The sequence below is a fragment of the Streptomyces sp. NPDC047130 genome (assembly GCF_040643475.1).
GTDB lineage: Bacteria > Actinomycetota > Actinomycetes > Streptomycetales > Streptomycetaceae > Streptomyces.
The window spans coordinates 57672-114930 of the sequence record NZ_JBEYUK010000019.1 but is presented as its reverse complement, the minus strand read 5'-3'; the positions used below and the strand labels follow the sequence as shown (position 1 = coordinate 114930).

The following is a 57259-nucleotide window of genomic DNA, read 5'->3' as shown; positions in this document are numbered from 1 at the left end:
GCCAACGCCCGCACGGGTCGAGGCTCTTGGACTCCTCGCCGCTCAGCACCTTGTGCGCGATGCCGAACGGGAAGCCGGTCACGCCGAGCGCCTCCACGGCCGATGCGCCTGGCGACTGCTCGTGCGTGATCCGGCTGCCCCCGTACGCCCGGACCGGCACCTCACCCGTGTAGGTGCCGACCAGCTTCCCCCACAGCTCCGGCCGCTCCTCGGCGAGCGGCCCGTCCGCCCGCAACGCGGCGCAGACGCGGTCCAATTCACCGAGGCTCCCCAGACTCCGGCCCAGCCGGCGCCCGAACCGCTCCTCCACCGGCTCCACGCACTGCGTCGCGATGAACTCCAGGCCGGTCGTCTCGTTTCGCTCACGGCCCATGCCACCGCATCCTCCCGGCACCGGGACGCCGTCGGCCACGCATTTGTTCCGCGCCGCCAGGCCACAACCTGGCCTACAGTGACGCCTCTGGAACAGGGGGAGGCGGAAGACACGCACGAAGGGGCGCCCCGGCGGGGCGCCCCTTCTGAGCTGTGGACCGCTGTCTACCTCGGCGGAGGCGGTGGGATTTGAACCCACGGTGACATCGCTGCCACGACGGTTTTCAAGACCGCTATCGCCTCGCCGCCCAAGCAGCGCCTCACCTGCGCCGGAGCATCACGCAGGCCCGCAGTTCAGCCGCTTGGCCCACAGATGGCCCAGAGATGCCCAGGTCCTCAGCAGGTTGGCGACCGCAACACCGACACGCGTAGGGCCATCGCGATCTGCCTTCCGAAAGACAACCGCGCCCTTCTTACCTGCCGGCGCCCACCAGCCTTCGCCCCGACACCGGTCAGAAGGGCAGCCATGACAGCCAGCGTGTCCGCGTAGGCACCCACTACGTCGGCCGCCGCATCGCTAACAAGCAAGACAATGACAATGACCGTTATCGCCCACGGTCGCGGCACTCCGTTTGACACACCCAGCGGGTTAAGGGGCACACTCATCACTGGACCTCCAGAGGTCTACCGCCCGTTCCCAAGCCAACCGGCCTGCCAGCAAGTGCGGCTTGGGAACGGGCTTTTCCGTGCCCGCCATCTTGGGGCACGATCCGTGCCCTCATCTTGATGTAATAGCTGACACGTAGCCAATTCAGTGACCTCGGTCACACGGCACTCCGACACTTACACGCCGAACGCAGAAAGAGAGCGGGATAGTACAGCAACCGACGCTTAGGGGAAGCCTCCGACCTGCGCAAATCAGAATCGCATATCACGTCCGGAACAGTAATCACGCCACAGGAACGTCCAAGTCTCAGAAATGCACACCATGTCCGAGGCATATGTATTGATTTGCCCTGAAAAGCGGCGTGATGTAGATCACTTTGAAGGGTGTCCATGCTGCACGCGCTTCCGGCAGTTGAACGCTGACGCCTGATCACCTTGGCGACGCGGCGTCTTCGGACAGCGCGAAGCTCCGCACCGATCCGACCCCAAGCCAGAACTGCCTCAGAAAGCAGGGGTTCTTCGAAGGGGCCTCGACACCCCTTGCTTCAGCGTGAAGGCTGCATCCATGCCAGGAGCCATCCGCACCGTATATGCTGACGAATCGTCCTCAACAGGTGAGAACCTACTCGATTCTGCACAGCCCGTTTTCTGCGCAGCAGCCGTCTTCATCGATGACGGGCTCGCTCAGCAGATCGTGGACGCCGTAAAGGCAGCACTCCCCTCGGGCCACGGCGAACCGAAGTACACCGCGCTGTCCAAGACGCCCCACGGCCGTGCCGCGCTTCTATCAGCATTCGACTCACTGTCCGATGCAACGATCCGGGCGTACATCGCTCATAAGCGGTTCATGGTTACGGCGAAAATGGTCGACCTCCTGGTGGTTGAGCTGGCGCACGAGAACGGCTACAACATGTACGCCGATGGCTCGGCAACTGCTCTGGCCAGCTTGCTGCACGAAGCTGGCCGAGTACTTGGGGACGCAACTTCGTTCGACCGCTTGTTGCAGACCTTCGTCGATGCAGCTCGCAAGCGCACACGCGCCAGCGCCGACGATCTCTTCGCCGCCATATCGGCCTACCAATTCACTACGAAACCTGAGTTTGCTGATATTTCGGGCCTTCTGCAATATACCCGGACACAGGCCGATGACATCATCGCAGAGATTGCGTCTGGAAGAGTGCTCGACAATCTCGACCCGGCAGTGCCGTGCTTGGTGGAGGTGTGCCGCGGCATGGCCGAGGCCATCGGCGACTTCGCCCTGATACACGACGAGTCGAAGACCATCGCACGCCATGCGGGGCAACTTCTTGCGGTCCATGAGCTGGAAGATCCGGCTCGCCCTGGGCAACCGCTTAAGCCCCTCCCTGTGGCAAGCATCGGGTTCTCCGACAGCAGGAGTGTGCCCCAGCTACAGATCGCTGACTGGGTAGCCGGCGCGGTCCGCCAGTGGGCAACGCAAAAGGTAACGCTCCTCTCCGATCCCTTCGCGCAGGATGTGGAGGAGCTGGCCATGACCTGGTGCGTAGGGGGCATCTGGCCCGACCTGTCCCTCGTTGAGAACCCCCGACGACTGACGGCCGAGCCGCCGGACGGGGCCTGAGCCCTTGGTCCTGCGTGACACCTCTCAGCGTGCCCGAGAGATGCGCGCAGCTTGATTGAAAACGTGAGCATGGCGGTTATAAAATAACCGCCATGCTCACACCCGAGGATGCTTCGATCATCACTGCGGCGACCGAGGGCCTGGCCGGCCCGTTACATGAGGCCCTTGACCACGCCTACACAGCCGCCCACGCGCACTACGACGAGTCAGGCATGACGGGCGGCGGCTACACCAAGGGCCGCACCGACCTGGCTCGCGACCATGCACGTCGCTTCATCGAGCGGCGGCACGCCGAGCACCTGGACCTCGGCGGCTGGGAGCCGGTCAAGAACTCCAGCGGGCGCCTGCATCTGCGCAACGGGATGATGACCCTGCGACTCCTGCATGCGACGCCGTTTGACATGATCCCAGCGCCAGGCCGCAACAAGGCACGGATCAGCTACTACTACAATCGAACTGTCGATCTATTTGGTGTGGAGGCAAGCAACCTCCTCGCCGTCTGGCTCTCCCCTCCCGAAGAGGGCGGAGAAATCTCGATACGCATCGTTCGTCCGATTGGTGAGTGGAAGCCGGGTCGACAGCCCAAGTTTGACCTCGATTTTGAACTCCCCAGGAACACTGAATCGTTTACAGACTGGGAGTTCATCCCAGACGACAAGGGTCTGGCACTGCCCTTTGAGTTCGAAGAAGACCAGCGCGAAGAGGGTGAAGGAAGTGGCACATGATCCAGCGGAGCGCATTCGAACTCTGAGGCTCCTCATGGGGCTCACTCAAGAGGAACTCGCGCAGGCTGCTGGGGTGTCACAACCGCTTATCTCGCAGATTCAAAAGGGTATCAAGCCCGTCACCCACGACGTGCTGATGCGTATCGCTGACGCGACAGGCACTCCCCTGTCGTTCTTCGACGTCGACCCTTCTGATCTTCCGGCCGATACGCTCATGTTTCGCAAGAAGGCCACTGCATCAGCCAAGGAGGTCCACCGCGTCGAAGCGACTGTCAGGGAGGCTTACCGTGTTTCAGTGCGGTTGATGGCTGACACGAAGGTGCGCCGGACTTCGCTGCCTCGCGCCGAAGGAGACATCACCTGCGACGACATCGAGGACCTGGCTGCACAGACCCGCGGCGCTTTGGGAATTGGCGCTGATGGAGTAGTCGGGCACGTGATCCGGGCGTGCGAGCGCGCAGGCATTCCGGTTGTTCCCCTGATACTGGTGGACTCCCAAGGGCAAGGCGAGGATATTGTGGTCGGTCATTCCGGTGCCTCATGCTGGAGAGGAACATCCGAGCCGTCCATGATCAGCTATTTTTCCGCTGGTAGCGGCGATCGACAGCGGTTCACGACAGCGCACGAATTGGGGCATCTCGTGCTCCACCCTTCGCGCCGAAGCGGCATGGACTCTAAGCGCGCCGAAAGCGAAGCGCATCGGTTCGCCGGCGCGTTCTTGCTGCCGAGAGAGCGTGCTGAAGAGGCGTTCAGCGGTCCTTTGATGCTTAGAGAGTTCGCCGCCCTGAAGAAACGATGGGGTGTATCCATCCAGGCACTCATCAACCGTGCCTGCGATCTCGGATACATCGATCAGGCCCGGCGCGAGAGCCTCTACAAGCAACTCGGTGCAAGAGGCTGGCGGAAGTCCGAGCCTGTGGTGGTACACGCGGAGCAGCCGACCCTTATGAGGGCAATGCTCGGCCGTAAGTACGGCGAGCCGCCGTCGCTCCTGCAGGCCGCCGAGGAACTGGGGATCCATCCGGTACTCATGCGGTCACTGGCTCCCGACCTTGCCACCGCCCCATCGCCACACGTAGTGAACAACGTCATCAGCCTAGGCGACCGCCGTCGTCGCAGTTCGCGTCTCAAAGCTCTCTAGTCTCGCGCTCAAGGAAGGACAAGGCTCAGCAGGGACAACTGGAGAAACACTCGAAGTGGTGGTCAGCGATTGTCGTGCGGCGCTGTGCGAGCCATCCGGACACTCGCGGCCCGCCGTTCACTGCGCCACCGTCGGTGACGGTTCGCACATACTCGAAACCTTGAGCCAAGTAATAACGCTGCAGGGCTTCATTCGTGGTCCACGCATCGAGGCGAAGCCACTTGGCACCTTCCCTGAAGGCGTGGTCCGAGGCCCAGTCAAGAAGGCGGCCGCCGAGGTTCTGGCCAGCGTGCGTGCGGGCGACGGTCAACTTGTTGATGAAGCGGGACGGCTCGCTCAATTCGGCCTCGGTCCAGAGGCCCTCTTCGGCCTCGGATGTCAGTGTGATGGTGGCGGCGGTTGTCTCGCCGTCCTTAACCAGGAACACGGTCCCGGCCTCAATGGTCGCGAGCAGGCGATCGGCAGGGTACGGCCGCTGCCATTGGTCCGAGCCGAGCTGGGCAAGCCACCCCGCCGCCTCCTTGCGGAAGGCGAGCAGGGTTTCCACGTCGGCGGGCTGCGCAGGCACAATTTTCACTGAGGCTCGTTCTCGCTCCGGGCGGACAGGTCGCCGATCTCGTAGTTCATGCGGTTCAGGTCGCCCCTGAACGTGGTGATGGTGCAGCGGACCGGTCGTTCGTCGGTGTAGCCCGTGCGCGTCCAGAGCAGGACAGGTACGCCGGCGCCGATTTCCAGGAGGCGGGCCTCCTCCGGCGTCGGCATGCGGGTGGCGATCTCGTCGAAGTAGCCGATCTGCTCGATGCCGTAGCCCGCGAGGTAGCGGGTGGTCCCTTCGTCGATGTCGCCCGGCTGAGCCAGCCGCGGTGCCGCCTCCGTCACCCAAGCCGGGTAGTAGGTGGCCTGTGTGGACCACGGCACGTCGTCCACGAACCGATGGCAGAACCGCAGAACCGTGGCTGCCTCGGGCTCAAGCAAGAGCCGGCGCGCGACATCGTCGGGAGCGGGCAGCATCTCGACACGGAAGTCCTGATGCGGTCGCCGCCCTGCATTGGTCACGTCGGTGTTGTACGCGTCCCCGTTCTGCGGGAACTCCAGGTTCTCGAATCTGGAGGCGTTCAGCACGAACACCTCGTGCTTCCGCACCTCGTACCCCAGCCCTTGGCTGGAGGAGATCAACCCTTCGCTGACCAGCAGGCCCAGCCCTGACCTGACCGTGTTGCGCGACGCGTCGAAACGGGCGGACAGCTCGCTCTCGGACGGCAGACGCGAGCCAGGCGGGAACACCCCCTGGTCGATTTCGCGCCGCAGCGCGTCGGCCACCTGGCGGTACTTGGGCTGCTTGTTCATGCGCCCATCATGACGCACCTGACCAACTTGTCGGTACATGTATCCCCGATCGGCTTGACGGCTCACTGTCCGTGGGTGCAGCATCACTGCATCAGCTTGTACCAACAAGCTGGGCAAGCGGAGCAACATGCTCAAGTGTGTCAGGCATGCCTGACGACTGGGCGTCGCGGCTCGCTTGCAATGCACGTCAAGGGGCCCGGGACAGAGCGGGCCGAGGGACCCGGACCCCTGGTCAACCGGAGGGCGAGACCGAAAGGTCGCCGTCTCGCACTGCCTGAAACGGAAGCTCGTGTTTCCGAAGGCGAGACACCGCACGACATCAACCTCCGCAGGGTCACACCTGCGGCCGGTTGCCTCCGCCGCTCGTCCCGTACGAGCGGCGCCGAGGGGAGCCGGAGTGGCTTCACACAGCGCGCGGGCCCCGGGGTGCCACCCGAGACCCGCGCTGAACAAGGTCCTGACTGGAGGAACCTGTGTTCGTCAGCAGTCTGACAGACGCGGAGCGCGCCGAGTTGGCGCGGAAGAACGCGGAGCAGAACAAGCGGTCCCAGGACGACGCCCGTGCAAGGGGTGGTCGGTGATGGGGCGGTTCAGCAAGGGGAACGAGCAGCCGGCGGAAGCGTTCGCGGCTGAGGAGCAGCACCGGGCGGACGGCCTGGCAGTGCGGATCGTGGAGATTTCCGCGTCCGCCGGTCATCCGTCGCGTGGGTCGCTGCCCTACTACCAGGCGGCTTACCGGGACGCGTCGCAGAATGCGGCCGGTCACACCGCCCAGCCGCGGGGCTGAGGGCCCCGCACGTCGAACGAATCACCTGTGTCAGGGCCGGACGGTCTTCTCCGTCCGGCCCTGGCCTTTGCTGTCAGGAGTTGTGATCGTGCGTACGTTCATCGGCGGCCACCAGGCCGTCACCCCGGACGACTTCATCGAGCTGGCCCTCGGCACCCCGCTGGAGTTGTGGCTGGGTGTGGAGGGCGAGAGCGAGGTGGAGCGGGCGGCCCGGTTGGACGCGGCCCGGGACATCCTCGCGGACAACCCGCAGCTGCCGGACGACGCGTCCCGGGTCGCCGCCGAGGCGATCGAGGCGCGGATGCCGGAGCTGTTCAACGTGGTCCCGCTCGCCCGCCCGGTGCGCCGTCGCCGGCGGCGCCCGCTCGGAAAGGGGGCGGCGGCATGACCACCGCAACCACCACCACCGAGCGGCCCACGGTCCCGCCGCTGACCAAGCCGGAGATGGGTCTGGCGGGGTTCGGTGCCCTGGCGGCGGCCGGTGTCGGCGCGCTGGGGCTGGTGTCTTCCTTCGACGCCGTCTCCGAGGCCGCCGCCGCGTGGGGCTTCGGCGCCCCGTGGATGCTGCCGGTCGGTATCGACATCGCCATTCCGGTGTTCACGGTGGCCAACCTGCTGCTGATCCGGATGGACATGGCGCTCGGCTGGGTGCGGTTCGTGCCCTGGGCGCTCACCGCCGTGACCTGCGGCCTGAACGTCGCCGCCGGGCACGGCCTGTGGGCGAAGGTCGCGCACGGCACGATGCCGCTGCTGTGGGTCGTGTTCTCCGAGATCGGCGCGCACATCTACGCCACCCGAATCGGGGCGGTGACCGGGCGGCGCATGGAGAAGGTCCGCTTCTCCCGCTGGCTCCTCGCCCCGCTGTCCACGTTCGGGCTGTGGCGGCGGATGACCCTGTGGGAGATCACCTCCTACAGCGACGCCCTGGTCCGCGAGCGGGAACGGCAGCTCACCCGCGCCGACCTGCGCGAGCGGCACGGCCGCCTGTGGCGGTTCAAGGCCCCGCGCCGGGAACGCGTGCTGCTGAAGATGGGCGAACTCTCCCCCTCCACCGAGCCAGAGGCCCGACCGGAGGAGGTTGCAGCCCTGGAGCAGTCCACGGCTCCGGAGGTGATGGAGCAGAAGGCACGACGCCGTAGCCCCACGCGTCCGAAGAGCAAGGCGGGCAAGGGCAGGGCGGCGCCGCGGTCGGCGGCCGAGCTGTTGACCGAGGCGCGGGAGCTGACCGCCAGCTGGGCGGACGACGCCATTAACGCCGAGGCCCTGCGGACCGCGCTGCGGTGTTCGGCGGCGAACTCCCGCACGGTGCGGGACGCCCTGCTCGCCGAGCGGGCCGAGGACCGCACCCTCCGCCCCGTCCCCGCTGAAGAGCCCTCCGAGGCGCCCGAGGGGGTGGCGGCATGAGCGAGCCGATCGTGGCCGTCACCACGTGGCGGCCCGTGATGGTGGCGGCGAGCTGGGTCTGCCAGTGCCAGGGAGCCTGCGGCGACCCGCACGAGCGGACAGCCGGAACCTGCGCCCGCCGTCACGACAGCTTCTCCAGCAAGCACGGCTCCCGCATCCACCTGATCGCGGCCCCGGCCGATCTGTCACTCCCGACGGCACAGGCGGCCTCCCTGCTGCCGTCGCAGTTGCGGGCCTGGTGCCCGCGCTGTTTCTCCGCTGCCCGCAGGGCGGCCCGACGCACGTCGGCACCGGAGCCCGGACCGGGCCTGTTCGACCTGACCGAAGGGGGAGGGACGTGACGCTCACGTTCACGGATCTGTTCTGCGGCGCCGGTGGCTCTTCAACGGGGTTGGTGGCCGCCGGATTGGATCTGCGGCTCGCGGCGAACCACTGGGCGCGGGCGATCGAGACCCACGCGGCGAACCACCCGCAGGCCGATCACCTGTGTGCGGACATCGACCACTACGACATGCGCCGCCTGCCCAGCACGGACGTGCTGTGGGCGTCGCCGATCTGCACCGAACTCAGCCCCGCCGGCGGCCGACGCCGCAAGAACGTGTCCGCCGGGCAACTCTCCCTGCTCGAGGATGGGCCGGTGTCGTCCAAGGCGTTCGAACGGACACGGGCGACGTTTTGGGACGTGCTGCGCGCCATGGAGGTCCACCGCTATCCGGTGGTCCTGATCGAGAACGTGGCCGAGGCCGCCGACTGGGAGCTGTTCGACGTCTGGCTCTCCGGCACCCGAACCCTCGGCTACCAGCACCAGTTCGTGTCCGTCTCCTCCGCCCACATCGGCGGCGACGGCAACGACCCCGCACCCCAGTGGCGCGACCGCATCTACGTCGCCCTCACCCGCGACGGAGTACCGGTTCCCGACCTGGAGCCCCGCCCGCTCGCGTGGTGCCCGGTGTGCGGGGAGGACGTCCACGCGGTGCAGTCCTGGAAGAAACCGGGCGCCCGCCGGCTGGGGAAGTACCGGCAGCAGTACGTCTACCGCTGCCCCAACGGCAGCAAGTGCCGCCACCAGGTCGTGGAGCCCTACGTCTGCCCCGCGGCGTCCATCATCGACTGGAGCAACCTCGGGGTGAGGATCGCCGACCGCCCCCAGCACAAGCTCCCGCCGCTGGCGGCGAACACGCTGCGGCGCATCGAAGCCGGGCTGAAGCTGCTCGGGGACCGGCGCATGATCCTCACGGTCAACCACTCCGGACACGACGGCCGCCCCCTCCCCGCCGACCAGGCCCCGCTCGCCGCACGAACGGCGAAGATCGGGGACGCTCTGCTCGTCCCGTCCGGCGGCACCTGGAACACCACCGCCACGACCACGGGTGAGCCGATGCGCACGCGCATGGCCAACCCGAAGGGGTTCGAGGCCCTGGTGACGCCGCCCGAGGCGGACGACGCGTTCGTGGTCACCCTGCGCCGGAACGCGACGCCGACTCCGGTATCACGTCCCGTGGACGCGGTGACGGCTGGCGGGCGCCATCACTGGCTCGTCGTCCCCTACCGCAACGCGGCGACCAGGACGACCGGCGAGCCGCTGCACACGCTGTCGACGGTCGACTCCGCCGGACTTGCTTCCCCGGCGCCTGCCGTGGAGGAGTGCCGCTACCGGATGATCCAGCCGCGCGAACAGTTGCTGGCCCAGCGGTTCCCGGCCGACTACATCGTCCACGGCACCAAGGGCGAACAGACCATGCAGGCCGGAAACGCCGTCTCCTGCAACGTCGCCCAGTGGCTCGGGGAGCGAGTCCTGGAAGCCATGTCCGTCACGGCCGCCCACGCGGCCTGAGCGAGTACGCGCCGGGCGTGCCCTTGGGTTCTCCCGGCGCGTATTCGGCGATTTCCGGGCCTGGCCGCCCGCCTCCTACAGCCTGCGGCCGGGCCCTTTCCTCTCACCCTGAAGTGGAGAGAAGACCAGTGAACCAGCCCGAAGAAATCCCGCGCCTTGCCGCCGGCGGGGCGGACGTGGTGGACCTGGACAAGGCCCGCACCGCCCGTACCCAGTCGGCCGACCCGAGCATCCCCGCCCAGCCTGACCACTTCCCCGACCCATCCCCCGCACCGGTGGCCGACCGGTCGGCCGACTCCCACCCCGCCGAGTCGGCCGACCCGATGGAGTTCGAGTCGAGCGACGGGTCGGCGGCCGTCATGGTCGACCAGAGCGCCCCCGAGTCGGCCGGTCCCGGCTACCTCGGTCGGCTCGCCACCGCCCGCCGCCGCGATGTCGTCCCCGTCTGGCTGCGGTCTACGTCCGAGCTGAAGACCGCCACCGCCTGGGTGGCCCGCCACTACACCCACGCCGCCGGATACCACCTGCTCCGCACCCCCGTGTACGCCGCCCGCCTCGCCCTCCAGTCCCCGCGCGGCATGGCCCGGGTCGTCGGCGGCACCGCCCGGTGGGTCGCCGACCGTGAGGGCGAGCCCGTACGCCTCTCGGCGGTGCGGCGGGAGGACGCCGCAGAGTACCTGCGGCTGTCGCACCAGCGCGACGGCCGCGTCCGACTCCGCACCCTCGTCGCCTCGGTCACCGCGTTCGTCGGCCTCGGCACCGCGCTCGCCATCTACGTCCTCGCCCCCGCCTGGCTCCAGACCGTCTCCGTGACGGCCGTGGTCCTGGCGCTCGGGGCGGCCGGCCGACGCCCCGACGCCCCACTCGTCCACCGGGCCGTGGAGATGCCGCAGGCGGTCAAGCTCACCTCCGACATCGTCCTCCGGGCCCTCGGAGCGCTCGGGATTCCGGCGATCAACCAGGCCCAGGGCAAGGGCCGGGACGGGTTCGAGTTCACCGCACCCATCACCCGCGACGGACCCGGCTGGCGCGCGGAAGGCAACCTGCCGTTCGGCGTGACGGTCACCGACATCATCGAGAAGCGCGAGCGCCTCGCCTCCGGCCTACGGCGCCCGCTGGGCTGCGTGTGGCCGGAGGCAGTGCCGGACGAACACACCGGACACCTGGTGCTGTGGGTCGGCGACCAGGACATGAACAAGGCCAAGAAGCCCGCCTGGCCCCTGCTCAAGTCCGGCACCGTCGACCTCTTCCGGCCCGTCGCATACGGGACCGACCAGCGCGGACGCTGGGTCGAGGTCACCCTCATGTACATCGCCGGCGTCATCGGGGCGATCCCGCGTATGGGCAAGACCTTCCTGCTCAGGCTGCTTCTCCTCATCGCGGCGCTGGATCCGCGGGCTGAGCTGCACACCTACGACATGAAGGGCACCGGCGACCTGGACCCGGTCGGTAACGCCGTCTCCCACCGGCACGCCGCCGGGGACGACGACGAAGCCATCGAGTACGCGCTCGCCGACTTCCGCGCCCTGCGCGAGGAACTGCGCAGGCGCACGAAGGTGATCCGCTCGCTGCCCCGGGACATCTGCCCGGAGTCGAAGGTGACCAGCGCTCTCGCGGACAAGCGGTCCCTCGGTCTGCATCCGATCGTGGTGGGTGTGGACGAGTGCCAGGTCCTGTTCGAGCACCCCGACCACGGCAAGGAGTTCGAGGAGATCGCCACTGACCTCGTCAAGCGCGGTCCGGCCACCGGCATCGTCGTCCTGCTCGCCACCCAGCGCCCGGACGCCAAGTCCCTCCCGACCGGGATCAGCGCCAACGCGTCGGCCCGGTGGTGCCTGAAGGTCATGGGCCAGACCGAGAACGACATGGTCCTGGGCACCTCGCAGTACAAGCGCGGGGTCAGGGCCACCATGTTCGCCTGGGGAGACAAGGGCATCCACTACTTCGTGGGCGAGGGCTCCGACGCAAGGATCGTCGCCTCCGTCTACGTGGACGCCCCCGGCGCCGAGAACATCGCCGCCCGCGCCCGCAAGACCAAGGAGAAGGCCGGACTCCTCACCGGCCACGCCGCCGGCGAAAACCTGGAGACCGTGACCGGCCCGGCCTACGACCTGCTCGCCGACATCCTCGCCGTCATCCCGGCCAGGGAGACCAAGATGTGGTCCGAGACCGTGGTGGCCCGGCTTGCTGAGCTGCGGCCGGAGGTCTACGCCGGCTGGGACCCGGAGAACCTGTCCGCCGCGCTCAAGCCCCACGGTGTGTCCACGATCCAGGTGGGTCGCCGGGTGGACGGCAAGGTCGTGAACCGGCGCGGCATCGACCGCTCCCACATCACCGAAACCGTCGCAGAGCGTAACGGAAAGTAGAGCGACGGAGGGCGGTCCGGGGCCGCTAACGATAGCGGCACGCCTCGCTAACGTTAGCGGCCCCGCTAGCGCCCGAAACCATGCCTGATCAGGTCGTTAGCAGATAGCGCCCCACCTGCGCAAACCCCGGAAACCAGCCTGGAAGGGCCTTGTGATGCCCCCTGCCCTGCTCGCTATCGCCTGCCTACTCACCGTCACACTCGGTTACATCGCAAAGTGCGCGGTGTCGCCGTTCGGGGACTGCCGAACCTGCCACGGCATAGGCCAGTTGGCCGCCATCGGACGCAACGGCAAGCCCAAGGCGGGCAAGCCGTGCCGCCGCTGCAAGACCACCGGCAAACGCATCCGCGTCGGCCGCTGGATCTACAACCGCCTCTCCGCCACCTACCGCGACGGCACCCGCTGAACAGCGCCGGCGACCACCCGTCCGAAAACGGACCGTAGCAAGGCTCGGCAGGCGTGGTCGCCGGTCAACGCCCCGAGCTTGCCAGCATCCGGGGCTTGCAGATCGTAAGGCGCCAACCTCCATACCCGGAAGGGGATTTCGCATGGCCGTCTCCATCTCCCTGGTCGCTCTGTTCGGCCTGGTCCTGTTCTTCCTCCTGCGCTCCCGCTCCCTGGGGGCGGGATCCGCGTTCGTCGCCGCCGGCTTCGGCTTTTTCCTCGCCTCCACCGGCGCTGCCGAACCCATCACCCAGCTCGCCACCGCCGTCATCGACGCCTTACACCAGCTCTGAGGAGCACCCGTGAACCCCAGCCCCATCGAGCCCCACCCCATCTCCGTTCACCGCCCGGTGCCGCTCACGCCGATACCGACCACCGCGGCGGCCCCGCTCGTGCCGGTGCAGCCCGGTGCGCTGCCGGAGGTGGCCAGCGTGGTCCTCCCCGACGGGCGGATCGTCACCGGCTACGCCATCGAGCACGCCCACACCGAGCCCGTCGCCGCCAAGCCGGTGGTCTCCCGGACGGCCGTGAACATCGCCCTCGGTGGTGTCGGCTTCCTCGCCGTCTGCGGCGGCCTCGCCATCGCCGCCTCCTTCATCGCCGCCCTGGCCGCGCTCGTCCAGCAGCTCATCGTCCTCGCCGCCGTCGTCTTCGGCGGCTGGATCGCCGCCCAGGTCCTCCGAGGCGGGGACCGCAGGCCCACCACGGTGAACATCCGCAGGGCCGTCATCAAGCGCAACCACTTCCACACCTGACCGAAAGGAATGACCGGCCATGCCCGCTCGGCACCGTCGCCCGGCCGTCATCGGCGGAACCCTCCGCCCCATCCCGGGCTCCGAGAACGGACCCCGCATCCACCACCCGCAGACCGCGCCCACCGTCTGGATGGCCACCCGCGAGGGGCTCACGGCCGTCGACGTCATCGCGGTGGAGCGCGTCATCACCGGCAAGGACCGCGGCCTCATCCTCACCATGGACGAGCGCCGCTACGCCGCCCACCTCATGCTCGCCCACCTGCCCTACACCGTCGTGGCCCGGCACCTGGGCGTCAGCGCCGCCACCATGCGCGACTGGTTCCCCCACCACGCCCCGCCGGTCAAGCACCGCACCTCCCCGGCCGCCCGCCGGGCGGTCTGCGGCACCCTGCGCGGCTACCGCTCCCACCGCTACCAGCGCGAGCCGGCCTGCCGAGCCTGCAAGGACGCCTACGCCACCGCCGACCGCCACTACCGCGCCCACGGCACCTACCCCAGCCCCACCGCCCCGCTCGCTGGAGCCAGGTGACGCCCGGGGCAGGCCGCCCATCTCGCCAAAGTCGTGCGGCCCGCCCCGGTCTGCCAGCACCCATCAAGGAACTGGAGACCTACAGCATGACCCAACCCATCCGTCCCGTGCTGCCGGAGGCGCTGTCCACCGCTCTGCGGCTGGCGGCGGCCGGCGTGCCGGTGCTGCCTCTGCGGCGGGGGAAGGTGCCGTTCGGCAACTGCCCCGCCTGCACCCGCAACGCCTGTGGCGGCAGGCCCCACATGAAAACCGCGGGCCCCTGCCAGTGCCCGGCTCTCTGCCACGGCTGGGCCGCCGCCACCACCAACCCCGACACCCTCACCTCGCCCGCTTGGGCGACGGCCTGGCGGCAGGCCGTGGCCGTCGCCTACCACCCCGGCGGCGCCGGGCTCACCGTCGTAGACCTGGACAACGCGGACGCCATCACCTGGGCCCGCGAGGCCCTGCCCGCCACGCGAACCGTGAAAACGACTCGGGGCGAGCACTGGATCTACCGGGGCACCATGGCGTCCTCCAACGCGGTCCGCTCCGGTGTGGACATCAAGTCGCTGATGTCCTACGTCCGCTACCTCGGGCCCGGCACAGGCACGATGACCGAGCTGCCGGACGCCGTCCGTGCCCTGGCCGTGAAGGAGCCCGCCCCGATCCGCCCGGCGCGGTCCGCCGTGGCCGCGCCCGCCGGCGGCGGCCCGTGCCTGCACCGTCGGCCCGCGTTCCTCGAGCGCGGCGTCGCCATGGCAGAGCAGCGGATCGCAGAGGCCCGCAGCGGGGTGCACGCGACCGTGTACCGGACGTTCCTCGCCGTGCTGTCCACGCACGGCCGGTGCGGCTGCCTCACCGACGCCCACGCGGCGCGGCTGTTCACCGCCGCGCAGGCCAAGGGCGAGTCCCTGCGGCACTGCACCGACGCCTGGACCAACGCCCTCACCCGGTTGGGACTGTGACCATGTCCGACGAAGAGAAGACCCCGGCACGCGAGGTCATCACCGCCTACGCCCAAGAGCACTTCCGGTACTTCCGCACCGCCGACGGCACCGTCTACGCGCAGAAGAACGGCCACCCCGTGGCCCGCCCGATCCGCTCCCAGGGCACGACCGGCAGTCACCGTCAGGAACTCATGGTCGGCCTCTTCCACAACGGCCTGGGCGTGTTCAACAGCACCGCGCTCAAGGAAGCGCTGGACCTGATCGAAGCGCTCGCGCTCAGCGAGGACGTGCAGGACGTGCACATCCGCGTCGCCCCCGGCTTCGACGGGGCGACGTGGCTGGACCTGGGCCGCAACGACGGCCAGTCCGTGCGCATCCACCCCACCGGCTGGGACATCACCGTTCCCGACCCGCGAGAGGTGTGCTGGCGGCGCACCCAGCTCACCGGAGAGCTGCCGCTGCCCGCCAAGGACACCGACGGCAAGGGCATCGACCGTCTGCTGCAGCTGTGCAACTTCGCCAACGCGGAAACCGAGTGCCTGGCTGTCGCCTGGCTGATTGGTTGCCTGGGCCCCTCCGTCCCGGTCCCGGCCCCGTTCCTCACCGGCCCCCAGGGCGCGGGCAAGTCCACCGGCGGCCGCATGCTCGTGCGGATCGTGGAAGGCATGAGCGGCGACCTTCGCCGCGCCCCGAAAGACGAGGAGAACCTGATCGCGGCCGTGGCCGCCGGATGGGTCACCGCTCTGGACAACCTCTCCCACATGACGCCGGACCTCTCCGACGCGATGTGCTGCATCGTGACCGGTGCCGAGAACGTCAAGCGCGCCCTCTACACCGACGGGGACGTGGTCCGGGCTCGCTACCGCCGGCCGATGCTGCTCACCGGCATCGACGTGGGCGTCATCCGCCCGGACCTCGCCGAACGCCTCCTGCCTCTGCGGCTGGAACGTCCGAAGGTCCGGCGCACCGAGGCGGAACTGTGGACCGAGTACGAAGAGGCCCTGCCGGTCATCCTCGGCTCCCTGCTCGATCTCACGGTCAAGGTCCGGGCGGCGGAGGCGGAGACGCCGACCGATCTGCGGATGGCGGACTTCGCGCATCTGTGCGCGCAATTCGACGCCGCCACCGGACTCGGGGCACTCGCCGCCTACCGGCGCAGCCTGGACGACCTGAACGACGACGTCATCGAAGGCGACCTGCTCGCGCAGACCGTCCTGAAGCACGCCAACAGCATGGAACCGGGCACCGTGCAGCAGATGACGTCCACCGAGTGGCTGAGCTACCTCAGCCGCCTCTACAGCGGCGACGAACTGCGGCCTCTCCCCAGGGGCTGGCCCACCACGGGCAAGGTTCTCTCCGACCGCCTCAAGCGTCTCCAGCCCACGCTCGCCGCCCGCGGCCTCCTCATCGACTGGGGCCGCACCAGCGAACGCCGCTACCTCGAAATGACCCGGCCCCACACCCAGCAGCCGGCCGAAGAGAAGCAGATGTTCTGACCCGGCCGCGCCGCCGGACAAGCAAGAAGAGCACCAAGGCCGCCCGGTGCTCTTCTTGCTTTTCGGCCCCGCCACCACATCAGAAAGCTCCCTCTCTTTGTCCGAAGAGGAGAGCCCCTGCGTCATCTGCGTCGCGCAAGCGGAAAGACGGCCTCCGACCTGCGGCTGAGCCGTGACGCAGCCGCCGTTCCCTGCGTCATCCCGCGTCACCTGCGTCGTCAGGTGACGCAGCCCATGACACGGCACATGACACAGGCCAGCCCCTTGCGACACGGGACGACCGCAGGTCAGCGCCCCCGCATGACGCCACGAACGCAGTGACGCAGAAATCCCCGCCTCGGACACAAGCACCACCCCACCTCAGTGCGAACCGAACCACCCCCTCCGGAGGAGTGCAGTGACCCGCTCGCAGATGCTCAAGCTCCCCGAAGTCCTCACCGAACTCGGCATGAGCCGCGCCGCCTTCTACCGCATGCGCGCCCGCGGCAACGGCCCCCGACTCATCAAGCTCCCCAACGGCCAGCTGCGCTGCCGCCGCACCGACCTGGACGCCTGGCTCGCATCCATGGAAGAGACCGCTGCCTGACCCATCCCACAACGAGACCGAAGGGCCCGCCGGACCGGCGGGCCCTTCGTAGTGGAGTCCCATGCTCACGTACGACGTTGACATCTGGTCCATCCGCAAGCGCGCCGGACGGCCCAAGCCCTACGAACTTCGGTGGCGGGTCGGATCACGTCCGCACTCGAAGAGCTTCAAGCTGAAACCGCAGGCTGACGGCCGCCGGTCGGAACTGATGGCCGCCCTCCGCGAAGGGCAGCAGTTCGACGAGGCGACTGGGCTGCCCGCGCGGGAGCTCGCCGCGCTTTCATCGCCCACCTGGTTCGAGCACGCCATGGCGTACGCCCTGATGAAGTGGCCGCGCGCAGCTGCCAAGCAGCGCGCCAGCATCGCGGCAGCCCTGGCCGTGGTCGTCCCTACTTTGACCAGCACCCGGCAGGGGGCGCCCACCGTGCCGGTGATGCGGGCGGCGCTCTACCAGTGGGCGTTCCGCGCTGTTCCGGGACCGGATGGCACGTTCGTTCCACGCCACGCCCTGGAGGAGCCGCCGGCCGACATCCGGCGAGCCCTGGACTGGATCGCCAAGCACTCGATGAAGGTCAACGCGCTGGAGAACGATCCTGCGCTTCTCCGTCCGGCCCTCGAAGCCCTCGGGCGCCGCCTGGACGGCACGAAGGCCGCCGAGAACACCGAGCGGCGCAAGCGCATGGTCCTGAGCAACTTCCTGCGCTACACGGTGGAAGAGAAGGGCTTGCTGTCGGCCAACCCGATGGCACGGGTGGACTGGACGCCACCGCAGCGGGACGACGAAATCGACTTCCGCTATGTTCCCGGCCCCGCCCTGGTGCTGAAGTTCCTAACCGCGGTACGGGAGAGCGGAGCCCGTGGGGAACACCTGGAGGCGTTCTTCGGCTGCCTGTACTACGCGGCCATGCGGCCCGGCGAGATCGCCGCGCTGAAGAGACGGCAGTGCACACTTCCCGACCTCGACAAGGACCCGGAGGCGTGGGGGGAACTCCTGCTGGAGGAGAGCCGCCCGGAGGTCGGAGGCGGGTGGACGGACGACGGGGCGGCGTTCGAGACACGTGGACTCAAGCGGAGGGCGCGGCGGGCCACCCGCCCCGTGCCCATTCCGCCGGTGCTCGTGCGGATGCTGCGGGACCACATCGAGCGGTACGGGACGGCATCGGACGGGAGGCTGTTCCGGGCCGCCGAGGGCGGGAGGGTGCGTTCCACGGAATACTGCGCGCTGTGGGACGCCGCTCGCGCCTCCGTGCTCTCCAGGGAGGAGGCGGCATCGCCGCTCGCCGCTGTCCCGTACTCGCTGCGGCACGCCGGCGTCTCCCTGTGGATCCGGTCCGGCGTGGATCCTGCCGAGGTCGCGACCCGAGCAGGGCACAGCATCGCCGTGCTGTACCGCTTCTACGCGAAGATCCTCAAAGGCGACCAGGCCCGGTCCAACCGGCTCATTCAGCAGGGCCTTGAAGAGCGTGACGACCCAGAGCAGCAGAACCGCATCTTTGCCCCATGAGAACACCCCTACTGCGCTGCCCTTCCCCTACCTTCGTCAAGTAGGGGAAGGGAGCACATTGGATCAGGGATGGGCGGCATTGCTGGCCGCAGGAGTTGGGTTGCTGGGTGCCCTGAGCGGCGCTGCTGTTGGCGGATACGCAGCTATTCGAGGAGCCCGGGAGGGAGCCGAAAGAGCAGCCCAAGGCCTGCAAGAGCAGGCAAGACAGCAAGCTCAGGATCAGTTCAATCACTGGCTACTACAGGAGCGTCGAGCGGCCTACGCAGAGCTGTTGCAAGACGCGGAGAGCCTTGTGATCGAGTACGGTGACCTACTCAGGTATCGCGAGGAAGGCACCGCGAGCGCTGATTGTCTTGAGGCTGTTGCCAACTACCTTGACGCCTCTGAACGAGTGTTCCGCCGCGGTGGCTCGCTGGCCACTGTTACGCACCCCACAGTCTGGGAGCCCTACCAGGCGCTCACGGAGTGGTGCCGCCAGGTCTTCCCGCGGTTGCGGTACCAGCACCCGCTGAGCCTCCCCTGGGATGAGCTGGAAGAGCAGTTCGAGACCCTTACGCAGACCGTCGCCCGACTGGTCGCCGCTGTTGCTGCGGATGTTCAGAAAGGGCCAGCAGAAAGCGGCAACACCCGCTGATCCTGGCCCACAGATGGCCCATACGCACTGGTCAACACCGGGATACGGGCGGATCAGGGTGAGACGGGCCGCACGCAGAGAGGGTGCCCCCGGAACCGGGGGCACCCTCTCTGACCTGCGTCTATGTTGACCTCGGCGGAGGCGGTGGGATTTGAACCCACGGTGACATCGCTGCCACGACGGTTTTCAAGACCGTTCCCTTCGGCCGCTCGGGCACGCCTCCCCGCGTCGGGCGAGCCCGGCGCGGGGACAAGAGTAACGGGTCCCCGAGGCGGCGTGTCAGCTCAGTTGTCGCCGACGCGGGAGCCGAGGGTGAGTTCCACCGTGCGCTCCTTGCCGTCGCGCTCGAAGGTCAGCTCGACCTTGTCACCGGGCTTGTGGGTCCAGATCTCGCCGATGAGGGCCGGGCCGCTGTCGATGGCCTTGTCGTCGAAGCGGGTGATCAGGTCGCCCGGCTCCAGGCCCGCCTTGTCGGCGGGGCCGCCCGACTCCACCGCGGTGGCGCCGTCGCCGATGATGCGGGCGCCGCCCTCGCCCTCCGTCATGGTGACCGAGGCGCCGATCTTGGCGTACACCGGCTTGCCGGTCTTGATGAGTTCCTGGGCGACGAACTTGGCCTGGTTGATCGGGATCGCGAAGCCGAGGCCGATGGAGCCGGCCTGGCCGCTGCCGAAGCCGTCACTGGCCGACTGGATGGCGGAGTTGATGCCGATGACCGCGCCGTCCGCGTTGAGCAGCGGGCCGCCGGAGTTGCCGGGGTTGATGGAGGCGTCGGTCTGCAGGGCGCTCATGTAGGAGGCCTTGCTGCCCGCGCCGCCGTCGCTGGAGGCGACCGGGCGGTTCTTGGCGCTGATGATGCCGGTGGTGACCGTGTTGGACAGGCCGAACGGGGCGCCGATGGCGATGGTCGGGTCGCCGACGGCCACCTTGTCGGAGTCACCCAGCGGCAGCGGCTTGAGGTTGGCGGGCGCGTTCTTCAGCTTGATCACCGCGACGTCGTAGCCCTGGGCGTGGCCGACCACTTCGGCGTCGTACTTCTTGCCGTCGGGGAACGTGGCGGTGACCTTGCCGCTCTCCACGGCCTCGGCCACCACGTGGTTGTTGGTGACGATGTGGCCCTCGGTGTCGAAGACGAAGCCGGTGCCGGTGCCGCCCTCGCCGCCGGAGTTCTGGGCGTCGATGGTGACGGTGCTGGGCAGGGCCGCGGAGGCCACGCCGGCCACCGAGTCGGGGGCGCGCTGCACGCCGGCGCTGCCCGCAGAGACCACGGTGGAGGCGCCGGAGCCGGAGTCGGCCAGGCCGAAGCCGATGGCGCCGCCGATGCCGCCGGCCACCAGCGCGGCCGCGACCACCGCGGCGATCAGGCCGCCGCGGCCCTTCTTGCGGGGCGGCACGGCCGGCTGCTGCAGCGGGGCGGCACCGCCCCAGCCGCCACCGCCCTGCGCGGGCGCGGTCGGCGGGGGCCAGGCGCCGGCGCCCTGCGGCGCGGGCGCGTCGTACGGCTGGGCGGCGTGGGTGTCGTACGCCTGCGCCGGCTGCGCGGCGTACGGCTGCGCGGGCTGCGCCGTGTCCATCGCGGCGGCCGGGGCGGGAGGCGCGACCGGGGCCGGGGCGGGAGGCGCGACCGGGGCCGCGGCCGGGGCCGGGGCGTCGGCGGGGACCGGCGGCAGCTGCTCCGTCGGGGCGGCGGCCGCGGGCGGGGTCGACGGGACGGGCGGCGCCGCTGCCGGAGGAGCAGCGGGAGTCTCCCCCGACGCCGGCGGGGCGGACGGAACCGGCGGAACCGCAGTGCCCTCGTTCTCGCTGCTCACAGCTCTTCTCCTCGATCCATGCTGGTGTGCGGACGGGATGCTCGGCATCCGTCCATCAGCTTTTCCCACAGGGCGTCAGAGCACGATAAGCCGTGCTGCATCCGGCCCGGACATTGTTTACTACGGACATTCGCGACATTGGTCACAGAGGCCGCAAAGGGCGGCGGTCGAGGTGCTCCGACCGGCTCCCCGCCCGCCGCTCGGGGGTGGCACCATGACGCGGTGACGAACGCATCGCAGCAGCGCATCCAGGTCGTCGCCCACCGCGGCGCCTCCGAGGACGCGCCGGAGCACACCCTGGCCGCCTACCGTAAGGCCATCGAGGACGGAGCGGACGCGCTCGAGTGCGATGTGCGTCTCACCGCCGACGGTCACCTGGTCTGCGTGCACGACCGCCGCGTCAACCGCACCAGCAACGGCCGCGGCGCCGTCTCCGCCCTGGAGCTCGCCGATCTGGCCGCGCTGGACTTCGGGTCGTGGAAGCACCCCGAGCAGTGGCACGGCCGTCACGAGGCCCCCGAGTGGGAGCACCGGCCGGAGGACCGCGAGGCGACCTCGGTGCTCACCCTGGAGCGGCTGCTGGAGCTGGTGAGCGACGCCGGGCGGCGGGTGGAGCTGGCCGTCGAGACCAAGCACCCCACCCGCTGGGCGGGCCAGGTCGAGGAGCGGCTGATGCTGCTGCTCAAGCGGTTCGGGCTGGAGGCGCCGGCCTCGCCGGAGGAGTCCCCGGTGCGCGTGATGAGCTTCTCCGCCCGGTCGCTGCACCGCATCCAGGCCGCCTCGCCGACGCTGCCGACCGTCTACCTGATGCAGTTCGTCTCCCCCCGGCTCCGCGACGGGCGGCTGCCCGCCGGGGTGGGGATCGCCGGACCGTCGATCCGGATCGTCCGCTCCCACCCCTCGTACGTGGAGCGGCTGCGGAGGGCCGGACACCGGGTGCACGTGTGGACCGTGGACGACCCCGCGGACGTCGCGCTCTGCGCGGAACTCGGGGTGGACGCGGTGATCACCAACCGGCCGAGCGCGGTGCTGCGGCAGCTCGGCCGCTGACCTGCGCCGGGGCCGGGAAGCATGCCCGTGCGGGGCGTCGAGGGCCGCTTCGCGGGTGTGCCCCGGCGCACCCGGCGTGTCGCCGATGGGGGTGAATGCGTCGTCCTGGCCGTACCGGGCGGTTTCCGCCGCAGATCAAGGGGGCATCCACACCCTGGCGTGGGGCGAAGGAGGTCTCGGGGGTGGCGTTGATGGTGGCACAGGAGGTGCCCACGTCGTCGAGCATGGCCGTTCCGTACGGGCCGGCCGGCGTGGGCAGGGCAAGACACCGGGTGCGGGACCAGCTGCGCAGCGGCGGCGTCCCCGAGCCGGTGATCGACGACACGGTGCTGATCCTGTCGGAACTGCTCAGCAACGCCTGCAAGCACGGGCGCCCGCTGGACGGCGGCGCCGACGGGCAGGTACGGGTCGACTGGCGGATCGAGCCGACCGGCAGGCTGACGGTGGAGGTCACGGACGGCGGCGGCCCGACCCGCCCCCGCGCGGCCACCCCCTCGGTCACGGCGCACGGCGGACGCGGGCTGAACATCATCACCTCGCTCGCCGACGACTGGGGCGTCCGCGACGGGATGACCGGCGAGGTCACGGTCTGGGTGGTCGTCCACCGGGACGTGCACGACCCGGACGCGGGGCGGCACCGCGAGGACTTCGCCGCACGGGTGGTCGCGCCACGGCTGCCGGCGGCCGCCGGACTCGCCGACCTCGAACTCGCCTTTCCCGACCCGTTCGGCGATCTGTCCTGAGCGGTCGTGCCGCTCCGGTCGCTACGCGCGTCGACCTCCGGACGGGCGGTCCGGGCCGCCGTCGGCGCGGCCCGGCCCCCGGGCTGACGTGCCGTCGGGAACGGCGCGGGAGCGGGGAACGGCTAGGCTCGCGGCCGAAGCTCGAGCAGACCAGCCGTACCCGGGAGACACCCCATGGCGAAGAAGCGTCCCCAGACGAAGGGCGCGCGCCCGCAGCGCGCGGCCGGATCCCAGGTCGACGACGGGAACGTCCCGGTCGTCGGCGCCCGCGAGCCCTGCCCGTGCGGCAGCGGCCGTCGCTACAAGGCCTGCCACGGCCGGGCCGCCGCGCACGCGGTGACCGAACTGGTGCAGCGTCCGTTCGAGGGGCTGCCCGGTGAGTGCGACTGGGTGGCGCTGCGCGAGCTGGTGCCCGCCGCCACCGCCGAACTGACCCTCAAGGGCGGCCTGCCGGAGGGCGTTCCCTCGGTGACGCTGGCCACCGTGCTGCCGATGGCCTGGCCCGCGCTGCGCCGCGACGACGGCTCCGTGCTGGTCGGCCTGCAGAACGACACCTCCTCCGGCGACCTCAGCCGCGACCTGGCCGACGTGCTGAGCCAGGCCCTGGAGACCGCGCCGGGCAACCCGGTCACCGGCCGCCGCGCCCCCGCCGACGCCCCGCGCCTGCAGGACCTGCTGGACCTGGACGCCCCGTTCGAGCCGGTCGTCCACTCCGGCTTCGAGTTCTGGGTCCCGGACGCGTCCACCGCCACCGCCGAGGTCAAGGCCTCCCTGGAGCGGGCCAACGAGGCGGCCGTCCCCACCGTCAAGCTGGAGGGCGTGGACGCCGCGTACTGGTGCGAGACGCCGGAGAAGAACCACCTGCGCTGGGTCATGCCGCACGAGGAGGAGCGCCTGCTGGACGCCCTCGCCCGGCTGCACGCGGCACGCCGCACGGACCTCGGCGAGGGCACCCGCCTGGTCGGGTCGTTCCGCGCCCACGGCCTCGTCGTCCCGGTGTGGGACCTGCCGACCGGGGTCACCGCGGCGGACGTCGAGAAGCCGGCCGCCGAGTTCGCCGAGCGACTCGCCGAGGCCCTCGCCGACACGTCCCCGCTGACCGCGGACGAGCGCCGGGCCCGCGGCGGACTGACGAATCGTCAGGTCACGCTGAGCTGAGCCCTCCCGGGCCGGCGTGGCACAGCTCCGCAGTGGACTTTCGGCCGCGGCCGAAAGGCTCACGACCGAGTTTGCCAACGACGGATCTCTTGTTAACGTGCAAGTAGCCCGGTTGCTGGTGCATCCCCCGTCGCCAGCAACCGGGTCTTCGCGTGTACGGGCCCAGGACCCGTCGCGCGGCTCCGGCCGCCCCGGACACACCGTCAGGTGTGCGCGCGGGGGCCGGCCGACCACCGCGCACACACCGTCGGGCCTGCGCGAGGGGGCCGACAGCTCCGCGCACGCACCGTCAGGCGTCGGGCGCGGCGACGCCCGGGCGGGTGAGCGCGGTGACCGCGGCGACGACCACCCGCTCCACCTCGGGCAGCCACGGCGCGGTGTCTCCGGACTCCGGCTCCCGCACCCAGCGCACCCGGCCCTGACCGGTGACCGAGGGCGGCAGCGCCAGGTAGCCGCCCTGTCCGTGGAAGCGCAGCGAGCCCGGCACCATGTCCTGGGCGTGGAGGAGCTCACCCAGCCGCTCCAGCGAGTACGGCCGCACCAGCAGCGCCCACCGGGTCGGCGAGGCGACGACCGGGCCGAGCCGCACGCCCTCGCGCTCCAGCTCCGCCACCGCCCGCGCGGCCGCCACCGCCGGAAGGCTCACCGCGCACGGCGCCGCGCCCTCCCCGGTGGCCAGCAGCACCGGCGCGCTCGGCCGGTTGCCCCACCACCAGCGGACCATCCGCGCGTCGGCGGTGGCGGCCAGCAGTTCGGGGTCGAAGGGGTGCGCGCCGGGGAACCGGCATTCGGGATCAGGACAGGCGCAGCCGCCCCGGCCCCCGGGGCCGGGCGCCGCACCGGGAAGAACCGGCCAGCCCCACCGGGCGAAGCCGAGGGCCGCGTCGGCCGTCCCACCGCCTCCGGCCGGCCGGCCGGCCACGATCCCGCCCCTGTCGTCCGGTCGCCGGCCCGAGCGGGCCGACCCGCTCCGGTGGAGCAGACCGGTCAGGAGCGACAGAAGCCTGCGTCGCTTTCCGAGGATCTCGCGCATGGGCGCTCGTTCCTTTCCGTTGCACGCTGGCAACACCGAGGACCACATCACACCATGTGTCGATCACTGCACTGCGTACGTACTGCGGCGGCGCCCGCACCCGCCCCGAGGGCAGGGAGCACCACCTGGGCGCCTGCTGTTCCGCGGCCGATGGAGCGCCCATGAACAGCATGGGCATGGCGCGGGGTGGCGAAGTTCGGTTTCGCCGTTCCTCATCACATCGGTACGTCGGTACCTCGGTACGTCGGTCCATCGGAACGTACGTCGGTACGTCGGTCGCGCACGTACGGGTGTTGCTCCGCGGCGGCGGGCACCACGGCTACGCCACTTCCGGACACCGGTTCCAGCCGTCGATCATCGGACGGACAGCGGCGGTCACCGGGTTCCGCGCGGCCCGCTCCGCGCCTACGGCTCTCCCACCAGTAGGTACCCCGCCAATCCGAGGTGACGCGCCGCGGGGCGCATCCCTATACGAGCGCACCCCCGGACGGCCACGGCGTTTTCCGGACAGACTTCCGGGGCCGCCCTGCTCACCACTGCCGTCACTCCCGCACCAAGGACACCGGCGCACCGGGCGGGACAATACTGGACATCTCGTGATGAGTCCGTTAGTTGTGGGGGGATCGTCGGCTGCGCGGAACCACATGGGGGTTTGCGATGCTTCTGCACGCTACGCACCGGCCCGGAAGCCGAACGCCATGAGCGCCCCTCATCTGCCGAAAGTGGCCGGAATCGATTCACCCGAGTCCACGACCTCCCCTACGTCCTCCCCGGTTCCGGCCGTGGCCGGCGCTCCGGGCACCGCCCCGGCCCCACGCCCCTCCTCCGCCCCCACCGGGCCCCTCGACCCCCTCGACCCCGCGGCCGGGGCACCGCCGTACGCCGCGCCCGCGCACGTCCTGGAGGGCGAACTGGCCGGCCGGCTCGCCGACCTCACCTCGCTGCACGCGTCCACCGGACGGCTGCTGCGCACCGGCACGGTCGCCGAGGCGCTGCGCGAGATCCTGCGCACCGGTGCGGGACTGCTGGGCGCCCGGCGCGGCCTGGCCGTGCCGGACCCCACGGGCTGCACCGGCCCGCACCGGCCGATCGCGCTGGGGCTGAGCCACGACGAACTCGGTGAGCTGGACACCGTGCCGCCCGCCGACCGCCCGCAGGCCGCGCTGGCCGACGACCCCGCCGTCACCGAGGCCGTCCGCCCCGACCTCCCCGCCGAGCCCGGACTCACCCCGCGCCACCGCGAGGTGGCGGCCCGGCTGGGGTACGCCGCCGCCTACGCCCACGCCCTGGACCCGCACGACGGCGACCGGCTGGGGACCGTGGTCTGGCTGTACGACGCTCCCGCCGCCCCCGACCGGGCCGCGCGGGCCCTGGTGACCCACTACCTCCGGCTCGCCTCCGACCATCTGGCCCGGCTGGTCGAGGTGGAGCGGGCCCGTGCCCGGCTGGCCTCCCTCACCGACGGCCTGCGCCCGTCGCGCCTGCCCCGGACGCCGGGCGTGCGCCTCGCCGTCGCCCACCGCACCGGCCCGCTCGGCGGCGGCGACTGGTACGACGCGCTGCCGCTGCCCGAGGGGGCGCTGGGGCTGGCGGTCGGGCAGGTCACCGGCTCCGGGCCGCAGGCCGTGGCGGCGACCGGCCGGCTGCGGGCCGCGCTGCGCGCCTACGCCGTGATGGAGGGCGAGGACCCGGTCGCCGTCCTCTCCGACCTGGAGCTGATGCTGCGCCTCACCGAGCCCGGTCTGCCCGCCGTCGCCCTGTTCGCCCACTGCCGGCCCGCCGCGCGGCGGGTCACCCTGGCCGGGGCCGGGCACAACCCGCCGCTGGTCATCGGTGACCGGCGCGCCGACTTCGTCGAGACCGGGCTCTCCGCGCCGCTGGGCATGCTCGGCTGCTGGGAGGCGCCCGGCGCGGAGGTCCGCCTCGACCCCGGCGAGACGCTGCTGCTCTGGACGGACGGGCTGCTGCGCCGCACCGGCGTCCCCACCGACCGCGCCTTCGCCCGGCTCCACCGCGCCGCCGCGGCCGTCCCCCGCCGGCTGCGCGACGATCCCGAGGCGCTCGTCGGGCACGTGCTGGAGACCGTGCTGCCGGACGGCGCGGATCGGGCGGACCAGGGGGACAGCCCCGACGACGTGGTGCTGCTGGCCGCCCGCTTCGACTGAGCGGCGCGGCCCACGGGGCGGGTGCCGCCGGGCACGGGTCTGCCGGAGGCGCTGCCGCCGGAGGCGCTTGCCCGGGGGCGCTGCCGCCGGGGGCGCTTGCCCGGCGGCGCTTCCGCCCCGAAGGCGCTGCCGCCGAAGCCGCTTCCGCCGGCCGCGGGTCCGCCCGGCCTGGCCCGCTCGTGGGCCGCTGCCCGCCCTCGCGCCGGGTGGTACCCCTTCCGCCCCTGGGCGGCGTTTTCCTCGATACGTACGATGGTGAATACATCTGTACCTGAGGAGGACGTCGTGGCGGAAGAGCTGCCGGAGACCCCGGACACCGAAGCCGAAGAGCCGATCAAGCAGCGCAAGAACGGCCTGTATCCGGGTGTGTCCGACGAGCTCGCCGAGAACATGCGGACCGGCTGGGCCGACACGGAGCTGCGCGACCTGGAGCCGATCGCCCAGGCCGGGGAGACCGCCCGCCGCCGGGCCGCGCTCTCGGCCCGCTTCCCGGGCGAGCGCCTGGTCGTCCCCGCCGGCAACCTCAAGACGCGCTCCAACGACACCGAGTACGCCTTCCGCGCCTCCGTGGAGTACGCCTACCTCACCGGCAACCAGACCGAGGACGGCGTCCTGGTCATGGAGCCGACCACGGACGGCCACCGCGCCACCCTCTACCTGCTGCCGCGCTCGGACCGCGAGAACGGTGAGTTCTGGCTCTCCGGCCAGGGCGAGCTGTGGGTCGGCCGCCGCCACTCCCTCTCCGAGGCCGAGCTGCTGTACGGCATCCCCTGCTCCGACGTGCGGGAACTGGCCGGCGAGCTGCGCGAGGCCACCGGCCCGGTCCGCCAGGTCCGCGGCTACGACGCGGGCGTCGAGGCCGCCCTGACCGACAAGGTCACCGCCGAGCGCGACGAGGAGCTGCGGGTCTTCCTCTCCGAGATGCGCCTGGTCAAGGACGACTTCGAGGTCGGCGAGCTGCAGAAGGCCGTCGACTCCACGGTCCGCGGCTTCGAGGACGTGGTGAAGGTCCTCGACCAGGCCAAGGCCACCTCCGAGCGCTACGTCGAGGGCACCTTCTTCCTGCGCGCCCGAGTCGAGGGCAACGACGTCGGCTACGGCACCATCGCCGCCTCCGGCCCGCACGCCTGCACCCTGCACTGGGTCCGCAACGACGGCCCGGTCCGCTCCGGAGACCTGCTGCTGCTCGACGCCGGTGTGGAGACGCACACCTACTACACGGCCGACGTCACCCGGACCCTGCCGGTGGACGGCCGCTTCAGCGACATCCAGCGCAAGATCTACGACGCGGTGTACGAGGCCCAGGAGGCCGGCATCGCCGCGGTGAGGCCGGGCGCGAAGTACCGCGACTTCCACGACGCCGCGCAGCGGGTGCTGGCGGAGAAGCTGGTCGAGTGGGGCCTGGTCGAGGGCCCGGTGGAGCGCGTCCTGGAACTCGGCCTCCAGCGCCGCTGGACCCTCCACGGCACCGGCCACATGCTCGGCATGGACGTCCACGACTGCGCGGCCGCCCGCACCGAGACCTACGTCGCGGGCACGCTGGAGCCGGGCATGTGCCTCACCGTCGAGCCGGGCCTCTACTTCCAGGCCGACGACCTCACGGTGCCGGAGGAGTACCGGGGCATCGGCGTGCGGATCGAGGACGACATCCTCGTCACCGAGGACGGCAACCGGAACCTGTCCGCCGCCCTGCCGCGCCGTTCCGAGGACGTCGAGGCGTGGATGGCCGAGCTGAACGGCTGACGTCGTCCTCGGCTGCGGGGCACGCCGCTCCGCAGCCGCGTGCGAAGGCCCCGGACCGCGACGGTCCGGGGCCTTCGCCGTGCGGAAGGGGCCGGCCGTGCGGGGGCCGGCTGCGCGGCGGGCGGCCGGGCGGTGAGCGGCCATGCGGCGGGCGGCCGTGGGGCCGTGGGGCCGGCGGTCGTGCGGCGGGCAGGGTCAGACGGCCGCGGTCAGCGGGGCGTTGTCGCGCAGCTTGAGGAGCTTGTCGAAGCTGACGACCGCACCGCCCGCGCCCGGAAGGTTGTCCACGCGCACGTGGTCGGCGAGCTTCTGGATCAGCATCAGGCCCCGGCCGCTCTCCGCCTCCACGCCCGGCTCCGAGGCGAAGGGGCACAGCGGCGCGCTCGAGAAGCCCGGACCGGAGTCCGCGACCTCGATCCGGCAGCGCTCGCCGTCGAGGTAGGCGGTCACCTGGTACGCGGCCCCCGGGCCGGCGCCCTTCCCGCCGTGCTCCACCGCGTTCGCACAGGCCTCGCTCAGCGCCACGCACAGGTCGTAACACACGTCCGGGTCGACCCCCGCGGTCTCCATCGCCCCCAGCAGCAGCCGCCGGGCGAAGGGCACGCTGGCAGCCTCACGCCGCAATTGGAGTGACCACAAGATGCTCATGCTCCTGCCTCCAGGCCGCGGCTCGGCTCGACATACCGTTACGTATTGCCCTGCCTCCGGGTGCGTAAGCGCCTGTTCGCCGTGAGAACGCCCATACGGCGGCGGCCCATATGGCGTCACTCGGCGCAATACGGACCTGGTCTGTGATGCGGAAGCGGCGAGTGGGATGATGGGCCCGCCATGACTGCCCTCCACCAGCGCGCGGCGCACACCGGGGACGACCTCCGGTACCCGAGGGCCGCGGCCTTCGCCGCGGTCTGCGTCGTGCTGGCCGGGGGAGGACACGTCCTGGCGTCCTCGGCGTCGCACCCGGCGGTTCCGCCGTGGTGGACGTGGGTCGCGGGCTTCCTGCTCGTGCTGGCGGCGGCCCTGCCGTTCGCCGGGGAGGGCCGGAGCCGGTCGCTGCCGGGCATCGCCGGGCTGCTGATCGTCTGCCAGCTCGCCCTGCACACCCTCTTCGCCCTGGGCCCGCAGGCCATGGCCGCCGCGGGCGGGACCCCCGGCGCGGCCGGGCCGGGAGGATCCGACGCCGCCGTGGTGGAGCGGGCCTCCGAGATCGTCTGCGGAGCCCCCCTGCTGAGCGCCGAGCAGGCCCGGCAGATCCTGATCGACGCCGGCCTGCAGAGCGACCTCCAGGAGTTCGCGCGGCTGAGCGACACCGGCGGCGCCGGTCACGTCCACCAGCACGTCGTCACCGGCGGCCTGGCCTCCGTGCTGCCGTCGCTGTCCATGCTGCTCGGCCACGCCCTCGCGGGCATCGCGGCGGGCTGGCTGCTGCGCCGGGGCGACCTGGCGCTGCTGCGGCTGGTGCGGCTCGCCGGACAGGACCTGGCCGCGGAACCCGCCGTGCTGCGCCCGCTGCGCGGCGCGCTGGCCCTGGTGCGGGCACTGTCCGCGGGGCTGCCCGGTGCCCCCGGCCGCCTGCCGGTGCCGCCCGGCGCCGCCTTCGGCGACGTCCCGGCGCCGCCGACCGCCCCGCTCCAGCACACGGTGATCAGGCGCGGTCCGCCCGCCCCGGACCGCACCCTCGCTCTCGCCGCCTGACGCGACGCCCCTCCGTTCCCGTTCCGCACCGGCCCGCCCGATCCGCGCCCCGACGCGCGCTCGGCAGCGGCCCGCGCACGCGACCACGGAACCGGACCCGGACGCCGCCGTCACGCGGCCCGGCGCGCCCTGCGCGCCGTCCACCGAGTCCACCGTTCACCGTGTTCACCGTGATCGCCGTGATCACCGGAAATCGTGATCACCGGAAATGGAGTGTCCCCATGAAGGCATCCCGCATCGCCGCCGCCGTCGCCGCGGCCGGCGCCTCCGTCCTCCTCCTCTCGACCCCCTCCTTCGCGCACGTCAGCGTGCAGCCGGAGGGCGCCGCCGCCAAGGGCGGCTACGCCACCGTGGCCTTCAAGGTCCCCAACGAGCGCGACAACGCCTCGACCACCAAGCTGGAGATCAACTTCCCGGCCGACCACCCGCTGGCCTCCGTGATGCCGCAGCCCGTCCAGGGCTGGGACGTCGAGGTGACGCGCGGCAAGCTGGACAAGCCGCTCGAGCTCCACGGCCGCCAGGTCGACGAGGCGGTCACCAAGGTCGTCTGGACCGCCGAGGACGAGAAGAAGGGCGGCATCCAGCCGGGCTTCTTCCAGAAGTTCCCGGTCTCGGTCGGCCCGCTGCCCGAGGACGCCGACGAGCTCGTCTTCAAGGCGCTCCAGACGTACTCCAACGGCGAGGTCGTACGCTGGATCGAGCTCCAGGAGGGCGAGGAGGAGCCGGAGGCTCCCGCCCCGGTCCTGGCGCTGTCCGCCCCCGCCGAGGACGGCCACGGCCACGGTGCCGAGACCGAGGCCAAGGCCGAGGCCGGCAAGGACGACGACGAGGGCCACGACGACAGCCACGCGACGACCGCCTCCGGAACGACGGACACCGCCGCCCGCGTGCTCGGGGTGATCGGCATCGTCGTCGGCGCCGCCGGTGTGGCCTTCGGTGTCCTCGCCCGCCGCCGTACCGCCTGACCGACCCCTCATCTCATCCAGCCCTACGGCCGTCGCCGGGGCGCGTCCTCACGCGCCCCGGCGGCGTCCGGGTCCACCCGGGACACGAAAACTGATGCGCAACAAGATCTGGACCGCGGCCGCCCTGCTCGCCGCCACCCTCACGCTCTCCGCCTGCACCTCCGGCGAGCCCGCCGAGAAGCCGGCCTCCGCGGTGACCGAGGTGACGCCCGACGACAAGGCGGCCACCGTCCTGGACACGCCGTTCGAGAAGCCCGACCTGGTGCTCACCGGCACCGACGGCAAGGAGTTCGACCTGCGCGAGCAGACGCAGGGCAGGCCGACGCTGATCTACTTCGGCTACACCAACTGCCCCGACGTCTGCCCGCTGACGATGAACAACATCGCCGTGGCCAAGAAGCAGCTCCCCCAGGAGCAGCAGGACGAGCTGCGGGTCGTCTTCGTCACCACCGACCCCGAGCGGGACACCGCCGAGGAGCTCGGCTCCTGGCTCAAGGGCATCGACACCGACATCGTCGGCCTGACCGGCGACTTCGCCACCATCCAGGCCGGGGCCCGCACGCTCGGGATCACCATCGAGGAGCCCGTGAAGGAGAAGGACGGCACCGTCGTCTCCACCCACGGCACCCAGGTCGTCGCCTTCTCGCCGAAGACGGACGAGGGGTACGTGCTCTACGGCGAGGAGACCACGGTCGACGACTACACCGCCGACCTGCCCAAGCTGATCAAGGGCGAGAACCCGTGAACCGCCCGGCCTGCAGGAGCCGCCTCCGCACGCCGGCGGCCCTCGCCGCCCTGGCCGCGCTCGCCGTGCCGCTCGCCGCCTGCGGCGGACCGGAGGAGCCCGAGCTGTCGGTGGAGGGCGCCTACATGCCGCAGCCGGTCTCCGGCTCGCTGGCGGCCGGCTTCCTCACCGTCGTCAACGACGGTGGAGCCCCCGCCGAGCTCACCGGCGCCTCCAGCGACCTGGCCGGCAAGGTCACGGTCCACGAGACGGTGGACGGGGCGATGCGTCCCGCCACCGCGGTGGCCGTGCCCGCCGAAGGGCGGCTGACGCTGAAGTCGGGCGGCACGCACCTCATGTTCGAGAACCTCACCCGTCGGCCCACGAAGGGCGAGACGGTCACCGTCGAGCTCCGCTTCAAGGGCGCCGATCCGGTCACCGTCGACATGCCGGTCGAATCGGCCACCTACACACCGTCGCACCACCGGCACTAGGGAGGGACCACCGTGACGCCGACCATCGCGCCCCACGCGGCGAGCACCGCGCGCACGCGCACCGCACGTGTCCTGGCACTGCTGTTGCTGACCGTGGCCGGGCTGCTGTTCGCCGGGGCCGGGCCGGCGTCCGCGCACGCCGCGCTCACCGGCAGCGACCCGCAGCAGGGGTCGGTGGTCAACATCGCCCCCGAGCGGGTCACGCTGACCTTCTCCGAGAAGGTCGCCGTCTCCGCCGACTCCGTCCGGGTCCTCGACCCCAAGGGCAACCGCGTCGACACCGGCGAGATGCCCGGCGTCGACGGGACCGCGCTGCGGGCCGAGCTGCACAAGGGGCTGCCGTTCGGCACCTTCACGGTGGCCTACCAGGTGGTGTCCGAGGACAGCCACCCCGTGGCCGGGGCCTTCACCTTCTCGGTGGGCGCGCCCTCCGAGACCTCCGTGGCCCTCCCCCAGGAGTCCGCCGGCGGCGGGGCCGTCGGCACGCTCTACGACATCGCGCGGTACGTCTCCTACGCCGGGTTCACGGTTCTGGTGGGCGGCGCCGCGTTCGTGCTGCTCTGCTGGCGGCGCGGCGCGGAGATCCGCGCGCTGCAGCGGCTGGTGGTCGGCGGCTGGCTGGCCCTGACCACGGGGACGCTGGCGCTGCTCCTCCTGCGGGGCGCGTACATCGGCTCCGGGAAGCTGGGCGACGTCCTCGACATGGGCCGGCTCGCGGAGGTGCTGCAGAGCCGCACCGGGGCCGCGCTGGTCTGCCGTCTGCTGCTGCTCGCGGTGGCCGCGCTGTTCGTGGCGGTGCTGTTCGGCACGTACCAGCGGCGCGAGGACGGTGCGGAGAAGCGGGACCTGTCCTTCGGACTCGCGCTCGGCGGCGTGGTGGTCGCCACGGGGCTGGCGGCGACCTGGGCGCTGTCGGAGCACGCCTCGGCGGGCCTCCAACCGGGCATCGCCATGCCGGTGGACGTCGTGCACCTGCTGGCCGTCGCGCTGTGGCTGGGCGGACTCGCCGCCCTGCTGACGGCGCTGTACCGGGGCCCCGCCGCGGGGATCGCGGTCGACCGCGGTGCGGTGCGGCGGTTCTCCCGGGTGGCGTTCCTCTCCGTGGTGGCGCTCGCCGTGACCGGCCTGTACCAGTCCTGGCGGCAGGTCGGTTCCTGGGACGCGCTCACCGGTACCTCGTACGGCCGCCTGCTGATCGTCAAGGCGGGGCTGGTCGCGCTGCTGGTGGGCATCGCGTGGATCTCCCGCCGGTGGACCCAGCGGCTGGACGAGCCGGGGAGCGACGACGCGGCGTCCGGGGCCGGCTCCGGCTCCGGCTCCGGCTCCGGCTCCGGCTCCGGCTCCGGCTCCGGCGATGGTGGGACCGCCGACGGTGCCGGTGCGGCGTCGGCCGGTGCCGGTGCTTCGCCCGCGGCAGGGGCCACGGGTCCCGCTACCGCGGGCTCCGGCGCCTCCGCAGGGGCGGGAGCCGCGGCCGACGGTTCCGGCGCCGCCACGGACGGCGCCGCCGACACCACGCCCTCCGTGGAGACCGCCGCCGAACTGGGGGCGGCGAGCACCATGGGCTCCGTCGGCGCCGCCGGTGCGGGCGCCGCCGTGGGGTCCGCCGGTGCGGCCGCCGCGGTGGCCCACCTGTCCGGCGAGGTCCCCGCCCAGAAGACCGGCGACGCCGACACCTCCGCCGATGCCGGCGACCCCCGCCGCGCGGCCCAGCTGGCACGGCAGCGGGCCGCGGTGGAGGCCGCCCGTCGCCGCAAGGAACGCGACGCCGACGCCCCGCGCTCCGGACTGCGCCGCTCCGTGCTCACCGAGGCCGCCGTCGCCGTCCTGGTCCTGGCCGTCACCACCGCACTGACCGGCACCGAGCCCGCCCGCACCGAGCAGCAGGCCAAGGCGGCGTCCGCCGCAGTGCCCGCGCCCGTCGGCATGCCGGTCAACGTGAAGCTCCCCTTCGACACCGGCGGCGAGGACGGCAAGGGCGTGGTGCGCCTGGAGTTCGTCCCCGGCCGGGTCGGCGAGAACACCCTCCACGTCTACGCCGAGCACTCCTACGGCGCCCCGTACGACCTCCCCGAGCTCAAGGTGGCGCTCACCCTGGAGGCCAAGGACATCGGCCCCCTGCCGGTGACCCCCAAGCACCTGTCCGAGGGGCACTGGTCCACCACCGGTGTCCAGATCCCGATGGCCGGCGACTGGAAGGTCTCCGTCACCGTACGGACCTCGGACATCGACCAGGTGACCGTCCACAAGAACGTGAAGATCGGCTGACGTTCAGATGCACGACCGCACTCCCGACCTCCTGCCCGGTCAGCGGGTCCGTCCCGGCGACACCGGCCCCGAAGCCGATGCCGCCGCGACGCCCTCGGGGACCGTCTCGCGCCGCCGCCTGCTCGGCACCGCCGGAGCCACCGGCCTGGTGCTGGGCGCCGGCGGCGTGGCGGCCGGCTACACCGCCGGCCGCGCGACGGCGCCGGAGAGCACCCCCGTCACCCCGCTGACCGCCCTGGGGACGAACCGGGCGAAGTTTCACGTGAAACATCAGCCGGGAATCCTCCAGCCCGCCCAGGCGCACGGCCATCTGGCCGCCTTCGACCTCGCGCCGGGCGCAGGACGCCGGGAAGCCGTGGCCCTGCTGCGCCGCTGGTCGACGGCGGCCGAGCGGCTGATGGCCGGGGAGCCCGCCCCGCACGAGGACACCGCGGTGTCCCGTGACGCGGGCCCCTCCGGCCTGACCGTCACCTTCGGCTTCGGTCACGGATTCTTCTCCCGGACGGGCCTGGAGAAGCAGCGCCCGATCGCGCTGGACCCGCTGCCCGAGTTCTCCTCCGACCGGCTGGAGAAGGACCGCAGCGACGGCGATCTCTGGGTGCAGATCGGCGCCGACGACGGCCCGGTGGCGTTCCACGCCCTGCGCGCCCTGCAGAAGGAGGCCGGTGCGGCGGCCCGCCTGCGCTGGCACATGAGCGGCTTCAACCGTTCACCGGGCGCCGCCGCCCGCCCCGTGACCGCCCGCAACCTGATGGGACAGGTGGACGGCACCAACAACCCGAAGCCCTCCGACCCCGACTTCGACCAGCGGGTCTTCGTTCCCGCCGACGGCGAACCCGCGTGGATGGCCCACGGCTCCTACGCCGTGGTGCGGCGCATCCGCATGCTGCTGGACGACTGGGAGGGCCTGACGCTCGGCGACCAGGAGGCGGTGATCGGCCGCCGGAAGTCCGACGGGGCCCCGCTCAGCGGCGGCTCCGAGACCACCGAGATGGACCTGGAGAAGCTGAACGCCTCGGGGAAGCCGGTGGTGCCGATGAACGCCCACGCCCGGATCACCCGCCCCGACCAGAACGGCGGCGCCGCCATGCTGCGCCGCTCGTTCTCGTACCACGACGGGTTCACCGACGACGGCGCTCCGGACGCCGGGCTGCTCTTCGTGAGCTGGCAGGCCGATCCGCTGCGCGGCTTCGTTCCGGTGCAGCGGAAGCTGGACCGCGGGGACGCCCTGTCGGCGTTCATCCGTCACGAGGCGAGCGGCCTGTTCGCCGTGCCGGGCGGCGCGGCACGGGGCGAGTACGTGGGCCAGGCCCTCCTGGAGGGGTGACGGCGCGGTCGACGGCGCGGGGCGCGGCCGGACCGCACGGGTCCCGGTCCTCGTGCCCCACGCCGGTGGGCCGGTGGCCGCGTGGTCGGTGACCGGTGGCCCGGTGACCCCGCGGCCGGTGACCGGTGGCCCGATGACCCCGTGACCCGGTAGCCCCGTGGCCCGGTGGCCCGGTGGCCCGGTGGCCAGCGGACGGTGGCCCCGTGGCTGGCGGCCGGTGGCGGTCCGCGATCCGGACCCGGCCGGGCGGAGGCCGCGCGGGGACTACTGTGGGCGGCATGCCAGCGAGTTACGCCTACCTCGGCCCCGAAGGCACGTTCACCGAAGTCGCCCTGCGCACCCTGCCCGAGACGGCCACCCGGGAGCTCCTCCCGATGGTCTCCGTGCCGGCGGCGCTGGACGCCGTACGCGCCGGGGAGGTGGAGGCGGCGTTCGTCCCGATCGAGAACTCCGTCGAGGGCGGGGTCACCACCACCCTGGACGAGCTGGTCGCGGGCGAGCCCCTGATGATCTACCGCGAGGTGCTGCTCTCCATCACCTTCGCGCTCCTGGTCAGGCCGGGCACCCGGCTGGAGGACGTCAAGACGGTGACCGCCCATCCGGTGGCGCAGCCGCAGGTCAGGAACTGGATGAAGGCGCACCTCCCGGACGCCCTCTGGGAGTCCGCCGCCTCCAACGCCGACGGCGCGCGGCTGGTGCAGGAGGGGCGGTACGACGCGGCCTTCGCCGGGGAGTTCGCCGCCGCCCGGTACGGCCTGGTGCCGCTGGTGACGGGCATCCACGACGCGGAGAACGCGCAGACCCGCTTCGTGCTGGTCGGCCGCCCCGCCAGGCCCGCCGCGCCCACCGGGGCGGACAAGACATCCGTGGTCATCTGGCAGCGTGACGACCACCCGGGCGGTCTGCGGGACCTGCTGGGGGAGTTCGCGGTCCGCGGCGTCAACCTCATGCTGCTCCAGTCCCGACCCACCGGTGAGGGAATCGGCAACTACTGCTTCGCCATCGACGCGGAGGGTCATATTTCCGACCGCCGTGTGGCGGAAACGCTGATGGGGCTCAAGCGGTCCTGCCTGAAGGTGCGCTATCTGGGCTCCTATCCGCGGGCGGACATCGCCCTCGGCGCGCAGCGGCAGCCGCTGCCCGGCACCTCGGACGCGGAGTTCGTCAGGGCGGCGGAGTGGGTGGCCCGCTGTCAGGACGGCCGTTTCCCCGACTAGCGAGAGTTATCCACAGCCCTTGTCCACAGGCGGGTCGCCCTCGGACGGCCCGCACTGGGGACAAGCCATCGTCAATGCGGGTTGCCGTCGACAAATCGCCCTTCCCGGATCTTCCTCCGGAGTTACGGGCAACCCTCCCTCATTCACTCTTTTCCCTGGAAACTCTCATTGACGTGTCCTCTTTTCACTCGAAAGTGGATGCATTACTGCGCCGACCCACCTTTTCACCAGCCCCCCAGCCCCTCGGAGCGCCCATTCGAAGGGATCGGCTCCCTTGTCCACAGATCTGCCGCCACGCCTGTGGATAACCGATGACCAATGCTGTGCGTTTCTGTGGACAACCCGACGTTCCGGCTCCACTCGCGGGCCGTCGAATACTGGGTCGTGACCGCTTGGCGCACACCGGTAGCCTGGTTCCGTGATTGACCTTCGCCTGCTCCGTGAGGACCCTGACCGAGTGCGCGCCTCCCAGCGCGCCCGTGGAGAGGATGTCGCCCTCGTCGACTCCCTCCTCTCCGCCGACGAGCGGCGCAGGTCGTCCGGCGTCCGCTACGACGAACTGCGCAACGAGCAGAAGTCGCTCGGCAAGCTGATCGGCAAGGCCTCCGGCGAGGAGAAGGCCGAACTGCTGAAGAAGGCCGGCACGCTCGCCGCCGAGGTGAAGGCCGCCGACGCCGAGCGCGACGAGGCCGCCGCCGAGACGCAGCGCCTGCTGCTCCGGCTCGGCAACCTGGTGCACCCCGAGGTCCCGGTCGGCGGCGAGGAGGACTTCGTCACCCGCGAGACCCACGGCACCATCCGCGACTTCGCCGCCGAGGGCTTCGAGCCCCGCGACCACCTGGAGCTCGGCCAGCTCCTCGGCGCCATCGACGTCGAGCGCGGCGCCAAGGTCTCCGGCTCGCGCTTCTACTTCCTGACCGGCGTCGGCGCCCTGCTGGAGCTGGCCCTGGTCAACGCGGCGATGGCCCAGGCCACCGCGGCCGGCTTCACGCCGATGCTGACCCCGGCGCTGGTGCGTCCGCAGTCGATGGCGGGCACGGGCTTCCTCGGACAGGCCGCCCAGGACGTCTACCACCTCCAGGACGACGACCTGTACCTGGTCGGCACCTCCGAGGTGGCGCTCGCCGCGTACCACATGGACGAGATCCTGGACGCCGACCGGCTGCCGCTGCGCTACGCCGGCTTCTCCCCCTGCTTCCGCCGCGAGGCCGGCTCGCACGGCAAGGACACCCGCGGCATCTTCCGGGTCCACCAGTTCGACAAGGTGGAGATGTTCTCGTACGTCGCGCCGGAGGACTCCCAGGCCGAGCACCAGCGGCTCCTCGAGTGGGAGCGGCAGTGGCTGACCTCGCTCGAGCTGCCGTTCCGGGTGATCGACGTGGCCACCGGCGACCTCGGCTCCTCCGCGGCCCGCAAGTACGACTGCGAGGCGTGGATCCCGACCCAGGGCAAGTACCGCGAGCTGACCTCGACCTCGGACTGCACCGAGTTCCAGTCCCGCCGCCTGCAGATCCGCATGCGTGACGAGAAGGGCACCCGCCCGCTCGCCACGCTGAACGGCACGCTCTGCGCGGTGCCGCGCACCATCGTCGCCATCCTGGAGAACCACCAGCAGGCGGACGGGTCGGTGCGGGTGCCGGAGGTCCTGCGCCCCTACCTCGGCGGCCGCGAGGTCCTCGAGCCGGTGGCCAAGTGACGGGGTCGTTCCCGTACCGCCTGGTCGCCACCGACCTCGACGGGACGCTGCTGCGCTCCGACGACACCATCTCCGCGCGCACCCGTGACGCGCTCGCCGCGGCCACCGCGGCGGGCGCGGCCCACATCGTGGTGACCGGACGCGGGGTGCCGTGGACGCGTGACGTGCTGGACGACCTGGGGTACCAGGGCATAGCCGTGTGCAGCCAGGGCGGGCAGGTCTACGACGCCAAGGAGCACCGGCTGCTCACCTCGGTGACCCTCGACCGGCGGATCGCCGAGCTGGCGTTGGCCAAGATCGAGGCGGAGACCGGGCCGCTGTTCGTCGCCGCCGCCCGGGACGGCCTCGACGGCGACGTCCTGGTCTCCCCCGGCTACCGGTCGGTGGGGCACCTGCCGGCCGAGCCGCTCCACGACCCGGCCGACCTGTGGGCGGCGCCGCTGAGCAAGCTCTACATCCAGCACCCGACCATGACCGACGACGAGCTCACCGAGGCGGCCGCGCGGATCGCCGGCGGCTTCGTCACGGTGGTGATGGCCGGCGCGGGCATCGTCGAGCTCCTCCCGCTGGGCCTGAGCAAGGCCACCGGCCTCTCGCTGGCCGCCCGGCGGCTGGGGGTGAAGGCCGACGAGACCATCGCGTTCGGGGACATGCCGAACGACATACCGATGTTCCGGTGGGCGTCCTGGGGCGTGGCGATGGCCGACGCCCACGACGAGGTGAAGGCGATCGCGGACGAGGTGACCACGTCCAACGACGCGGACGGCATCGCCCTCGTCCTCGAACGCCTCCTCGGCTGACACCGCCCGGCCCTCCGGCCGACCCGACACCCCCGCGGAGACCGACCGTCCCGGCGGGGGCCGGCGTTTTCCCGGCGGGCCCTGCCCTCTCCGGCGGGGCCCGGCCGTTTCCGGCGGCGCCCGGCCGTTTCCGGCGCGCCCGGCTTCACGGCGGGCTCAGCTTCGCGGCGGGGCTCAGCTTCACGACGGCGCCCGGTTTCACGACGGCGCCCGGTGTTCCGGAGCGGTCCGGTCTGCCGGTTTCTCCCGGTGGTGGACGACCCGTTCGGAGAGCGGCGCCCGGCGGAGTACCGGTGCTCCGGCGGCGAAGGCCGCGCCCCCCGGGGACAGCCACCGGGACGGGACGGGTCGGGCGCCGGCCGGGTACCGCCGTGCCGATGGCGCAGGCGGCGTCTCCGGGAGGGCGGCAGGGCGTCCATGGCGGGGCCGTCGATCCGTGCGGTCGAGGAGTCCCCGGAGGCGGGGGGTGGTCCCGGCGGCGGAGGGGTGGTCCCGGGTGGGGCGGCCCGCGCGGGGCTGTGCAACCCGCGCGCTCGAAGCGGCCGCCCCCGGGCGGCTCCCGGCAACACGTGCGCGGTGGGGTAACGAATCCCACCGGCGCCGGCGCGGGCCTGCCCCGTCGGGGGCCGGGGCCTTTCCTCCCCGTCCCCGCTCCCGGACCACGTCACGCCGGACATGTCCGGCGTGCCATCGCTCACTGTGCCCGCACAGGCAGCGGCACCGCCACCGAATTAGGGGGTGGAGGTGCCGCTGCGACGGACGGGGCGGACGGGACGGACGCCTCGCACTTCCCCCGCTCCTCGCACCCCTACTTGCGCCGCCACTTGCGGCGGCGCGCCTTGCTGAAGAACCACCCGGCCGGCGGCCGGTCCGACCGCCACGGCTCCGGCTCCGGCGGCTCCCGCCGCCACCGCGCCGCCAGCATCCTGGCCCGCCCGGACGGCTCCTGGACCGAGGCCCCGCGGACGAAGTCCTCGTCGAGGACGAGCTCGTCCCAGTCCTCATGCCCGGCCGTCCCTTCCGGCTCCGTCGCCATCTCCCCGTACCTCCCGGTGTCCCCTCACGCCCCAGTGTGCCGGGGCGGAGGGGATACCGGAATCGAGTTCGAAGGATCGGCAGCGGATTCGAGGGCCGGAGCACACGGATCCGGGGCGGTCGGCCCCGTCACCGGGCGACGGGGCGGGCGGCCCCGTCACCGGGCGGGCGGCCCCCGTCACTCCTCCGTGGCAGGCGTCAGGGTCCGCAGACGGCGAGCCCCGTACCAGGCGGCCAGCACCGTGACCGCGACGAGCAGCACCGCCCCGGTGGCCGTGCCGACCTCCGCGGTGATGAGCTTGCCCTCGGCGAGGTCGCCGCCGACCGCCAGCGCCCACTGCTGGACGCTGAGCGACCGCGCACCCGGCACGTAGGAGCCGAGCAGCGCCTCCCAGACCAGCGCGTACACCAGGCCGACGACCACCGCGTGCCGGGTGATGGTCCCCAGCATCAGGAAGAAGGAGGCGTAGGCGACCGAGGCGACGAGCGCCGCGACGGTGTAGGCGAGGGCGATGCCGTCCTCGGTGCCGGTGAGGACCAGGGCCGCGACCAGGGTCGGGACCGCCGAGAAGACCATCGTCACGGCGATCGCGACCACCAGCTTGGTGACCAGGACGGTCCGCCGCTTCACCGGCTTGGCCAGCAGGTACATGACGGAGCCGTCGTCGATCTCCGGGCCGATGGCCCCGGTGCCGGCGATGACGCCGATGATCGGCACCATCGCCGCCAGCGCGAACCCGCCGAGCACGTCGACGGCGGTGTCCGGGCCGGAGCCGGCCAGCAGCCGCACCACGACCGAGATCACCACCAGCAGCAGCGGCAGGATGCCCAGGACGAGAGCGCGGCGCCGCCCGAGCAGGGCCCGGTAGGTGAGGCGGGCCACCGTGGGATGGAACGTTGTGGACATCGTGAGGCCTCCTACGCCGCTACGCCGCGACAAGGTACGAGAAGACGGACTCGAGCGACTCGTCCGACGGCGAGACCGTGTACAGCCGGATGCCGTGCTCGCGGGCCACCCTGGGCAGCAGCTCGGTGAAGCGGCCGAAGTCGGCGGCCTGGATCAGCAGCGCGTCCTCGGCGGCGTCCACCTCGATGCCCGAGGTCGACGGATCGCCGATCAGGGCCGCCGCCAGCGCCCGGTCGTCGCTGGAGCGCACCAGGTAGCGGTGGGGGCGGTCGGTCATCAGCCGGCGGATGGAACGGAAGTCGCCGCTGGCCGCGTGGCGTCCGGCGACCACCACCTCGATGTGCGAGGCCACCTGCTCGACCTCCTCCAGGATGTGGGAGGAGAACAGGACGGTGCGGCCCTCCTCGCCCATCCGGCGCAGCAGCTCCATGAGCTGCATCCGCTGGCGCGGGTCCATGCCGTTGAAGGGCTCGTCCAGCAGCAGCACGGAGGGTCCGTGGACCAGGGCGGAGGCCATCTTCACGCGCTGCCGCATGCCCTTGGAGTAGGTGCCGATCCTGCGGTCCTGCGCGTACTCCATCTCCACGACGGCCAGGGCGCGCTGGGCCTCGGCGGCTCCCAGGCCGTGCAGCTCGGCGTTGGCGAGGACGAACTCACGGCCGGTCAGGAAGTCGTACATCGCCTCGCGTTCGGGGACGATGCCGATCTCCCGGTAGATCTCCTCGTTGCGCCAGACCGTCTTCCCGTCGAGGGTGACGGTCCCGGCGGACGGCGGGAGGAAGCCCGCCATCATGTTGATCAGGGTCGACTTGCCGGCCCCGTTGGGGCCGAGCAGGCCGGTGACGCCGGGGCCGACGTCCATGGTGATGTCGTTGACGGCGACCACGTTGCCGAACCAGCGGGAGACGTGGTCGAGCTTGAGGGTGGTCACAGCCCGGCCTTTCGGTAGCGGCGGATCAGGAGGCCGTAGCAGCCGGCCACGAGCGCGGCGACGACCAGCAGGTAGACGGCGCCCTGGGCGGTGGACGTGGTGATGCCGTCCGGGAAGAAGCTGTCGGCGCCGAGGAAGGCGTCCTGGAGCCCGTAGATCAGGCTGCTCGGGGAGAGCAGGCCGAGCCACGGCACCGCGTCCCGCGCGCCGTTCTCCGTGGCGACCAGCTGGAGCGTGGACACCGCCGCGTAGGACAGCATCAGCACGGCGATCACCGCGGCGACGCCGAAGCCGCGGCGCGGGGTGAGGGCGGCGACCACCAGGCCGATGCCCGCGTAGAGCACAGCGAGCACGGCCACGCCGGCCAGGCCCTGGGCGAAGGCGGTGGTCTGGTCGACGAAGTCCAGCTTGGCCAGGAGCGCGCCGATGTAGAGGATCACCAGGGGCAGGGCGGTGAGCGAGAAGACCGCCACGGCCATCGCCGTGTACTTGGCGCGGACGTAGTCGCCGGTCTCGATCGGACGGGAGAAGTACAGCGGCATGGTCCGGAAGCGCAGGTCCAGGGAGACCGCCTGCGGCGCCTGGGAGGCCAGGAACAGGGCGATCACCATGTCGAGGGTCGCGCCGTACTCGACGTAGGCGACGGGTAGTTCCTCGGCCCCGCTGATCATGGTGACCGCCACCATGATCAGCGCGGGCAGGGCCATCACCGTGGCGATGAGCACCGGCATGGCCTTGGAGCGGGCGGACCGGCCGAGGCCGAAGGCGCCGCGCAACGACTGCACGAAGAGCGAGCGGCGGGCGTAGGCGCGGCCCAGGCGGGGGCCGTCGTAGCCGCGGTAGCCGATGTCGTGGATCCGGCTCTCGGGGGCGGCGCCGTTCCCGGACCGCGCGGGCCCACCGGGCCCGCCGGGCCCTCCGGCGGGCGAGAGGCTATCGGTCGTCATGGCGGAAGACCTCCGAGATGTGGTGCCGGCGCTGTTCCATGCGCACCAGGCCGAGGCCGAGGCCGGCGACGGTGTCGCGGATCAGGTCGTACGTGTCGTCGCCGTCGGCGGTGAGCAGCAGGATGCGGCCCGCTCCGGGGAGTCCGGCGCCGCCGTCCTCGGTGCGCACGCCGTGCGTCTCGAGGGCCTTGCGGAGCGCCTCGATGCCGTTCGGGTGCTCGTCGGAGTCGGTGACCTCCACGGCCAGGGTGGCGGTGGAGCGGGTGAAGTCGGTGGTGGAACTGGCGCGCAGCAGGGCGCCGCCGTCGATGACGACCACGTGGTCGCAGGTGCGCTCCAGCTCGCCCAGGAGGTGGGAGGTGACCAGCACCGAGATGCCGAAGTCCGTGTGGATGCGGCGGATCAGGCCCAGCATGTCGTCCCGGCCGGCCGGGTCCAGTCCGTTGGTGGGCTCGTCCAGCAGGACCAGGTCCGGGTCGTGCACCAGCGCCTGGGCCAGCTTCACCCGCTGCTTCATGCCGGTGGAGTAGCCGCCGATGGGGCGGTAGCGCTCCTCGTACAGGCCGACGTGGCGCAGGGTGTCGGCGGTGCGCTCACGCGCCGCGGCCGGCGGCAGGCCGGACATCCGCGCCATGTGGACGACGAACTCGGTGGCCGAGACGTCCGGCGGCAGGCAGTCGTGCTCGGGCATGTAGCCGACCCGGGCCCGGATGGCGGGCCCCTCGGTCGCCACGTCCAGGCCGAGCACCGCGGCGCGACCCTCGGAGGCCGGAGCCAGCCCCAGCAGAATCTTGATCAACGTCGATTTGCCGGCGCCGTTCGCACCGACCAGGCCGGTCACGCCGGACCCGATGTCCAGGGTGAGCCGGTCGAGGGCGGTCACCCGCGGGAACCGCTTGCTCAGGCTTTCGGTCAGGATCACTGTCACGTTCATGACCGTAGGGGCGGGCCCGGCGCGTGGTCGTCCTCCCGTGGGGCCTTCCCCGGTCAGCCTGCAGATGTAGGGGACGGGTAAGGGTCAGCCCGGAAGGGGAGCGGCGTCTAAGACCTCGACGGCCGTGGCGTCCGGATGTCGCTCAGGCATGTCCGCATCGCGGCGCAGTTGTCCACAGGATGGTCGCGAAATCTGTGGAGAACCGTAATTCGCTGTGGATCAAACCTTCGATACCTGAGACTTGGGCCACATGAAGGCTCAACAGAACGGCGCCGGCACCGACGACCGACGCATGGTCACGGTGTCCAAGTACCTGTCCCGGCACCTGCGCCACCAGCCGGACCGGATCGGCATCACCCTCGACCCCGCCGGCTGGGTGGAGATCGACACCTTGCTCTCCGCCGCCGCGACCCACGGCTTCCCGATCAGCCGGGCGGAACTCGACCATGCGGTGGCCTGCAACGACAAGCGCCGGTTCGCCGTGGAGGGCGACCGGATCCGCGCCAGCCAGGGCCACACCGTCGAGGTGGACCTCGGCCTGGAGCCGGCCGTGCCCCCGCCGTTCCTCTACCACGGGACGGTGGCTGCCCGTCTGGACGCGATCCGGACGGAGGGACTGCGCCCCATGGCCCGCCACGATGTACACCTCTCGGCGGACCGCGAAACGGCCACCCGGGTCGGAGCGCGACGGGGACGACCGCTGGTCCTGACGGTCGACGCGGGGGCGATGCACCGGGACGGCCATGTCTTCCACCTCAGTGCCAACGGGGTCTGGCTGACCCGCTCGGTGCCGCCCGGGTACCTGCGGTTCCGGCAGGGCTGAGGGGGAGGTGGGATGTTTCACGTGAAACGTCCCGGCCGTAGGCTCGCCCCATGAGCTTGCGTCTGAGCACCGTGATCCTGCCGTACCGCCGCTGGCACGAGGGTGGGCGAGCCGCCTGGGAACGGGCCGAGGAACTCGGCTTCCACACGGCGTACACCTACGACCACCTGTCCTGGCGCTCCTTCCGCGACGGCCCGTGGTTCGGTGCGGTGCCCACCCTGACCGCCGCGGCCTCGGTCACCTCCCGGATGCGCCTGGGCACCCTGGTCACCTCACCCAACTTCCGCCACCCGGTGCCCTTCGCCAAGGAGCTCATCTCCCTGGACGACATCTCCGGCGGCCGCATCACCCTGGGCGTCGGCGCGGGAGGCACCGGCTTCGACGCCACCGCGCTGGGCCAGGAGCCGTGGACGCCGCGCGAGCGGGCCGACCACTTCGCCGAGTTCGTGCTGCTGCTGGACCGCCTCCTCACCCAGGACACGGTCTCCTTCACCGGTGACCACTACGCCGCCCACGAGGCGCGCACCATCCCCGGCTGCGTACAGCGACCCCGGCTGCCCTTCGCCGTGGCCGCCACCGGCCCGCGCGGCATGAAGCTGGTCGCCCGCCACGGCCAGGCCTGGGTCACCACGGGCGACCCGACGATCTTCGAGACCGGCACTCCTGAGGAGTCCGTGGCGGCCATCCGCCGCCAGATCGAGCGGCTGACGGACGCCTGCACCGGGATCGGCCGGGACGTGAAGGAGCTCGACAAGATCCTGCTCACCGGCTTCACCCCGGACCGCAACACCCCGCTCACCTCCGTCGACGCCTTCGTCGACTTCGCCGGCCGGCACGCCGAGCTCGGCTTCACCGAGCTGGTCGTCCACACGCCGATCCCGGACTCGGACTTCGACGTCGACGAGCGGGTCTTCGAGCGCATCGCCACCGAAGCACCGGCGCAATTGAGCTGACGCCTGCCGCGAGGGGGCGCCACGGCTCCCCCTTCAAACCGGCATACCGGGCGGAACCCGCGATTCAAGGATCGATTCTCACTCAGATGTGCGGGCACCCGCACGCACGTGCTGGCATATGCGGGAGAATGGGCGGGTGACCTCAGCTCTCGAAGCGCCCGCGATCCGGGCCCACGCTGCAGTTCCGCCCCGGCTGATCGCCACCGATCTCGACGGCACGCTGCTGCGGGACGACAAGTCGGTCTCGCCGCGGACCGTCGCCGCGCTGGCCGCGGCCGAGAAGGCCGGGATCGAGGTCTTCTTCGTCACCGGCCGTCCGGCCCGCTGGATGGAGGTCGTCAGCGACCACCTGCACGGCCACGGGCTGGCCATCTGCGGCAACGGCGCCGCCGTGGTCGACCTCCGCGAGGGACCGGGGCGCCACCGCTTCGCCACCGTCCGCGAGGTGGGCCACGCCAACGCCCGGGAGACCGTCCGGTTGCTGCGGGAGGCCGCCCCCGGCACCCTCTTCGCCGTCGAGCAGACCTATGCCTTCCACCAGGAGCACGCCTACCCGAAGCTCTTCGTGGAGACGCCCGACTCCTACGGGGACGCCGACGAGCTGCTGGCCCCGGGGGGCATCACGGCCTCCCTGCCGGTGCTGAAGCTGCTCGCCTTCCACCCCGAGCTGGCCCCCGACGCCTTCCTGGCCCTGGCCCGCGCCGCGGTCGGCGACCGGGTCGCCGTCACCCGCTCCAGCCCCAGTGCCCTGCTGGAGATCAGCGGGCCCGGCGTCTCCAAGGCCAGCACCCTCGCCCTGTGCTGCGAGGAACGGGGCATCTCCCCCGCGGAGGTGGTCGCCTTCGGCGACATGCCCAACGACGTGGAGATGCTGACCTGGTCCGGCCAGGCCTACGCCATGGGCAACGCCCACCCCGACGCCCTGCGCGCCGCCGGCCGGCAGACCGCGGGCAACAACGAGGACGGCGTGGCGATCGTCATCGAGAAGATCCTGGCCGGGCTGCCGTAGGCGAGACCGGCCGAGCCCGCGCGACGACACCCCGACCGGGCCTCTCCGGCGACACCCCGACCGGGCCTCTCGGCCACGCCTCGACCGGGACTCTCAACCACGCGACGGCCGGACCCCGCCTCCGGGGTCGCACGTCGACCGGGCCCGCCGGCCCCCGGGGGCACGGGGCCACCCGACGGCCGGCCCCCGGCTCCGGGCCCGCCTCGACCGCGCCCGCCCGGCGACGGCTCAGCCCAGCGGCACTCCTCGGGCGGACAGCCACGGCACGGGGTCCAGCGCGGAACCGGAGGCGGGAGTGACCCGCACCTCGAAGTGCAGGTGAGGGCCGGTGGAGTTCCCGCTGGTCCCCGACTGCGCGATCACCTGCCCCGCACCCACCTGCTGTCCCTGGTCGACGGTGACCGCGGCCAGGTGGGCGTACTGGGTGTAGTGGCCCCCCGGGTGCTCGATCACCACCTCGATGCCGAACGGGCCGCCACAGGCCACCCGGGTCACCCGCCCCTCGCCCACCGCCCGCACCGGGGTGCCGATCGGCACCGCGAAGTCCTGTCCGGTGTGCCGGCTCGCCCAGCGCGCGCCGCCCTGCCCGAACCCGGCCGACAGCGTGTACCCGTCCACCGGCGCCACCCACGGCCCAACCGCCGCTTGCTCCGGCTCCTCCAGCCGTACCGCCCCGCGGCAGGAGCCCGCGGCGACCGAGGCGTCCGCCCGGCCCTGCAGCAGCCCCTGCGCCTCCTCCAGCGTCGTCTGGATCTCCTGGCGGATCCCGGCCAGCTCCGTGGACCGCTGCTCCAGCTGCCGGCTGCGCTGCTCGGCCTTCCGCCGTTCCTCGGTGAGCCGCCGCTCGGCCCGGCGGCTCTTCTCGATCACGTTGTGCACGGCGAGGTCCGCCCGCCAGACAGCGCGGTGACTGGTCATCAGCGCCTCCGGGTCGTCGGCCAGGAGCAGTTGGGCGGTGACCGGCAGCCCGCCGCCCGCCCGGTACTGCGCCCTGGCGTAGCGGCCCAGGTCCTCCCGGAGCGCCTTCGCCTCCTGCCGCTTCTCGGCCAGCATCCGGTTCAGCTCCCCGGCCCGGACCCGCTCCGCCTCCAGTCGCCGCGCGCCCGCCTCGTACCGTCGGGTGGCCCGTTCCGCCTCCTGATGGAGACGCGCCACCCGGGTACTGAGGCCGCCGTCGTCCGGCGGGCCGGAGAGCGCCTGTTCCCCCTCGGCCGCCGCAGGACGGACGGTGAACGCGGCCAGGAGGCACAGCAGGACCGGAACGAGCGGGCGCGAACGACGCGGTGAGGGCATGTCAGCGATCGTCGTTCCGCGGTCGCCGCTCGGCCCGTCGAGGACGTACGGCCGGGGGAACCCCTGCGGCAGCCGGGTGAGGCGCACCGCCGCGCGAGGGATCCCGCGCCCGCGGACCGGCCGGGGCACCCGCCGGCCCCGGCGCACCGCCGGCCCCGGCGCACCGCCGGCCCCGGCGCACCGCGCCCAGGAGCAACGCGGCGGCGGGGGAGCGGCCCGGTGCCCGGCCGTGGACAGGTCCGTCTAGGTGGTGAGCAGCGCCCCCGCCTCCTCGCGCTCCACCATGGCGCGGAACGGGCCGTCCGCCACGGCGAGGTCCGCGTACGTCCCGCGTTGCACCACCCGTCCGCCGTCCAGCACCAGCACCTCGTCCACCGCCTCCAGCCCCGCGGTGCGGTGGGTGATCAGCAGGGTGGTGCGCCCCTCGGTGGCCGCCAGCAGGTCGGCGGTGAGGGCGTCGGCGGTCGGCAGGTCCAGGTGCTCGGTGGGCTCGTCGAGCACCAGGACGGGGAAGTCCGCGAGCAGCGTCCGGGCCAGCGCCAGGCGCCGGTACTGTCCGCCGGAGAGCCGCGCGCCGTGCTCGCCGATCAGCGTGTCCAGGCCGTCGGGCAGGGCGTCCGCCCACTCCAGCAGCCGCACCCGGTCCAGCACCGTCCGCAGCTCCGCGTCGGTGGCCTCCTTGCGGGCGATCAGCAGGTTCTCCCGGACGCTGGTGTCGAAGAGGTGGGCGTCCTGGGCGCAGAGCCCGACCACCCTGCGCACCTGGTCGCCGTCCAGCTCGCGGACGTCCGTCCCGCCGAGGGTGCAGGAGCCCGCCTCCGGGTCGAGGAACCGGAGCAGCACCTGGGCGAGGGTCGTCTTCCCCGCCCCGGACGGCCCCACCACCGCGACCCTGCGGCCGGGCCGCAGGGTGAGGTCCACTCCGTCCAACGCGGGCCGCGACCGGCCCGGATGACGCGCCGACAGGCCGCGCACCGCGAGCGGGAAGGGCGACGCCGGGACCGGCCGGGGCCGCTCGGGCTCCCGCACCGGGTCCGGTGCGTCCAGCACGTCGAAGACCCGCTCGGCACCCCGCCGGACCCGCTGCCGGTACTGCGCGGCGAGCGGCAGACCGAGGACCGCCTCGAAGGCGGCGAGCGGGGTCAGCACCACCACGGCGGTGAGGATGCCGTCCAGCCGTCCGGCGGCCACCGCGGGTACCGCGACCAGCGCGGTCGCGGTCACCGTGAGGCCACCGATCAGGGCCGTCAGGCCGTCGCCCAGGGCGCTCGCGGACGCCGTGCGGGCGGCGATCCGGGTCAGCGTGGTGTCGGCGGCGCGGGCCGCGGCGAGCCGGGCGGGCAGGGCGCCGGCCACGTCCGCCTCCGCGGTTCCGGTCAGCAGGTCGGTCACCCGGGTCGCCAGCGCGCCCCGCGCGGGAGCGAGCCGTGCCTCCGCCCGCCGGCCCACCGCCGCCGTCAGCAGCGGGACGCCGACCCCGGCCGCCAGCAGCCCCACGGCCAGCACCGCCCCGGCCTCGGGAAGCAGCCACGCGGCGAACCCCACGGAACCGGCGGAGACGGCCAGCGCCGCCCCGGCCGGCAGCAGCCAGCGCAGCCAGTAGTCCTGCAGCGCGTCGACGTCGGTGACCAGACGGGACAGCAGGTCACCGCGGCGCGCGGTGCGCAGCCCGGCGGGGGCCAGCCGCTCCAGCCGCGCGAAGACGGCCACCCGGGTGTCGGCCAGCATCCGCAGCACGGCGTCGTGCGAGACCAGCCGCTCGGCGTACCGGAACACGGCGCGGCCGATGCCGAAGGCGCGGGTGGCCGTCACCGCGATCATCAGGTACATCACCGGAGGCATCTCCGAGGCCCGCGAGATCAGCCAGCCGGAGGTGGCCATCAGCCCCACCGCGCTACCCAGCGCGAGCGTCGCCAGTACCAGGGCGAACCCCAGCCGCCCGGCCCGCGCACCGGACAGCGCCCGGACACGGCCCAGTACGTCGCGGGAGCCGCCACGGCCGATCCCCGGCACCGGGCCCTCCTCGTTCACCGGGCCCGCGGCGGGCCGTGTCGGCCCGGACACCTCCACCAGGCCCCCGCCGGTGTCGCCACCCGCCCGCACACCCGCACGGCGCGCTCCGGGGACCTTCCCCGCGGCCGGTCCGGAGGCGGACGCGGAGGCGAGGGCAGAGGCGGACGCGGAGGCGAGGGCGGACGCGGAGGCGGGCCACGCCGCCCCCTCCGCCATGCCCCCGGTCGCCGTCCCGCCCGACGCGCCCGACGCGCCCGTCCCGCCCGACGCGCCCCGCATGCGGATCACCCGGTCCGCGACGGAGAGCAGCGCGGGCCGGTGGACCACCAGCAGCACCGTCCTCCCCACCGCCAGCCGCCGCACCGCCTCCGTGACCTCCGCCTCCGTCGCCCCGTCCAGCGCCGCCGTGGGCTCGTCGAGGAGCACCAGCGGACGGTCGGCGAGGAACGCGCGGGCCAGGGCGATCCGTTGCCGCTGCCCGGCCGACAACCCGGCGCCGTCCTCCCCCAGCACCGTGCCGGTCCCTTCCGGCAGCGCCTCCACGAACTCCAGCGCTCCCGCGTCCGCCAGCGCCCGCCGCACCTCGGTCTCGTCGGCGTCCGGCCGCGCGAGCCGGACGTTCTCCGCCACGCTCGCCGCGAAGAGGTGGGGACGCTGCGGCACCCAGGCGATCCGGGACCGCCATGCCTCCGGGTCGATCTCCGCGAGGTCGACGCCGCCCACCCGGACCCGCCCCCGCGTCGGCCGGACGTGTCCGAGCAGCACCCGCAGCAGCGTGGACTTCCCCACCCCGCTGGGCCCCGTGAACGCCACGACCGCGCCCGGCTCCACCGTGAACGAGACGTCCGCGACCGCGTCCTGGGTCCGGCCGCCGTACCGCACGGCGACGTCCTCGAAGGTGATCGTCCCGTCCGCCGGGACCGGTCGGCGTCCCCCCTCCGGCAGCGGCGTCTCCAGGACCGCGAAGACCTCCTCCGCGGCCGCCAGGCCCTCCGCCGCCGCGTGGTACTGGGTCCCCACCTGCCGCAGCGGCAGATAGGCCTCCGGAGCCAGGATCAGCACCACCAGGCCGGTGAAGAGGTCCATCTCCCCGTGGACCAGCCGCATGCCGATCGTCACCGCGACCAGCGCCACCGAGAGCGTGGAAAGCAACTCCAGCGCGAACGACGAGAGGAAGGCGATCCGCAGCGTGCGCAGCGTGGCCCGCCGGTACTCCGTGGTGATCCGCCGGATCGACTCGGCCTGCGCCTTGGCACGCCCGAACACCTTCAGCGTCGGCAGCCCGGCGACGACGTCGAGGAAGTGCCCGGAAAGCCGGGACAGCAGGCGCCACTGCCGCTGGGTGTGGGCCTCGGTGGCCCAGCCGATCAGCGCCATGAAGAGCGGGATCAGGGGCAGCGTGCCCACGATGATCGCCGCGGAGACCCAGTCCCCGGTGACGATCCGCGCCAGCACCACCACCGGAACCACCACGGCGAGGCCGAGCTGGGGAAGGTACCGGGCGAAGTAGTCGTCCAGCGCGTCCACACCCCGGGTGGCCAGGTTCACCAGCGACCCGGTGCGCTGCCCGTCCAGCCAGGAGGGACCGAGGGCGGCTGTCCGTGCCAGCAGCCGCCCCCGGAGCTCGGACTTGACCGCCGCGCTCGCCCGATGGGCCGCGAGCCCGGTCAGCCAGCCGACCAGTCCCCGCCCGCAGGCGACGACGGCCAGCAGCACCAGGGGAGTTCCCAGTTCTTCGAGCACCAGCCCTCGCTGGAAGGCGCCGACCACCACGCCGGCGATCAGCGTGGCCTGGGCGACGAGCAGTCCGGCGCCGGCCAGGCCCAGGGCCACCACCGCGGCCAGGAAGAAACGCGTGGTGCGCGCGTACCGCACCAGCCGGGGGTCCACCGGTTTCACGTGAAACCTCGTTCGTCAGTGGCCCACGGCGATGTGCCGCGTGCCGATCCGCTTGCGGAACACCCAGTACGTCCATGCCTGGTAGAGCAGCACCACCGGGGTGGCCGCCAGCGCGCACCAGGTCATGATCTTCAGGGTGTAAGGGCTGGACGAGGCGTTGGTGACCGTCAGGCTCCAGCTCTCGTTCAGCGTCGAGGGCATGACCGCCGGGAACAGCGAGAGGAAGAACACCGCGACCAGCGCCACCACGGTCAGGCCGGAGAGGACGAACGACCAGCCCTCCCGCCCGGCACGCCCGGCGAGCACCGCGCCGCCCAGCGCGGCCGTCGTCACCACCGCAGCCACCAGGCTCGGGGTGCCGCCCCGCGAGAGCAGGGTCCACACCAGGAAGCCGGTCAGCGGCACCGCGGTGACCGCACCGAGCCGCACCGCCAGCCGGCGCGCCCGGTACCGGATCTCCCCCTCGGTCTTCAGCGCCGCGAACACCGCGCCGTGGAAGGTGAAGAGGGCCAACGTCACCACACCGCCCAGCAGGGCGTACGGGTTGAGCAGGTCGCCCAGGGTCCCCACGTACTCCAGGTCGCGGTCGATCCGCATCCCGCGCACGATGTTGCCGAAGATCACACCCCAGAGGACGGCGAGCAGCAGCGAGGTCCAGAAGATGGCCGCCTCCCAGTTCCGCTGCCACTGCTCGCCGGAGCGCTTCACGCGGTACTCGAACGCCACACCGCGCAGGATCAGGCAGAGCAGGACCACCAGCAGCGGCAGGTAGAACCCGGAGAAGAGGGTGGCGTACCACTCGGGGAAGGCGGCGAAGGTGGCGCCGGCGGCAGTCACCAGCCAGACCTCGTTGCCGTCCCAGACCGGCCCGATGGTGTTGATCAGCACCCGCTTCTCGGTGCGGTCGCGGGCCAGCAGCCGGGTGAGCACGCCTATCCCGAAATCGAAGCCCTCCAGGAAGAAGTAGCCGGTCCACAGGACGGCGATCAGGACGAACCAGACGTCGTGCAGTTGCAGTTCCATGCGAGCGACTCCCTGCCGGTCAGTACGAGAAGGCCATCGGCTTGTCGGCGTCGCGCGGGTCGCCGCCGATCTTCGTGGGCGGGTTGAGGTCGGCCTCGGTGAGCTCCGGCGGTCCGGCCTTCACGTACTTCACGAGCAGCTTGACCTCGACGACCGCGAGCGCCGCGTAGACCACCGTGAAGAGCGCCATCGAGGCGAGGACCTCGCCCTGGCCGACGCCGGGGGAGACCGCGTCGCGGGTCTGGAAGACCCCGAACACCACCCAGGGCTGGCGGCCCATCTCGGTGAAGATCCAGCCCCAGGCGTTGGCGATCAGCGGGAACGCCATGGTCCAGGTGGCGATCCGCCAGTAGAGCCGGGTCGCGCGGGGTCCGAGTGCGGCCTTGCCGCGCGGCAGCAGGACCAGGTTCGGCACCTCGTCCTCACCGGTCCGCAGGTGCGGGGGGAGCAGGAACCGCTTGCGGGTCAGCCAGAGCCCGAGCATGCCGATGGCGAGCGAGGCCATGCCGAACCCGATCATCCAGCGGAAGCTCCAGAAGGCCACCGGGATGTTGGGGCGGTAGTCGCCGGGGCCGTAGGTCTCCTGCATCTGCTCGTTGAGGTCGTTGATGCCCGGCACGTAGTGGTCGAGGTCGTTGGAGGCGAGGTAGGAGAGCAGGCCGGGGATCTCGACGGCGACGGTGTTGTGGCCCTCGTCGACGTCCCCGTAGGCGAAGAGCGAGAAGGGGGCGCCGCGCTGGCCCTCCCAGAGCGCCTCGGCCGCGGCCATCTTCATCGGCTGCTGCTCGAACATCACCTTGCCCAGCAGGTCACCGCTGACCGCGGTCAGCAGACCGCCCACCGCCACGGTCACCAGGCCCAGGCGCAGCGAGGTCCGCATCTCCGCGATGTGGCGGCGGCGGGCCAGGTGGTAGGCGGCGATGCCGACCATGAAGGCGCCACCGGTCAGGAAGGCGGCGGTCAGGCTGTGGAAGACCTGCGTGAGGGTGGTGTTCTGCGTCAGCACCAGCCAGAAGTCGGTGAGCTCGGCGCGGCCCTTCTCCTCGTTGATCCGGTAGCCGACCGGGTGCTGCATCCAGGAGTTGGCCGCCAGGATGAAGTAGGCCGAGAGGATCGTGCCGATCGAGACCATCCAGATGCAGGCCAGGTGGATCTTCTGCGGCAGCTTGTCCCAGCCGAAGATCCACAGCCCGATGAAGGTGGACTCGAAGAAGAAGGCGATCAGCGCCTCGAAGGCCAGCGGGGCCCCGAAGACGTCCCCCACGAAGCGGGAGTAGGCGGACCAGTTCATGCCGAACTGGAACTCCTGCACCAGGCCGGTGACGACGCCCAGCGCGATGTTGATCAGGAAGAGCTTGCCCCAGAACTTGGTGGCCCGGAGGTACTTCTCCTTGCCGGAGCGGACCCAGGCCGTCTGGAGACCGGCCGTGAGCGCGGCCAGCGAGATCGTGAGCGGGACGAAGAGGAAGTGGTAGACGGTCGTGATGCCGAACTGCCAGCGCGCGAGCGTCTCGGGTGCCAGGGCGAGGTCCACGTGTTCTCCTTCACAGCGGTGCCTCGAGGCGGAGGTTTGTTCCGCCAGATCCGCACATGGGGGGATGAACATGCGCGCTTGTGAAAGCGTTCACATTCACAAGCTATTATCAGCATGTAGGTCCAACGGCCGTACAGGGGGGTCCCCCTTTCGGTCCCGGATCGCCCGAAACCCGGACATGGCGACGGCCCGGCAGCCCATCGGGGCCACCGGGCCGTGCCGGTCCGGGCGCACAGGGCCCGGTCGGAGGTCAGAGGGTGCGGCGGAACTCCCCCGCGGCCTTGAGGAACAGGTCGTTGGCCTCGGTCTCGCCCACGGTGACCCGCACGCCCTCCCCGGCGAACGGCCGGACCACCACACCCGCCTGCTCGCAGGCCGCGGCGAAGTCCATGGTCCGCTCGCCGAGCCGCAGCCAGACGAAGTTGGCCTCGGTGTCCGGCACGGTCCACCCCTGCTCGCGCAGGGCCGCGACCGCCCGGGCGCGTTCGCCCACCAGGTTGCCGACCCGCCCGAGCAGCTCCTCCTCCGCCCGCAGCGAGGCCACCGCCGCGTCCTGCGCCAGCTGGCTGACGCCGAACGGCACGGCCGTCTTGCGCAGCGCGGCCGCCACCGGCTCGTGGGCGATCGCGAAGCCGACCCGCAGGCCGGCCAGGCCGTACGCCTTGGAGAAGGTGCGCAGCACACAGACGTTGGGGCGGTCCCGGTACAGCTCCACGCCGTCCGGCACGTCCAGGTCGCGGACGAACTCCCGGTACGCCTCGTCCAGCACCACCAGCACGTCACGGGGCACCCGGTCGAGGAAGCGCTCGAGCTCGGCCCGGCGGACCACCGTGCCGGTCGGGTTGTTGGGGTTGCAGACGAAGATCAGCCGGGTCCGGTCGGTGATCGCGTCGGCCATCGCGTCGAGGTCGTGGACGTCGCCCGGGGTCAGCGGCACCTGCACGGGCGTGGCGCCGCTGATGCGGGTGATGATCGGGTAGGCCTCGAAGGAGCGCCAGGCGTAGATCACCTCGTCGCCGGGGCCGCTGGTGGACTGCAGGAGCTGCTGGGCGACCCCCACCGAACCGGTGCCGGTGGCCACGTGCGAGGCCGGCACCCCGAAGCGCTCCGCCAGCTCCTCGGTCAGACCGGTGCAGGCCATGTCCGGGTAGCGGTTGAAGGACGCGGCCGCGGCCACCACGCTCTCCATCACGCCCGGCAGCGGCGGGTACGGGTTCTCGTTGGAGGACAGCTTGTAGGCGACCGGGCCGGACCCCGAGGCCGGGCGGCCGGGCTTGTAGGAGGGCACGGCCTCCAGCGCGGCGCGCAGTGTGGGGATCGTCTCGCTCACCGAAGTCCTCCTCATGACGGCCGGCGGCACACGCGCCGACGGCACCGATGGCTATCAGCCTAAGAGCCCCGCGCGGTCGCGGAACCGGCCCGGCCCAGGCCCGCCGCCCGGCCCGAGCCACCCCGCGGACGGTAAGGGGCGCGAGCCGCGACATCACGCGCGCCGGTGGCCCGCGCCGTGGCGCGCATCACCCGTGAAGGTGAGTTGCACCCGTTCCGGAGCCGTTTCCATGCACTCGACACGCACACATCACCACATGCGCTGTCACGAGAGATGGTTCCGATGCCCTTACTTTCCAAGGCTCAGCTGTCACATGACCATGGAGAAACGTGTCTGTCAACGGTCGGGAAGCCTCCGGCCACCCCCCTCTCCGCGCCCTACTATCGGCTCGCCATGACAGCAGCAGGGAAGCACCAGGTGAACCGGGCGGAGATCACCCGGCGGGGCGGTCGCCCGGGCCGAGCGGGCATCCGGGACGTGGCCGCCGCGGCCGGAGTGTCCATCACGACCGTCTCCGACGCCCTCAACGGCAAGGGCCGACTGCCCGATGCCACGCGACGCCATGTCCGTGAGGTGGCCGACCGTCTCGGTTACCGCCCCTCGGCCGCGGCCCGGACCCTCCGTACCGGCAAGTCCGGCCTCATCGGCCTGACGGTGACCACGTACGGGGATGAACCTTTCACCTT

52 protein-coding genes and 2 tRNA genes (2 of these 54 only partly in view) are annotated in these 57259 nt (G+C 71.9%); 36 read left to right on the top strand and 18 right to left on the bottom strand.

The genetic code is table 11. The features are described 5' to 3' along the window. Together ABZ836_RS22105 and ABZ836_RS22100 are read right to left on the bottom strand one after the other, a co-directional pair. Positions 1-373: the 5' portion of a hypothetical protein gene (locus ABZ836_RS22105; protein ID WP_361144655.1), read on the bottom strand. Its footprint begins 47 nt before the window's first position; only the first 373 of its 420 coding nucleotides appear in the window; the start codon lies at positions 371-373; its stop codon lies beyond the left edge, outside the window. Positions 374-543: 170 nt separating this feature from the next. Next, positions 544-643, bottom strand: a tRNA-Ser gene (locus ABZ836_RS22100). 900 nt (positions 644-1543) lie between these two features. Between ABZ836_RS22100 and ABZ836_RS22095 the strand changes: the two genes are divergently transcribed. The 3 genes from ABZ836_RS22095 to ABZ836_RS22085 all read left to right on the top strand — a co-directional run bounded on the left by ABZ836_RS22095 (position 1544) and on the right by ABZ836_RS22085 (position 4444). Beyond that, positions 1544-2578 carry a DUF3800 domain-containing protein gene (locus ABZ836_RS22095; RefSeq protein ID WP_361144652.1) on the top strand — a complete coding sequence of 345 codons (1035 nt, stop codon included), beginning with the start codon at positions 1544-1546 and terminating at the stop codon, positions 2576-2578. 92 nt (positions 2579-2670) lie between these two features. After that, entirely contained in the window at positions 2671-3303 is a 633-nt protein-coding gene (locus tag ABZ836_RS22090; protein ID WP_361144649.1) for a hypothetical protein, read from the top strand. Further along, positions 3254-4444, top strand: coding sequence for an XRE family transcriptional regulator (locus ABZ836_RS22085; protein ID WP_361144646.1), 1191 nt, complete (start codon positions 3254-3256; stop codon positions 4442-4444). The genes ABZ836_RS22090 and ABZ836_RS22085 overlap by 50 nt, the downstream gene beginning before the upstream one ends. Positions 4445-4469: 25 nt before the next feature. On the opposite strand, the gene ABZ836_RS22080 is transcribed toward ABZ836_RS22085, so the two are convergent. Then, positions 4470-5021, bottom strand: coding sequence for a GNAT family N-acetyltransferase (locus ABZ836_RS22080; RefSeq protein ID WP_361144644.1), 552 nt, complete (start codon positions 5019-5021; stop codon positions 4470-4472). Next, the gene (locus ABZ836_RS22075; RefSeq protein ID WP_361144641.1) at positions 5018-5791 is read right to left on the bottom strand and encodes a GntR family transcriptional regulator; all 774 of its coding nucleotides are present in this window, start codon (positions 5789-5791) and stop codon (positions 5018-5020) included. Before ABZ836_RS22075 ends, ABZ836_RS22080 begins: the two co-directional genes overlap by 4 nt. A gap of 580 nt (positions 5792-6371) precedes the next feature. Between ABZ836_RS22075 and ABZ836_RS22070 the strand changes: the two genes are divergently transcribed. From ABZ836_RS22070 to ABZ836_RS22000, 15 genes are all read left to right on the top strand, one after another. Continuing rightward, positions 6372-6578 carry a hypothetical protein gene (locus ABZ836_RS22070; protein ID WP_361144638.1) on the top strand — a complete coding sequence of 69 codons (207 nt, stop codon included), beginning with the start codon at positions 6372-6374 and terminating at the stop codon, positions 6576-6578. Between the two features lie 88 nt (positions 6579-6666). Further along, positions 6667-6966: a hypothetical protein gene (locus ABZ836_RS22065; RefSeq protein WP_361144635.1), complete on the top strand. Its 300-nt coding sequence runs from the start codon at positions 6667-6669 to the stop codon at positions 6964-6966. Continuing rightward, positions 6963-7982: a DUF2637 domain-containing protein gene (locus ABZ836_RS22060; RefSeq protein WP_361144632.1), complete on the top strand. Its 1020-nt coding sequence runs from the start codon at positions 6963-6965 to the stop codon at positions 7980-7982. The genes ABZ836_RS22065 and ABZ836_RS22060 overlap by 4 nt, the downstream gene beginning before the upstream one ends. After that, a complete protein-coding gene (locus ABZ836_RS22055) occupies positions 7979-8323 on the top strand; it encodes a hypothetical protein (protein ID WP_361144629.1) in 345 nt (114 codons plus the stop codon). The genes ABZ836_RS22060 and ABZ836_RS22055 overlap by 4 nt, the downstream gene beginning before the upstream one ends. Beyond that, positions 8320-9816 (top strand): DNA cytosine methyltransferase, encoded by a 1497-nt coding sequence (locus tag ABZ836_RS22050; protein ID WP_361144626.1) that lies wholly within the window; start codon positions 8320-8322, stop codon positions 9814-9816. Before ABZ836_RS22055 ends, ABZ836_RS22050 begins: the two co-directional genes overlap by 4 nt. A gap of 128 nt (positions 9817-9944) precedes the next feature. Continuing rightward, positions 9945-12182: a cell division protein FtsK gene (locus ABZ836_RS22045; RefSeq protein WP_361144623.1), complete on the top strand. Its 2238-nt coding sequence runs from the start codon at positions 9945-9947 to the stop codon at positions 12180-12182. A 268-nt stretch (positions 12183-12450) separates the two neighbouring features. Beyond that, a complete protein-coding gene (locus ABZ836_RS22040; RefSeq protein ID WP_361144620.1) occupies positions 12451-12588 on the top strand; it encodes a hypothetical protein in 138 nt (45 codons plus the stop codon). A 142-nt stretch (positions 12589-12730) separates the two neighbouring features. After that, positions 12731-12919, top strand: a complete 189-nt coding sequence (locus ABZ836_RS22035; protein WP_361144617.1) for a hypothetical protein — start codon at positions 12731-12733, stop codon at positions 12917-12919. A 9-nt stretch (positions 12920-12928) separates the two neighbouring features. Beyond that, complete coding sequence (locus ABZ836_RS22030; RefSeq protein WP_361144614.1) at positions 12929-13381, top strand: hypothetical protein; 453 nt, start codon at positions 12929-12931, stop codon at positions 13379-13381. 19 nt (positions 13382-13400) lie between these two features. Beyond that, positions 13401-13910 carry a hypothetical protein gene (locus ABZ836_RS22025; RefSeq protein ID WP_361144611.1) on the top strand — a complete coding sequence of 170 codons (510 nt, stop codon included), beginning with the start codon at positions 13401-13403 and terminating at the stop codon, positions 13908-13910. Between the two features lie 86 nt (positions 13911-13996). Continuing rightward, a complete protein-coding gene (locus ABZ836_RS22020; RefSeq protein ID WP_361144609.1) occupies positions 13997-14854 on the top strand; it encodes a bifunctional DNA primase/polymerase in 858 nt (285 codons plus the stop codon). A gap of 2 nt (positions 14855-14856) precedes the next feature. Further along, positions 14857-16332: an ATP-binding protein gene (locus tag ABZ836_RS22015; RefSeq protein ID WP_361144606.1), complete on the top strand. Its 1476-nt coding sequence runs from the start codon at positions 14857-14859 to the stop codon at positions 16330-16332. 397 nt (positions 16333-16729) lie between these two features. Beyond that, positions 16730-16918, top strand: a complete 189-nt coding sequence (locus ABZ836_RS22010; RefSeq protein ID WP_361144603.1) for a helix-turn-helix domain-containing protein — start codon at positions 16730-16732, stop codon at positions 16916-16918. A 61-nt stretch (positions 16919-16979) separates the two neighbouring features. Beyond that, complete coding sequence (locus tag ABZ836_RS22005) at positions 16980-18422, top strand: site-specific integrase (RefSeq protein ID WP_361144601.1); 1443 nt, start codon at positions 16980-16982, stop codon at positions 18420-18422. A 292-nt stretch (positions 18423-18714) separates the two neighbouring features. Further along, positions 18715-19056 (top strand): hypothetical protein, encoded by a 342-nt coding sequence (locus ABZ836_RS22000; RefSeq protein ID WP_361144598.1) that lies wholly within the window; start codon positions 18715-18717, stop codon positions 19054-19056. A 136-nt stretch (positions 19057-19192) separates the two neighbouring features. On the opposite strand, the gene ABZ836_RS21995 is transcribed toward ABZ836_RS22000, so the two are convergent. Continuing rightward, positions 19193-19279 (bottom strand) — tRNA-Ser (locus ABZ836_RS21995). Positions 19280-19340: 61 nt separating this feature from the next. Further along, positions 19341-20867 carry a trypsin-like peptidase domain-containing protein gene (locus tag ABZ836_RS21990; RefSeq protein ID WP_361144595.1) on the bottom strand — a complete coding sequence of 509 codons (1527 nt, stop codon included), beginning with the start codon at positions 20865-20867 and terminating at the stop codon, positions 19341-19343. 222 nt (positions 20868-21089) lie between these two features. On the opposite strand from ABZ836_RS21990, the gene ABZ836_RS21985 reads away from it, so the two are divergent. The 3 genes from ABZ836_RS21985 (at position 21090) to ABZ836_RS21975 (ending at position 23818) form a co-directional block, all read left to right on the top strand. Continuing rightward, positions 21090-21917 (top strand): glycerophosphodiester phosphodiesterase, encoded by an 828-nt coding sequence (locus ABZ836_RS21985; protein WP_361144592.1) that lies wholly within the window; start codon positions 21090-21092, stop codon positions 21915-21917. A 95-nt stretch (positions 21918-22012) separates the two neighbouring features. After that, positions 22013-22660 (top strand): ATP-binding protein, encoded by a 648-nt coding sequence (locus ABZ836_RS21980; RefSeq protein WP_361144589.1) that lies wholly within the window; start codon positions 22013-22015, stop codon positions 22658-22660. Between the two features lie 174 nt (positions 22661-22834). Next, a complete protein-coding gene (locus ABZ836_RS21975) occupies positions 22835-23818 on the top strand; it encodes a DUF5926 family protein (RefSeq protein ID WP_361144586.1) in 984 nt (327 codons plus the stop codon). 289 nt (positions 23819-24107) lie between these two features. On the opposite strand, the gene ABZ836_RS21970 is transcribed toward ABZ836_RS21975, so the two are convergent. After that, positions 24108-24851, bottom strand: coding sequence for a bifunctional DNA primase/polymerase (locus ABZ836_RS21970; RefSeq protein WP_356132491.1), 744 nt, complete (start codon positions 24849-24851; stop codon positions 24108-24110). 698 nt (positions 24852-25549) lie between these two features. Here ABZ836_RS21970 and ABZ836_RS21965 point away from each other — a divergent pair. Together ABZ836_RS21965 and ABZ836_RS21960 are read left to right on the top strand one after the other, a co-directional pair. Next, positions 25550-27016 carry a PP2C family protein-serine/threonine phosphatase gene (locus ABZ836_RS21965; RefSeq protein ID WP_361144583.1) on the top strand — a complete coding sequence of 489 codons (1467 nt, stop codon included), beginning with the start codon at positions 25550-25552 and terminating at the stop codon, positions 27014-27016. A gap of 285 nt (positions 27017-27301) precedes the next feature. Next, positions 27302-28759 (top strand): aminopeptidase P family protein, encoded by a 1458-nt coding sequence (locus ABZ836_RS21960; protein ID WP_361144580.1) that lies wholly within the window; start codon positions 27302-27304, stop codon positions 28757-28759. 195 nt (positions 28760-28954) lie between these two features. Here the strand turns inward: ABZ836_RS21960 and ABZ836_RS21955 are convergent, their stop codons facing one another. Further along, positions 28955-29407, bottom strand: a complete 453-nt coding sequence (locus ABZ836_RS21955; protein ID WP_356132497.1) for an ATP-binding protein — start codon at positions 29405-29407, stop codon at positions 28955-28957. Positions 29408-29587: 180 nt separating this feature from the next. On the opposite strand from ABZ836_RS21955, the gene ABZ836_RS21950 reads away from it, so the two are divergent. From ABZ836_RS21950 to ABZ836_RS21910, 9 genes are all read left to right on the top strand, one after another. Then, a complete protein-coding gene (locus ABZ836_RS21950) occupies positions 29588-30451 on the top strand; it encodes a hypothetical protein (protein WP_356132499.1) in 864 nt (287 codons plus the stop codon). Positions 30452-30672: 221 nt separating this feature from the next. After that, on the top strand, positions 30673-31416 hold the full coding sequence (locus tag ABZ836_RS21945) for a YcnI family protein (protein WP_356132501.1): 744 nt from the start codon (positions 30673-30675) through the stop codon (positions 31414-31416). A gap of 94 nt (positions 31417-31510) precedes the next feature. Continuing rightward, positions 31511-32161, top strand: coding sequence for an SCO family protein (locus ABZ836_RS21940; protein WP_356132503.1), 651 nt, complete (start codon positions 31511-31513; stop codon positions 32159-32161). Beyond that, positions 32158-32634 carry a copper chaperone PCu(A)C gene (locus tag ABZ836_RS21935; protein ID WP_356132505.1) on the top strand — a complete coding sequence of 159 codons (477 nt, stop codon included), beginning with the start codon at positions 32158-32160 and terminating at the stop codon, positions 32632-32634. The genes ABZ836_RS21940 and ABZ836_RS21935 overlap by 4 nt, the downstream gene beginning before the upstream one ends. Positions 32635-32646: 12 nt before the next feature. After that, on the top strand, positions 32647-34902 hold the full coding sequence (locus tag ABZ836_RS21930) for a copper resistance protein CopC (protein WP_361144574.1): 2256 nt from the start codon (positions 32647-32649) through the stop codon (positions 34900-34902). A 7-nt stretch (positions 34903-34909) separates the two neighbouring features. Continuing rightward, positions 34910-36229: an iron uptake transporter deferrochelatase/peroxidase subunit gene (gene efeB, locus ABZ836_RS21925; RefSeq protein WP_361144571.1), complete on the top strand. Its 1320-nt coding sequence runs from the start codon at positions 34910-34912 to the stop codon at positions 36227-36229. Between the two features lie 278 nt (positions 36230-36507). Then, complete coding sequence (gene pheA / locus ABZ836_RS21920; protein ID WP_356132511.1) at positions 36508-37446, top strand: prephenate dehydratase; 939 nt, start codon at positions 36508-36510, stop codon at positions 37444-37446. A gap of 418 nt (positions 37447-37864) precedes the next feature. After that, entirely contained in the window at positions 37865-39142 is a 1278-nt protein-coding gene (gene serS / locus ABZ836_RS21915; RefSeq protein ID WP_361144567.1) for a serine--tRNA ligase, read from the top strand. Further along, positions 39139-39942 carry an HAD family hydrolase gene (locus tag ABZ836_RS21910; RefSeq protein WP_356132515.1) on the top strand — a complete coding sequence of 268 codons (804 nt, stop codon included), beginning with the start codon at positions 39139-39141 and terminating at the stop codon, positions 39940-39942. Before serS ends, ABZ836_RS21910 begins: the two co-directional genes overlap by 4 nt. Positions 39943-40750: 808 nt before the next feature. On the opposite strand, the gene ABZ836_RS21905 is transcribed toward ABZ836_RS21910, so the two are convergent. The 5 genes from ABZ836_RS21905 to ABZ836_RS21885 all read right to left on the bottom strand — a co-directional run bounded on the left by ABZ836_RS21905 (position 40751) and on the right by ABZ836_RS21885 (position 44696). Then, the gene (locus tag ABZ836_RS21905) at positions 40751-40978 is read right to left on the bottom strand and encodes a hypothetical protein (protein ID WP_361144564.1); all 228 of its coding nucleotides are present in this window, start codon (positions 40976-40978) and stop codon (positions 40751-40753) included. 177 nt (positions 40979-41155) lie between these two features. Beyond that, positions 41156-41884: an ABC transporter permease subunit gene (locus ABZ836_RS21900; RefSeq protein ID WP_356132519.1), complete on the bottom strand. Its 729-nt coding sequence runs from the start codon at positions 41882-41884 to the stop codon at positions 41156-41158. A 19-nt stretch (positions 41885-41903) separates the two neighbouring features. After that, on the bottom strand, positions 41904-42815 hold the full coding sequence (locus ABZ836_RS21895; protein WP_356132521.1) for an ABC transporter ATP-binding protein: 912 nt from the start codon (positions 42813-42815) through the stop codon (positions 41904-41906). Then, positions 42812-43762: an ABC transporter permease gene (locus ABZ836_RS21890; protein WP_356132523.1), complete on the bottom strand. Its 951-nt coding sequence runs from the start codon at positions 43760-43762 to the stop codon at positions 42812-42814. The genes ABZ836_RS21895 and ABZ836_RS21890 overlap by 4 nt, the downstream gene beginning before the upstream one ends. Next, positions 43749-44696, bottom strand: coding sequence for an ABC transporter ATP-binding protein (locus ABZ836_RS21885; RefSeq protein ID WP_356132525.1), 948 nt, complete (start codon positions 44694-44696; stop codon positions 43749-43751). The genes ABZ836_RS21890 and ABZ836_RS21885 overlap by 14 nt, the downstream gene beginning before the upstream one ends. Before the next feature lie 250 nt (positions 44697-44946). Between ABZ836_RS21885 and ABZ836_RS21880 the strand changes: the two genes are divergently transcribed. From ABZ836_RS21880 to ABZ836_RS21870, 3 genes are all read left to right on the top strand, one after another. Next, on the top strand, positions 44947-45519 hold the full coding sequence (locus ABZ836_RS21880; protein ID WP_361144560.1) for an RNA 2'-phosphotransferase: 573 nt from the start codon (positions 44947-44949) through the stop codon (positions 45517-45519). A 50-nt stretch (positions 45520-45569) separates the two neighbouring features. Beyond that, a complete protein-coding gene (locus tag ABZ836_RS21875) occupies positions 45570-46472 on the top strand; it encodes an LLM class flavin-dependent oxidoreductase (RefSeq protein WP_361144557.1) in 903 nt (300 codons plus the stop codon). A 118-nt stretch (positions 46473-46590) separates the two neighbouring features. Beyond that, positions 46591-47481, top strand: a complete 891-nt coding sequence (locus ABZ836_RS21870) for an HAD-IIB family hydrolase (RefSeq protein WP_356132531.1) — start codon at positions 46591-46593, stop codon at positions 47479-47481. Positions 47482-47709: 228 nt separating this feature from the next. On the opposite strand, the gene ABZ836_RS21865 is transcribed toward ABZ836_RS21870, so the two are convergent. From ABZ836_RS21865 to hisC, 5 genes are all read right to left on the bottom strand, one after another. Further along, the gene (locus tag ABZ836_RS21865) at positions 47710-48774 is read right to left on the bottom strand and encodes a peptidoglycan DD-metalloendopeptidase family protein (protein ID WP_361144554.1); all 1065 of its coding nucleotides are present in this window, start codon (positions 48772-48774) and stop codon (positions 47710-47712) included. A 243-nt stretch (positions 48775-49017) separates the two neighbouring features. Beyond that, positions 49018-52686, bottom strand: a complete 3669-nt coding sequence (gene cydD, locus ABZ836_RS21860) for a thiol reductant ABC exporter subunit CydD (protein ID WP_361144551.1) — start codon at positions 52684-52686, stop codon at positions 49018-49020. Between the two features lie 15 nt (positions 52687-52701). Further along, positions 52702-53703: a cytochrome d ubiquinol oxidase subunit II gene (cydB, locus tag ABZ836_RS21855; RefSeq protein ID WP_361144681.1), complete on the bottom strand. Its 1002-nt coding sequence runs from the start codon at positions 53701-53703 to the stop codon at positions 52702-52704. Positions 53704-53728: 25 nt separating this feature from the next. Continuing rightward, a complete protein-coding gene (locus tag ABZ836_RS21850; protein ID WP_356132537.1) occupies positions 53729-55243 on the bottom strand; it encodes a cytochrome ubiquinol oxidase subunit I in 1515 nt (504 codons plus the stop codon). Between the two features lie 250 nt (positions 55244-55493). Then, entirely contained in the window at positions 55494-56573 is a 1080-nt protein-coding gene (hisC, locus tag ABZ836_RS21845) for a histidinol-phosphate transaminase (RefSeq protein ID WP_356132539.1), read from the bottom strand. A 393-nt stretch (positions 56574-56966) separates the two neighbouring features. Here hisC and ABZ836_RS21840 point away from each other — a divergent pair, with 393 nt between their 5' ends. After that, positions 56967-57259, top strand: the 5' end (the start) of a protein-coding gene (locus ABZ836_RS21840) for a LacI family DNA-binding transcriptional regulator (protein ID WP_356132541.1). 820 nt of this gene lie beyond the right edge of the window; only the first 293 of its 1113 coding nucleotides appear in the window; it begins with the start codon at positions 56967-56969; its stop codon lies beyond the right edge, outside the window.

Coding starts and splice junctions, on each gene's coding strand:
- ABZ836_RS22095 (WP_361144652.1), top strand. CDS start 1,544: ATGCCAGGAGCCATCCGCACCGTATATGCTGACGAATCGTCCTCAACA.
- ABZ836_RS22090 (WP_361144649.1), top strand. CDS start 2,671: ATGCTCACACCCGAGGATGCTTCGATCATCACTGCGGCGACCGAGGGC.
- ABZ836_RS22075 (WP_361144641.1), bottom strand. CDS start 5,791: ATGAACAAGCAGCCCAAGTACCGCCAGGTGGCCGACGCGCTGCGGCGC.
- ABZ836_RS22070 (WP_361144638.1), top strand. CDS start 6,372: ATGGGGCGGTTCAGCAAGGGGAACGAGCAGCCGGCGGAAGCGTTCGCG.
- ABZ836_RS22060 (WP_361144632.1), top strand. CDS start 6,963: ATGACCACCGCAACCACCACCACCGAGCGGCCCACGGTCCCGCCGCTG.
- ABZ836_RS22055 (WP_361144629.1), top strand. CDS start 7,979: ATGAGCGAGCCGATCGTGGCCGTCACCACGTGGCGGCCCGTGATGGTG.
- ABZ836_RS22035 (WP_361144617.1), top strand. CDS start 12,731: ATGGCCGTCTCCATCTCCCTGGTCGCTCTGTTCGGCCTGGTCCTGTTC.
- ABZ836_RS22025 (WP_361144611.1), top strand. CDS start 13,401: ATGCCCGCTCGGCACCGTCGCCCGGCCGTCATCGGCGGAACCCTCCGC.
- ABZ836_RS22020 (WP_361144609.1), top strand. CDS start 13,997: ATGACCCAACCCATCCGTCCCGTGCTGCCGGAGGCGCTGTCCACCGCT.
- ABZ836_RS22015 (WP_361144606.1), top strand. CDS start 14,857: ATGTCCGACGAAGAGAAGACCCCGGCACGCGAGGTCATCACCGCCTAC.
- ABZ836_RS22005 (WP_361144601.1), top strand. CDS start 16,980: ATGCTCACGTACGACGTTGACATCTGGTCCATCCGCAAGCGCGCCGGA.
- ABZ836_RS21980 (WP_361144589.1), top strand. CDS start 22,013: ATGCGTCGTCCTGGCCGTACCGGGCGGTTTCCGCCGCAGATCAAGGGG.
- ABZ836_RS21975 (WP_361144586.1), top strand. CDS start 22,835: ATGGCGAAGAAGCGTCCCCAGACGAAGGGCGCGCGCCCGCAGCGCGCG.
- ABZ836_RS21970 (WP_356132491.1), bottom strand. CDS start 24,851: ATGCGCGAGATCCTCGGAAAGCGACGCAGGCTTCTGTCGCTCCTGACC.
- ABZ836_RS21965 (WP_361144583.1), top strand. CDS start 25,550: ATGAGCGCCCCTCATCTGCCGAAAGTGGCCGGAATCGATTCACCCGAG.
- ABZ836_RS21955 (WP_356132497.1), bottom strand. CDS start 29,407: ATGAGCATCTTGTGGTCACTCCAATTGCGGCGTGAGGCTGCCAGCGTG.
- ABZ836_RS21950 (WP_356132499.1), top strand. CDS start 29,588: ATGACTGCCCTCCACCAGCGCGCGGCGCACACCGGGGACGACCTCCGG.
- ABZ836_RS21945 (WP_356132501.1), top strand. CDS start 30,673: ATGAAGGCATCCCGCATCGCCGCCGCCGTCGCCGCGGCCGGCGCCTCC.
- ABZ836_RS21940 (WP_356132503.1), top strand. CDS start 31,511: ATGCGCAACAAGATCTGGACCGCGGCCGCCCTGCTCGCCGCCACCCTC.
- efeB (WP_361144571.1), top strand. CDS start 34,910: ATGCACGACCGCACTCCCGACCTCCTGCCCGGTCAGCGGGTCCGTCCC.
- pheA (WP_356132511.1), top strand. CDS start 36,508: ATGCCAGCGAGTTACGCCTACCTCGGCCCCGAAGGCACGTTCACCGAA.
- ABZ836_RS21905 (WP_361144564.1), bottom strand. CDS start 40,978: ATGGCGACGGAGCCGGAAGGGACGGCCGGGCATGAGGACTGGGACGAG.
- ABZ836_RS21900 (WP_356132519.1), bottom strand. CDS start 41,884: ATGTCCACAACGTTCCATCCCACGGTGGCCCGCCTCACCTACCGGGCC.
- ABZ836_RS21890 (WP_356132523.1), bottom strand. CDS start 43,762: ATGACGACCGATAGCCTCTCGCCCGCCGGAGGGCCCGGCGGGCCCGGT.
- ABZ836_RS21885 (WP_356132525.1), bottom strand. CDS start 44,696: ATGAACGTGACAGTGATCCTGACCGAAAGCCTGAGCAAGCGGTTCCCG.
- ABZ836_RS21880 (WP_361144560.1), top strand. CDS start 44,947: ATGAAGGCTCAACAGAACGGCGCCGGCACCGACGACCGACGCATGGTC.
- ABZ836_RS21875 (WP_361144557.1), top strand. CDS start 45,570: ATGAGCTTGCGTCTGAGCACCGTGATCCTGCCGTACCGCCGCTGGCAC.
- ABZ836_RS21870 (WP_356132531.1), top strand. CDS start 46,591: ATGCGGGAGAATGGGCGGGTGACCTCAGCTCTCGAAGCGCCCGCGATC.
- ABZ836_RS21865 (WP_361144554.1), bottom strand. CDS start 48,774: ATGCCCTCACCGCGTCGTTCGCGCCCGCTCGTTCCGGTCCTGCTGTGC.